The following is a 57,671-nucleotide window of genomic DNA, read 5'->3' as shown; positions in this document are numbered from 1 at the left end:
CGGAGCTGGCGTTCGCCCACGTCGGGAAGGGGCTCGACGTCGTCGAGTCCGGCATCGACGACGTCTTCGCGGTCGCTCCGCTGCTCTGGCACGGTGCCCGCGCGCACGCCCAGGCCGTCCTCGCCGGACGTCCCCCCGACGCCAGCGGACTGCGACGGCTGCGCCGCCACCGGCGCGACCTCCTCGACCGCGGGGACCGCTCCGCCCCCGCGCTGCGCGGGGTCATCGCGAGCTACGAGGCCATGTGCTCCGCCGAGGACGCCCGGACCACCGCGGGGTCCGACCCGGGCACCTGGCGAGGCGTCGCCGACCTGCTGGACGGCCTCGGCCAGCCCTACCCGGGCTCCTACGCCCGGCTGCGCAGCGCCGAGGCGCTGCTGGCGGGCCGCCGCACCGAGGACGGCACCGCGGACCTGCGCCGCGCCGCCCGGCTCGCCGCGGGCCTGCGGGCCGGTCCACTGCTCAGCGAGATCGCCGAGGTCGCCCAGCGGGCCCGGATCGAGGTGCCCGAGCTCGCCGCGGTCGCGACGGACGGTCGTGCCCCGGTCGCCGTGGACGGTCCGCTGGCCCGGCTCACCGACCGGGAGCGGGAGGTGCTGGAGGTCCTCGCCGACGGCGCCACCAACAAGCAGATCGCGGCCCGGCTGTTCATCACCCCGAAGACGGTCGGCGCCCACCTCGCCTCGGTCTTCGCCAAGCTCGACGTCACCAACCGCACCAGCGCCGCGGCCGTCCTCCGCGAGCACCGCACCGACATCTAGGTCATTCGCCCTATACCTTCGCCGGGCACGTTCGACCAGGCTGATCACCGGATCGAGCGACACGGAGGCAGGCGATGACGGCCACCATCGAGACGCCCTCCGGCGAGGGCACGGCCCCGGCGGGCCGGGCGCGCGTCGGAGCGCTGCTCGCGACGCCACCGGAGACGATCGACGGTGTCGTCGCGCACCTGGAGCACCTCCAGGAGATCCTCGAGTGCGAGTACGGCCCCGGTGACGGCGTCGCCTCGTTCAACCGGCTCTACCTGCGCATCACCCGCGGCATCCGGGACCAGCTCGACGACGACCTGTTCGCCGACCGGGACTTCCTGGTCCGGCTCGACGTCGAGTTCGCCCGCCGCTACTTCCGGGCCCTGTACGCCGAGGCGACCGGGGGGACCCCGCCGCGGTCCTGGGGGGTGCTGCTGGAACGCCGTCACCACGAGCGGATCTCCCCGGTGGAGTACGCGGTGGTCGGGGTGAACGCGCACGTCAACTTCGATCTGGCGCCCGCGGTCGTGCGTACCTGCACGGTCCTCGGGCGCAGTACACCCGGCCCGGCCGAGCGGGCCGACTACCGGGCCGTGAACGACGTGTTCTCGCTGCACATGGTCCGCCTGCTCGACGGCTTCGACCGGAACGACCCCGGCGAGACCTCGCTGTCCGAGCAGCTGCTCGGCTGCGTCGCCGACGTGCCGGTGGTGCTGGCGCGCGACGTCGCCTGGCGGCAGGCCCTCGAGCTGTGGGAGCTCCGCTCCCGGCCGATGGAGTACGAGAACGAGGTCGCGGCGCTCGACCGCCGGACCGCGCTCCTGGGGCGTGGCCTGCTCACGCTGGGAGCCCTGACGTGACACCCGCCCGAGTGGGGGGCGGGCGGGTGTCACACCCCCGGCCGGAGACGGTCGCACCGCTCGCGACGGTGCTGATCATCGACGACCACGAGCTCGTCGGGTCGTCGCTGGCGCTGGCCCTGCGCGCGGAGGGCGAACCGGCCTCGTTCCGCCCCGCGCACTCGCACGTCGACGTGCACCGCGCCGTCGCCGGGGTCGAGCCCGGACTGCTGGTCCTCGACCTGGACCTCGGGCGCGACGCCGAGGGCCGCCGGATCGACACCATCCCGCTCATCCCGGGGCTGCGCGCCCAGGGATGGCGGGTCCTCGTCCTCTCGGGCAGCTCCAGCCCCACCCGGATCGGCGCGGCCCTGCACCAGGGCGGCTTCACCTGGGTGTCAAAGACGGCCTCGATGCCCGCACTGGTCGTCGCGATCCGGGAGGCCCGCGTCGGGCGGTCGCTGTTGCACGCCACCCACCGCGACGAGCTCGTGCAGCGCTACGTCGAGTGGGACCGCCGTCAGCGTGCCGTCCGCGAACGCATCGCGACCCTGACCCGCCGCGAGCGGGAGGTCCTCGAACTGCTCGCCGGCGGGGTGCGGGCGCACGCCATCGCCGAGCACTTCGTCGTGTCGCTCCCGACGGTCCGCACGCAGGTCAGGGCGGTGCTCGCGAAGCTCGACGTCGGGTCGCAGCTGGAGGCCGTCGCGCTCGTGCGCAGCGTCGACGCCACGGACGACACCCCCGGTGGGATGCTGCCGTGGGTACGGTAAGGTTCCACGTGCCCCGCGAGGGGTGGCCGGGACGTGGCGCAGCTTGGTAGCGCACTTGACTGGGGGTCAAGGGGTCGCAGGTTCAAATCCTGTCGTCCCGACGGTCGGAACGAGGCGGTATCACCTTCGGGTGGTGCCGCCTTTTCTGTGTCCGACCTGCAGGGTCTCTGGTTGCTGTGATCCTTGGACGATCATGTGCAGCCACGCGCCGACGGCTACGCGGCCTCGACCGTCGCCACCATCGGGAGCTGCTGTCGATGCTGCTCCCCGAGGCCGCCGGCGAACGACTCATCGCCGCGAACCCGCTACTCGGATCACGCCGCCGTCGCGGCGAACGCCTCCGCGAACGCACCCCCGAACGCCCCTGGGCGACCCACCGGCAGGCCCTCGCGATCGCCGACGACGCCGCACGCCTACCTCGGGCCCACCGGCGACACCACCCGCTGCCCGGGGACCGCCCCCGCCATCGGTGCCCTCACGCGGTCGGAACCGGTTGCTCCCCGGACCCCCGACGACTCCGGAATCGGCCCGGACCCGGAGCACCCGGTGCCTCCACCGGACCCGGGGGCCGGCGAAGTACCGGCACACGCTCGGGAGCAGGAGCGCTCACGGCCTCCCGGTACCGCGGGAGCTGTCGTCCGCGCCCGCGGCCCGGGGACCGTCCGTCCTCCGGCTGACGACGTCTCTCGCCCAGGCGATCTCGAGCTTTCCCGTCGGGGTGCGTGGCAGCGTGTCGACCAACACGATGGTGCGCGGGACCTTGTAGCCGGCCAAGGACGTACGGACCCAGTCCTGCAGCTCGAGTTCGAAGCGCGGGTATCCCCGCGTCGTGGCCACGATGGCCGACACCCTCTCGCCCCAGGTCTCGTCGGGCGCTCCGACGACCACGGCATCGATCACATCCGGGTGGGCGAGCAGGACGTTCTCGACCTCCTGGGGGTGGACCTTCTCCCCGCCACTGTTGATCACGCCGGAGCCACGGCCGAGGAAGCTGATCGAGCCGTCGGACCCGAGCCGGGCGAGGTCGCCCGGGATCGCGTAGCGAACGCCGTCCACCGTGCGGAAGGTCGTGTCGGTCTTCGCGCTGTCCTTGTAGTAACCGAGGGGCATGGGCCCGCTGTAGGCGAGTACCCCGGTCTCGGGGTCGCCCGGCTCCAGGATCCGGTCGTCGTTCGTGATGACCTCGGTCGCCGGCACGGGGAAGAACCGCGCGGGGAGGTCGTCGACGGATGTGGTCACCGCGAAGGCGAACGGGCCGCCCTCGCTCGAGGCGATCGCGTCGGTGATCGTGATCCGGGCGCGCTCGTGCAGGGCCTGCTTGAGCCGGTCGCTCAGGGCCGTCCCGGAGCTCAGGACGGCACGCAACGAGGACAGGTCGTGGGGGCTCCCGGCCTTCTCCGCCCGGATCAGCTCGTCGACGAGCGGCCGGCAGACCGCGTTGCCCGCGACGATGACGGTGCCGGCCCGCTGGGCCGCGGCGACCTCCCAGACGTGTCGGGGGTCGAGCCGGCCGGGGCGCGTGGTGATCGCTCGGCCACCCACGAGCAGCGCGCCCAGGGTGTTGAAGAAGCCCGTCCCGTGCATGAGCGGCACCACGGGCATGATCGCGGGTGCGGCGTCGTCGTCGTGGGCCGCGACCGCGACCTCGATCGCCTCGTCCAGCGAGCGGGGGAGCCCGGCCAGGCCGAGCGGCCGGAAGATGGGTACGGCCAGGCTGTGGAGCAGGTCCGCGTGCTGCCAGATGACGCCCTTGGGCCTGCCGGTGGTGCCGCCCGTGTACATGAACAGCTGGTCGGAGCCGGGGCGCGGAGTGTTCGGCCGCGGATCGGTCGTCGCCAGGAGCTGCTCGTAGTCGGGCGCCGCGGGACCGGGCTCGTCGTCCGGCGCGTCACCGACGCGCACCAGCAGCTTCAGGGTGGGGACGTTCGTCGCCGCGTGCGCGACGTTGCCCGCCAGTTCCCCGCTGAAGACGAGGGCGGTGGAGTCGGCGTCGTCGAGCAGGGACGAGAGCTCGTCGGCGGTGTAGCGATAGTTGGCGTTGACCGGGATGGCGCCGATCTTGAACGCCGCGAAGACGGTCTCCAGGTACGGAGCGCCGTTGTAGAGGTAGCAGGCCACCGTGCTGCCCGGGCCGACGCCGGCCGCCTCCAGCGCGGCGGCGAGGCGGGAGGCGCGGTCGTCGAACTCCGCGAAGCTGTACTCACGGCCGGGCTCGGAGATGGCGACGGCGTGGGGGAGCCGGGCGGCGACGCCCTCGAAGACCGTGCCGAACGAGGCGTCCACGGTTCAGACCTCCTCGGGTTCGACCGAGTCGTCGAGCCCGAACAGACGCACCGCGTTCTCCTTGAGGATGAGCGGCCGCACCTCCTCCTTGATGTCGAGCTTCGCGAAGTCGGTCAGCCAGCGGTCGGGGGACAGCGCCGGGAAGTCGGAGCCGAACAGCACCTTCGTCTTGAGCAGCGAGTTCGCCTGCGCGACGAGCTGTGGCGGGAAGTACTTGGGGGACCAGCCGGACAGGTCGATGTAGACCTGCGGTTTGTGGCCCGCCACGGCCAGCGCCTCGTCCTGCCACGGGACCGAGGGGTGGGCGATGATGATCGGCATGTCCGGGAAGTCGACGGCGACGTCGTCGAGGTGCAGCGGGTTCGAGTACTTCAGACGGATACCGCCCCCGCCCCGCTGACCGGATCCCACCCCGGTCTGTCCGCTGTGGAACAGAGCCGGGAGCCCGGCTTCGGCGATGACCTCGTAGAGCGGATACGCCGCCGTGTCGTCGGGGAAGAAGCCCTGGTCGCTGGGATGGAACTTGAAACCGCGGACGTGGTGCTCGTCGATCAACCGCCGCGCGATCCGCACCGCCTCCGCGCCGCGGCCGGGGTCGACGCTGGCGAACGGGATGAGCGTGTCCGCGTACTCGGCCGCCTGCTCGGCGATCTCCTCGTTGGAGACCCGGGGCCCCTGCCCGGTCCGGGTCACCGAGTCGACGGTGAACACGATCGCGGCCATCGAGCGCTCGCGGTAGTAGTCGGCCAGCTCGGGCACCGTCAGCTCGGGAATCCTCCCGAACGTGCCCGCCAGGGCGTCGGAACCGGAGCCGGAACGCTCCTTCTCGGTGACGGACGCGAGGACGTGGGTGTGCACGTCGATCGCGGTCAGCCGGCTGGCGTCCATGCGGCGCTCCTCGGTGAGTCGTGCGGGGTGCGCCGGGGCACACGTGGTCCGGTGCTCCACGCTAGGAAGCCCGCCGAGCATCGGGCCAGCGAGCAATGACCGATCAGCGTCGGCAGGTCTGCCGCCCTGCCCCGCGACGGATGACGTAGATCGAGTGGTGGCGGGTGACGTCCGGGCGGTGGTGCGCCGCGGCACCCGGGCCCACCTCGACGACCTGACCGCCTGGCAGGACGAATGACGTAGCCCGCACACGACGGAAGCGGTCGGGACACCGGTCATCGGCGGCATCCGCCTGCGCAGCCCCGTCTCTAGCGTCGAGCGCGGTGCGCGGAGTCGGGTCACGGCCGCGCAGGACGAGCGCACGAGTCGATGGCGCCTGATCGGCGCACGAGGAGGACACATGCTCGACGGCAGGGTTGCCGTGGTCACCGGATCGGGCCGCGGTCTGGGTCGGTCCTACGCCCGAGCGCTGGCCGCTGCCGGTGCGTCCGTGGTGGTCAACGACCTCGACCGCGACGTCGCCGAGGACACGGTGCGCGGAATCGTCGACGCGGGCGGGTCGGCTGTCGCCGAGGTCGGCGCCGTCGGCCGCGCCGAGATGGCGCAGGCACTGGTGGAGCGGGCCGTCAGCGAGTTCGGCCGACTCGACGTGATGGTCACGAACGCCGGCGCGCTGCGGGACAAGACGCTCAGGAACACCACCGACGACGACTTCGACCTCGTCGTGAACAGCCACCTGCGGGGGACGTTCACCTGTGGCCGGGCCGCGGCCGCGCGGTTCCGTGAGCAGGGCGAGGGCGGCAGGCTGATCCTGGTCGGGTCACCCGCGGGCCAGCGTGCCAGCTTCGGCCAGACCGCCTACTCGGCGTCCAAGGGCGCGATCGTCGCCATGATGCGCACCTGGGCCGCGGAGCACGCCAAGATCGGGGTCACTGTCAACGCGATCGTGCCGACGGCGCTGACCCGCATGGTCGCCACCATCCCGGGCCTCGGCGAGCTCGTCGACGCCGTCGACCGTGGTGAGCCGGTGCCGGAGCACGTCCGTCGCCGGGGACTCGGTTCGCCCGACGACGTCGCGCCGGTGATCGTCTACCTCGCCTCGGCCGCGTCGGCCGCGGTCACCGGGCAGGCCATCGCCGCGGGTGGCGACCGCATCGCCCTCTGGACCCACCCCACCGAGGTCGCCGAGCAGCTCCACGCCGGTGGCTGGTCGCCGGAGGAGGTGGCGGAGGCCTTCGCGGGCCCGCTGAAGGGCGAGCTGCCCGACCACCTGCCCGCCCCGCTCGACCTCGGAGGGAACTGAGATGCCCCGCACCGCGAACGGCGTCGAGGGAGTCCGCGCGCTCCCGCTCGGCGAGGAGCTCGGCCGGAGCGACCTGTACGAGATCACCCAGGAGGCGGTCGACAAGTTCGCCGACGCCACCGGCGACCACCAGTGGATCCACGTCGACCCCGAGCGGGCCGAGAACGGTCCCTTCGGCGGCACCATCGCCCACGGCTACCTCACGCTGTCCCTGGTGCCGCGACTGCTGCCGGAGATCCTGGAGATCACCGGATTCGGCCTCGTCGTGAACTACGGCTGCGAGAAGGTCCGTTTCCCCTCCCCGGTCCCGGTCGGCAGCACGGTCCGCGCCACCGCGGTACTCGACGAGGTCACCGAGGTGAAGGGCGGCCTGCAGCTGGCCATCACCATGACGATCAGCGTCGAGGGCGCGGCCAAGCCCGCCTGCGTGGTCACGTTCCTGACCCGCCAGCTGGTCTGAACCTCGCGGATCGGGGCCCGGCATCGCGGCGCCGAACCCGAACCCGGCGACGACCCGGGCGAGGGTCGGCGTGGCGACGCCGGTGGACGTCGCGGCCGGCGCGGTCGCCACCCCGGACACCACGACGCCGACCGGCCTCGTGCGACGGCGCCCCCCGGCGATCTGCCGGCACACCGCCGGCCGCGGTGCCCACGGCCATCCCGATCAGGGCTCCGGACCGCCCGATCCCGAGGCCCGCAGGGTCGATGCCCCGCTCCGCCCGGACCACGGGAGCGACGAAGGACAGGACTCGGTGGTCCGGACCGTCCCCGGGCAGGACGGCCGGACCGGTCGCGACCGCAGCGACCTGCCACCCGGTGATCCGGTCCTCGGCGAGGACCGCCGAGACGGTGACGGGGGTCCGGACGGGCAGCTCGGCCCGGTCAGCCACGGACGCGGTCCGGGGCCGGCCGGTCGCTGTCGATCGTGCCGGCCTCGAGGGTGCGGCGGCTCGCCGAGAGAATGGCGATCAGGCTGACCAGACAGACGCCCCCGACCAGCAGCGAGATCCCGACCGAGCTCTCGAACTCCGCGAGCAGCGCGGTGGCCGCGAGCGGGGTGAGGCCACCGCCGATGATGGACGCGATGGTGTAGCTGACCGACGCCCCGCTGTAGCGCACCCGGATCGGGAACATCTCGGTGATCAGAGCGGGCTGCGGCCCGGCCATGATCGAGTTCGCGGCGGTGATGACGACCAGCCCCACGATGATCAGCGGTAGGGAGGCCGTGTCGACGAGCCAGAACATCGGGAAGGCCCAGACCACACCGATCGCGGCGCCGAAGGCGAAGGTGGCCTTGCGTCCGAACCGGTCACCGGCCAGCCCGGACACGAGCATCATCAGGATCCAGGCGACGCTGACGCCGATGAGGGTCCACAGCATGGTCGTCGTCGGGATCCCCAGGGTCACGGTGCCGTAGGAGACCATGTTGACCGACACCAGGTAGCCGATCGCGGGCGCCGCGACCGACGCCAGGCTGCCGACCAGGATCTGCTTCGGGCTCGTCCTGAACACCTCGACGACCGGCATCTTCTCGACGGTGCCCGAGTCCCGGACCTTCTCGAAGCTCGAGCTCTCCTCGATGGCGAGCCGGATCATCAGGCCGACGACGATGAGCAGGGCGCTGCTGAGGAAGGCGATCCGCCAGCCCCACGCCGCGAAGGCCTCGGGTGAGATCGTGCTGGTGAGGAGCAGGAACGCCAGCTGGGAGAGGAAGATGCCGGACGGCAGGCCGAGCTGCGGGAAGCAGCCGTAGAGCGAGCGACGCCTCGGCGGCGCGTTCTCCACCGCCATGAGGACCGCACCCGCCCACTCACCGCCGACACCCGCGCCCTGGATCAGACGCAGGACGATCAGCAGGATCGGAGCCCAGATGCCGATGGTCTCGTACGTCGGGATCAGACCGATCAACGTCGTCGCGATGCCCATCATGAGCAGCGAGATGATCAGCATCGACTTGCGGCCCACGCGGTCGCCGTAGTGGCCCATCACGATGCCGCCGATCGGGCGTGCGATGAAGCCCACGGCGAAGGTGCCCAGCGCGGCCAGTGTCCCGGCGGTCTCGGAGAACTGTGGGAAGAACTGGGTGCGGAAGACCAGAGCCGCGGCGATCCCGTAGATGAAGAAGTCGTACCACTCGATGGTCGTGCCGACGTAGCTGGCGAGTGCGACCCTGCCGGGCTTGCGGCGGGGGTCGAGGGCACCCTGCTGGGACGGTGCGCTGGCGGACATGGTGCTCCTCGTCGAGCGGGGCCGGCCCCGGGCAGGGCCGTGCCGGAACAGGGGTGTGAGTGGTCGGGTGTGCGGGCGTCGCGGCCCCGGGACGGGGTTGCGACGATCAGCGGAGCAGGCCGCCGCCGTCGTGGACGATCGACTGTCCGGTGATCCGTGCGCTGTCGGGGGAGACCAGGAAGGCGACCGACCCCGCGACGTCGTCCGGGGTCACGAACTCCCGAATGGCCTGCTGGGACATGGTCCGTGCGAAGACCTCGTCCCCCGAGTGCGCACGCGTGCCGGGGGTCGAGACCTGTGCGGGCAGCAGCGCGTTCACGCAGATCCGGTGCTCGCCCAGCTCCCGTGCCATGACCCGGGTCATGCCGAGCAGGGCGCCCTTGCTGGCGATGTAGCCGATCTGTCCCGGCGCTCCGGTGAAGAACGTCCGGGACGCGATGTTGACGATCCGGCCGCGGTGCCTGCTGTCCCGCAGGTACGGAAAGCAGGCCTGCACCATGAGCAGCGGTCCGACGGCGTTGACGTCGTAGAAGCGGTGCAGCTCCTCGGGCGTCGCCTCCAGCAGGCTCGCGCGGCCGGAGAGGAGTCCGGCGTTGTTCACCAGGACGTCCACTCCGCCGAACCGGTCGGCGACCTCGCCGACCGTGCGGCCGACGGCCGCACGGTCGGTGACGTCGCAGGTCCAGCGGGTGACCGAGCCCGGGAGGTCGTCCGCGTGCGGCTCCGCAGGATCGGTCGTCAGGTCCAGGGCGGCGACGGTGGCGCCGTCGGCGGCCAGCCGCCGCGCGATCGCGCTCCCGAGACCGCCCGCCGCGCCGGTCACGATCGTGACGACGCCGGCGAGCCGGGCGGTCACCCCTTCTTCTCCTGCGGGTGGGTGGCCAGCGCCTCGACGGTGACGTCCATCCACGTCCACATGGGCAGGGACACGAGGGCGTCGTGCAGGGCGGCGGGGTCCTCGGCCTCGTAGAGGCCGATCGTGGCGTTGCGACCGGGCACCCGCCAGAGCCGCCGGAGGACACCGGCCTCGCGCAGCTCCGTCGCCCGCTCCCGCTCGCCCTTCCTGAGCTGGTCCCGGATGTCCGCGGGAGTGTCGTTCGGCAGCCGGTTCTCGGTGCGGACCAGGAACTCCATGACGTGTCCTCTCAACTCGGGGCGATCTCGAGCAGCAGCGCGGCGAGCTCGGCGGGAGCGGTGACCATGGCCTCGTGACCGGTGGCGAGCTGGTGCGTCGGCCAGCCACGGACCGCGGCGCGTTCGGCGTGGGCCGCGAAGACCCGCATCCACTCCACGCACTCGATGAACACGGCCGGGACCTGGTCGCCCGTGCCGGTCAGCCGGAGCGGTTCGGTGTAGGTGAGCCAGGGGTGCGGGGTGAGCCGGGGGGTGAGCCAGTCGATGTCGGCCTGCTCGGTGACGCCGAGCTTGGTCAGCGACCGGGGTGGGACCAGCCACCCGAATCCGGGGCCCTCGGCGGCCTCGCGCCAGTGCCCGGCCACGGTGGCGGGCTGCAGGTCGATGGCCGCCTCCCCGTCGTCGCCGACGAAGGCGTCCAGGTAGATCCGGGTGGCCAGGCGCTCCGGGATCCGATCGGCCGTGCCGGTGACGATCTGCCCGGCGTAGCTGTGCCCGACGAGCACGACCTCGCGCAGGTCGTAGGCCTCGATCATCCCGACGACGTCCTGGAGGTGGGTCGATAGCCCGACCTGCGGGGTGAGGGTGTGGGCGCGCTCGGACAGCCCGGTCAGGGTCGGGGTGTGGACGTCGTGGCCCGCGGCGCGCAGGGCCGGGACCACCCGCTCCCACACCCAGCCGCCGTGCCACGCGCCGTGGACCAGGACGAACGTGCTCACGGGGTCACCTCCCCGTCGACGGGGTCGTCGACGTAGCGGACGCCGAGCCGTTCCAGCAGGGGCCGCATGCCGTAGACGTCGAGACCCAGCTCGCCGTCGCGGAACCGGCGACGCTTGGCCTCCTCCTTCGCCTCGCGTTCCGCCGCGGCCGCGACGACGGCCTCGCCGTCGGCCAGCGGGACGCAGAGCACTCCGTCGTCGTCGGCGACGATGACGTCACCGGGGTGGACGAGCTGTCCGGCCACCACGACCGGCACGTTCACCGACCCGGGGACGGCCTTCGCGGTGCCCTGGGCGTGGACGGCCCGCGACCAGACCGGGAAGCCCATCGCGTGGAGGTCGGCGATGTCGCGCACCCCGGCGTCGGTGACCAGGCCGCGCACCCCGCGGTGCAGCAGCTGGGTGGCGAACAGGTCGCCGAACATGCCGTCGGTCGACCGGGAGGTGGTGGCGACGACCAGGACGTCGCCCTCCCGGCACTGTTCGATCGAGGCGTGGATCATCAGGTTGTCGCCCGGGTGGGACAGGACGGTGACCGCCCGCCCTGCGATCCGGGCGCCCGGGTAGATCGGCCGCAGCTCGGGACCGAGCAGCCCGCGACGGCCGTGAGCCTCGTGGGCGGTGGCGACACCACTCCCGGCCAGTGCGTCGACGACCTGGGTCGACGGCCCGCGCTTCGTCCGGACGATGACGTGGCCGGTCACAGCAGCACGTCCCCGACGATCGGGAACACCCGCTGGTAGGCCTCGGCCTGCACGATCGACGTCGCGCCGCCGTTCCGCACGGCCTGCACGCCGCGGCGCAGACCCAGGTCGGTGTAGTACTGCACGAGGTGGGACTGGGCGCCCATGCACTCCATGGCCTTGCGCTTGCGGTCGAACACCGGGGTGATGTCCAGCAGCAGGTTGGGAACGAAGCCGCACTGCTCGGGCTGGTGTGGTTCGAACTGCAGCACCTGCGGTGCTCCGATCGGGCTGGTCGAGCGGTCGTGGCCCGCGGCCTGCGCGACCTGGCGGGCGAGCAGCGTCGCCTCGTGGGCGGCGTCGTGGTCGCGGTTGTACGGGTCGTTCGCGACATGGGTGAGCAGCAGCTCGGGCCGTGCCGAGCGCATCGCGGCGACGATGCGGTCGAGCCCGGCGTCGTCGATGCGCAGCGGGTAGTCGCCCAGGTCGAGGAAGGAGATCGAGGCGCCGAGCGCCTCCGCGGCCCCCTCGGCCTCCGCGCGTCTGCCCTCCTTGGCCTTCTCCAGGGTCATGCCCTCCTGCCGCCACAGGCCCTGGGACTCCCCGCGCTCGCCGTAGCTCAGGCAGACGATGCGCACGTCGTAGCCGCGCTCGGCGTAGAGGGCGAGCGCGCCGCCCGCGCGCCAGACGAAGTCACCGGAGTGGGCACTGACCACCAGTACGGAGGGTCGCTTCTCGTCAGCCATCGCTGCCTTTCTCACGTTCGGTTCAGGGCTCGGAGGTCGTCGGAGGTCGAGGACGGGACGGCTGGACCGCGCACACGGGACAGCGATCGTCGTCGTGTCGTGTGCGGCCTTCTCGCCGTCGAAGCACGGCGTCGCGGTGGTCACCTGGCCTTCGAGGACCTCGGTCTCACCGGTCCCGCAGGTCCCCTCGGAGCAGGACGTCAGGACGTCGACGGCCCGCGTCCGCGACGACCTCCGGCACAGACGGCTCCGGGGGGACGGTCGACGTCATGTCCGACGCGCGGAGCTCGATCCCGAACTCGGCGTTGTCCTCCGCGGGCGCGACCACGTCGCTGGAGCGCTCGACGTGCAGGGGCCCCTCGAACCGGCCGTGGCACAACCGCCGATCCGCACCCTCGGCGTGGGCCTGCGCGATCGTCGGGAGCAGCGGAGCGATCCCGGTGCCGCAACCCGTGGACAGGTGGTTCGGCGAGGTCGATGGGGACGCCGGGGGCCCAGGAGGGGCGCGGTCCACCGGAGGGGAGTCCCAGCTCGAGGGTGACGACACCCTCGGACTCCGTCCGCCGGGTGCCGATCTCCACCTCGTCCTCGAGCCCGGCCGCCGTCCGGCCGCCCGTGGACGGTCCCGCCACGTCGATCACCTCCTCGCACCGTCGCTCAGGGCCACCGTGCGTCCGCGATGGCGACGGAGACGACGCTAAAGACGTGGTGCACAACGGGTAACTCGCGAATGACCGGACCCGTGCGGAGGCATGTCCCACCGCGCCTACGTCATTCGTCGTGACCGTGCAGGCCGAGCCCGCGCCGGCGTCGGTGGGCGGCGATCCGATTCGTCATCGGGGCGTCGGCCACGTGCTCGCTCTCCCATGAACCGCGTGATCACTCAGCAGGTCCGACGGTCGTGGGACGGCGACTCCCGCCGGTCAGCTGCGGTGATCGGCGCGGCGTTCGAGGAACACGGTGTCGCGCCAACGACCGTCGTGCCGTCCGATGCGTTCGCGGACGCCGAGGGTGCGGTAGCCGGCAGCGCGGTGCAGAGCGAGGCTGACGCGGTTCTCGGGGAAGATCGAGGTCTGCAGGGTCCAGAGGCCGGCATCGTCCGCGGCGCAGACCTGCCGACGGATGAGTGCTCTGCCGACGCCGCGGCCCCGGAAGCCGTCGGCGACGTAGATCGATGTCTCTCCGACGCCGCTGTAGACGGGCCGGGTCGAGACGGGGCGCACGGCGGTCCAGCCCACGACCTGGTCGTCGATCTCGGCGACCCAGCGGTGCTCGCGCAGCCAGCCTGCGTCGAGGTCGGTGCGGTCGGGCACGTCGGTCTCGAAGGTGGCGTGGCCGGTGGCGATGCCCTCGCCGTAGATCCGGAGCACCGGGTCCCAGTCGTCGTCGGTCATGGCGCGGACGGTGACGTCGTCGGGGATGTCGTCCGGGCAGCAGGGGCCGGGGGCGAGCAGGCCCATGACGGCGTCCGCGGCGTGAGGCAGGCCGGTGCAGCAGTTCGGATTGACCGTGACCTGCGTGGTGGTGCCTTCCTTACGCAGGATGACGAAGCCGGTGTCGGCCAGCTTGCGCAGGTGGTGCGAGCAGGTCGCCTGGCTGATGCCCACCAGCTCGGCGAGCCGGCCGACCGGGACCGTGTTCCCGGCCGTGGCGACGGCGTGCAGCAGACGCACCCGCACCGGCTCGGCGAGGCAGGCGAACCAGTGCGCGTAGGTGGTGGCGTCGTGCGCAGGGAGCTGTGCTGCCTGCGAGTCGGTGTGGAGCACGCTCATGAACCCAGTATCGACGACGATCGATGGTTGCGTCCATCGATGTGGGTCGATACATTCGGCCGGATTAATCGATACGCATCGATGGAGGCGGGATGGACGAGAGTGCGGGGCTGCCGGTCGTGGTGATCGGTGCCGGCCCGGTCGGATTGGCTGCGGCGGCCGAGCTGGCCGAACGTGGCGTGGAGCCGCTCGTACTGGAGGCCGGGGCGAGCGCGGGAGCGTCGGTGCTGGAGTGGGGCCATGTCCGGCTGTTCTCACCGTGGGGCTGGCTGATCGACCCGGCCGCGGAGCGGCTGCTCGCCCCGACCGGGTGGGTGAGTCCTGATCCCGAGGCCTATCCGACCGGTGCGGAGTGGGTCGCGGGCTACCTTGCGCCGTTGGCCGCTGCTCTGGGGGAGCGAGTGCGGACCGGGGCTCGCGTGGTGGGAGTGACCCGCCGCGGCCGGGACCGGGTGGTCGACGCCGGTCGCGACAGCGAACCGTTGATCGTGCGGACCGCGGACGGACAGCGCATCGCGGCTCGAGCGGTGATCGACGCGTCGGGGACCTGGACGAGCCCGAATCCGCTCGGCGGTGACGGTCTGCCCGCGGTCGGTGAGGCGGAGGTCGCGCAGCGGGTGCGGGCCGTGATCCCGGACCTGACCGATGCCGCGCAGCGGGCCCGCTACGCCGGTCGGCACGTCGTCGTCGCGGGGTCGGGGCACTCGGCGTTGACCGCGTTGGCCGGCCTGGCGGCGCTCGCCCGTGAGGAGCCGGGAACCCGGATCTCGTGGGTGCTGCGCCGGCCGGGCTTCGGTCAGGTGTTCGGCGGTGGCGAGGGTGATCAGCTTCCCGCTCGCGGGGCGCTCGGGGTTCGGGCGTCCGAGGCTGTCGGAGCCGGACTGGTGGATCCGGTGTTCGGATTCCGCACCGAGCGGATCGAGCAGGTGGCCGACGGGACGGTGGTCCTGATCTCGGACGAGGGTCGCACGCTGTCCGGCGTGGACGAGGTGCTCGTGCTGACCGGGTTCCGGCCCGAGCTGGGCTGGTTGTCGGAGGTGCGGACCGAGCTGGATCCGACGCTGCAGGCGCCGGTCCGGCTGGCGCCGCTGATCGACCCGAACGTGCATTCCTGCGGAACCGTGTACCCGCACGGTGCCGCCGAGCTGGTGCACCCCGAACCGGGGTTCTACCTGGCGGGGATGAAGAGCTACGGGCGCGCGCCGACGTTCCTGGCCCGCACCGGCTACGAGCAGGTCCGATCGATCGCCGACGCCCTGATCGGTGATCACGAGGCTGCCGCACGCGTGGAGCTGGTGCTCAACGAGACCGGTGTCTGCGGGGGAGCGGGACTGTTCGACGCCGACGAGTCGGACGCCGCGACGGCATCGGGTAGCGGTTGTTGCGGTCCCGCCGTCCCTGTTCCGGACCCGGCCGGGGCGGCCTCCTCGTCGTGACCTCCGACGAGACGACGACCCGGCCCGCTCGTCGTCGCGGTGGGCGGTCCGGCGGAGGGTTGACGTCCCGTGGCCGGTGGCGGGTCCTCGCGGTCCTGTGCGTCACCGAGATCACCAGCTGGGGCGTGCTCTACTACGCCTTCCCCGTGCTGGCGCCGTCGATCGCGGCCGACACCGGATGGTCCGTCCCGTCGGTCACCGCGGCGTTCTCCGCGGGGCTGGTGGTCTCCGCGCTGGTCGGGATCCCGGTCGGGCGTGCGCTGGACCGTCACGGTCCCCGCTGGGTGATGACCGCGGGCGCGGTCGTCGGTGTGCCGGCCACTCTCCTGATCGCCGCGGCCGGATCGTTCCCGGCCTTCGTGGCGGCGTGGCTGCTGGCCGGGACCGCGCAGGCGGCGACGTTCTACCCGCCGGCGTTCGCGGCCCTGACCCGGTGGTGGGGTTCGGACCGGGTTCGTGCGCTGACCGTGTTGACCCTGGTCGCGGGCTTGGCCAGCACCGTGTTCGCCCCGCTCGCCGCGGCGTTGCTGGAGCGGTTCGGATGGCGGGAGACCTACGTGGTCCTCGCCGTCGTCCTCGGGGTCGTCACGATTCCGGCGCACCTGTTCGGGCTGCGCGGCTCGTGGCCCGAGCCGGTCGCCGATCCCGTCCACGACGGCGCCGCTCCGGCGGTCGTCGACGACGATCCGGCATGGATCCGGCACAGCAGGGCGTTCGGGCTGCTGGTCGTGGTGGTCACTCTCGGCGGGTTCACCAGCTTCGCCGTCACGGTCAACCAGGTACCACTCCTGCTCGACCGCGGGATGTCGACCGATCTCGCCGCCTGGGCCCTGGGTCTGGGCGGACTCGGACAGGTCCTCGGCAGGCTCGGCTACGGCCCCCTCGTCCGGCGCAGCACCGTCCGTGGCCGCAGCATCGCCGTGATGGCCGCGCTCGGCACGACCACGATCCTGCTCGCCGTCCTGCCGGGGCCGGTGTGGGCGCTGATCGCAGCAGCGATGCTCGCCGGCGCCGCCCGCGGGATCTTCACCCTCCTGCAGGCCACCGCGCTGTCGGACCGCTGGCACCCGCGCGCCTACGGCCGCCTCAACGGGATCCTGTCCGCACCCGTCATGATCGCCGTGGCGATCTCCCCCTGGGCGGGGAGTGCACTCGCGGGTCCGCTGGGCGGCTATCCCGAGGTGTTCGTCGTACTCGCCGGAGCCGCGGTGGTCGCCGCCGCTCTGGCCGGTGGGACCCTGCCGCGTCGAGGGGACTGACGGCGGCGACCCGGTCCGACCCCATCTGTTCACTTGACCCATGGATTCGATGCTGATCAAAATAGACGAGTGTCGAACCAGGAGCCGATCTGTCGCTCGGTGCTCGTGGAGCGCCCCCTCGACGAGTCGGAGTCGACCGAACTCGCACGAGTGTTCAAGGCACTCGGGGAACCGGTACGCCTGCGGCTGCTGTCGCTGATCGCCTCGCACGCGGGGGGCGAGGCGTGTGTGTGCGACCTGTCCGGCGTGTTCGAGGTGTCCGGACCGACGATCTCGCACCACCTCAGGGTGCTGCGCGAGGCGGGTCTGATCACCGGGGAGCGCCGGGGGACCTGGATCTACTACCGCACGGTCCCGGCCGCTCTCGGTCGTCTCGCGGGCCTGCTCGGTCCCTCCGCCGACTCCCGCACGGCCCCTGTATCCACCGCACCTGCGAACTGACGTACGAGGACTGACGTGACCACCCAGAACACCACCGACGACGGTGCCGCTGTCGTCGCCCGGCTGTCGACCCTGGACCGCTTCCTGCCGGTCTGGATCATCGCGGCGATGGCGGCCGGCCTGTTGCTCGGCCGCCTGGTCCCCGGGCTCGCCCCGGCGCTGGAGGCCCTGGCTGTCGACGGCGTCTCGTTGCCGATCGCGCTCGGCCTGCTGATCATGATGTACCCCGTGCTGGCGAAGGTCCGCTACGACCGCCTCGACACCGTCACCGGCGACCGCAGGCTGCTGCTGACCTCGCTGCTGCTGAACTGGGTCCTCGGCCCGGCGCTGATGTTCGCGCTGGCCTGGCTGATGCTGCCCGACCTGCCCGAGTACCGGACGGGTCTGATCATCGTCGGGCTCGCCCGGTGCATCGCCATGGTGATCATCTGGAACGACCTCGCCTGCGGTGACCGCGAAGCCGCCGCCGTGCTGGTCGCGCTGAACTCGGTGTTCCAGGTCGTCATGTTCGGCGTGCTGGGATGGTTCTACCTCTCGGTCCTGCCCGGATGGCTCGGCCTGCCGGTGACCGACCTCGACGTCTCCACGTGGGAGATCGTCAAATCCGTGCTGATCTTCCTCGGCATCCCGCTGCTCGCCGGTTACCTCACCCGCAAGCTGGGGGAGCGGGCCAAGGGGCGTGACTGGTACGAGGGGAAGTTCCTTCCCCGGATCGGGCCGTTCGCGCTGTACGGCCTGCTGTTCACGATCGTGCTGCTGTTCGCCCTGCAGGGCGAGGCCATCACCTCACAGCCCCTCGACGTGGCCCGCATCGCGCTGCCGCTGCTCGCCTACTTCGCCCTGATGTGGGCCGGCTCCTACGCCCTCGGGCGGGCCGTCGGCATGGGCTACGAGCGCACCACCACCCTCGCGTTCACCGCCGCCGGCAACAACTTCGAGCTCGCCATCGCCGTCGCCATCGGTGCGTTCGGCGTGACCTCCGGGCAGGCGCTCGCCGGCGTCGTCGGGCCGCTGATCGAGGTGCCGGTGCTGGTCGGGCTGGTCTACGTCTCCCTGTGGCTCCGCCGTCGCCTGTTCCCGGCACGGCCCGATGCGGTGTCCCGCACCTGACCCACCACGTCCACACCAGGATCGCCCGTCGAGGCGGAAGGCCCGCCATGACCGGTCCGTGGTGCCGCGACACCCTCTCGATCGACCAGCGGCTCGTCCCCTGCACACACGGTCGACCCGGCCGCCGCCCCGCTCCGACATCGATCCCATCCGGACCACCGATCCCAGGAGAGCCCCCTGATGGTCGACGCCATCCCCGAAGTCCTGTTCGTCTGCGTCCACAACGCCGGCCGGTCCCAGATGGCAGCCGCCCTGCTGGACCATCACGCCGCCGGAACGGTCCGCGTCCGCTCCGCCGGCTCAGCACCGGCCGAGAGCATCAACCCCGCGGTCCGCGAGGTCATGACCGAGATCGGTATCGACCTCGGCACCGAGATCCCGAAGCGCCTGACCACCGACGCCGTCGACGCCGCCGACGTCGTGATCACCATGGGCTGCGGCGACGCGTGTCCGGTGTTCCCGGGTAAGCGCTACCTCGACTGGCAGCTCGACGATCCCGCCGGGAGGACGGTCGACGAGGTACGGCCGATCCGCGACGACATCGACGCCCGGGTCCGTGCGCTGCTGGGCGAGCTGACCGGTGGCACAGCGGGGGCGGGACCGTCGTGACCGCCGCCCCGTCGGTCCTGTTCGTCTGCGTCCGCAACGGCGGCGAGTCCCGGATGGCTGCAGGCCTCAGCACGCGGTGTACGGAACGGTGCCGAGATCGCCCATCCGGGACGGAGCGGACGACGCGCCCCTCGCTATGATCGTCAGGTCTTCTGGACGACAGGGAGTGTCATGCGGCCTGCCAGTGTGTATCCGGTCCTGTGCACGGAGAAGATCGAACAGTCGAAGGACTTCTACGTGGGTCGCCTCGGCTTCGAGACGACGTTCGAGGCCGACTGGTACGTCAGCCTCCGGTCACCCGGCGCGCGTCCGTTCGAGCTCGCGTTGATCGCCCACGACCACCCGACCCTGCCGAGCGCCTACCGGCGGCCGGTGCAGGGCCTGCTGGTCAACATCGAGGTCGACGACGTCGACGCCGAGTGGAAGCGGGTCGTCCTCGACGGCGGCGTGCCCGCCGAGCTCGAGCTGCGGGACGAACCGTTCGGGCAGCGACACTTCATCGTCGCGGACCCGAACGGTGTCCTGGTCGACGTCATCACCCCCATCGAACCCACGGCCGAGTTCGCCGCCCTCTACGCCGAGGACGCCACCGCCTGAGTGACGGTCGGCTCCACTGCCGGGTCTCCGCGCAGTGCGTCGGTCAGGACCGGGACCACCACCTCCGCCACCGGGCGCCGGTACAGGTAGAAGTGTCCTCCGTCGAACGACAGGCGACGGAACCCGGACGTCGTCTCCACCGACCAGAGGAACATGCGCTCGGCGATCACGATCGGGTCGTCGGTCGCGCAGAGCGCGACGATCGGGATCGAGGTACCGGTCGGTGGGCGGCGGTAGGTCTCCAGCGCCTCCAGGTCCGCCCGGATGGCGGGCAGCGAGGGCCGGAGCAGCCGGCCCACGTCGGCGACGCCGTCCGGTGCCCCGCCGATGCGGTGCACGTGCCGGACCAGCTCGTCGTCGGGGAGGCAGTGGGAGTAGGGCGGCCTGCTCGGGAAGCACGGCGGCTGCCGGGCCGACACCGCGACGAGCCGCGGCGCGGCTCCGCGTCGTTCGAGCGAGCGGGTGAGCTCGTAGGCCAGCACGCTGCCGAAGCTGTGCCCCACGACGACGGTCGGCAGCGGGTCGCGCGCCGCGAGCGCGTCGGCCAGGGCCGCCACGATCGGCCCGGTCCGGCGCAGCGGCTCCTCCGCCGACCGTGGCCCCCGGCCCGGCAGCTGGGCGGCGAGCAGCTCCACGTCGTGCGGGACGAGGTCCATCCAGGACCGGAAGGCCGACGGCCATCCACCGGCGTGGGGCAGGACCACGATCCGGCCGACGGGCGCCGGCCGGTCCGCGCGGCCGGAGCGTCGTCCGAGCGCGGTGAGCCACCCGGTCACGACGCCACCGCCGCGGCCGAGAGCAGCGGGTGGTGCGTCCGGAGGTGGTCGAGGACGCGCCGCTGGTGCGCGGCGAGCCGCTGTCCCGGCAGGTTCTCCAGGGAGTGCAGGAACGGGTCGTCGGGAGCGGGCAGACCGGCGACCGCGGCGGCGACCGCGAGCAGCAGGGTGGGTTGGTACCAGGCCGAGTAGCCACCCTCGTGGGCCAGGACGATGCGCCCGGCGCAGAGCTCGTCCGCCAGGTCGCAGAGCGAGCTGACGATGCTGTGGAACGTGCGGCTGGTGGCCATCATCCGGCCCATCGGGTCGTGGGCGCCGGCGTCGAGCCCCGCCGCGACCAGGACGAGGTCCGGGGCGAACGCGCGGGCGGCCGGGGCGACGACCGACTCCATCGCCGCCAGGTACCCGCCGTGCCCGGTGCCCGCCGGGAGCGGCACGTTCACCGTGGTGCCCGCCCCCGCACCGGACCCGGTCTCGGCGACCGTCCCCGAGGCGGGCGGGAACAGCCCGTCCTGGTGCAGTGACACGTAGCAGACGTCCGGGTCCTCCCAGAACACGCGCTGCAGACCGTTGCCGTGGTGGACGTCGAGGTCGACCACGAGCACCCGGCGCGCCCCGTTCCGCTGGGCGACCCGGGTGGCGACGGCGAGGTTGTTGAACAGGCACAACCCCATCGCCCGGTCGGGCTCGGCGTGGTGGCCGGGTGGACGGACGAGGCAGTAGGCGCGCCGGTGCCCACCGGCCAGGACCTCCCGGACGGCCGCGGTGCAGGCCCCGACGGCCAGCCGGGCGGCGGCGGCGCTGTGGTGCCCCGCGGGGGCGTACACCCCGGCGTCGCCGCCCCGGGCCGACGTGGCCTCCACCCGGTCGACGTGGGCGCGGGTGTGGACGAGGAGGAGGTCCGCGTCGGGCGCGGGTGCGGGGGTGTGGCGGGTGAACCGGTCGAGGACACCGGACAGCCGGACGAGCCCCTCCGCACGCCGGAGGTCCGGGTCGACCGCGAACTGTCGCAGCGGCTCCACCCCCGGGCCGACCGGGAGGTGGCCACTGCCCGCGCCCGGGTCGTGCCAGAAGCACAACTCGTGCGAGAACCATGCCGGCGGCGGCCCGGCCGGCCCACCCGCGGTCATCTCAGACCGCCGCGCCGGCGCGTACGACCGAGACGCCGGAGACCCGGGAGATGTGCCCGGTGTGGAACTCCCGGTCCGCAGCGGGGGTCCGCTTGGTGGTCAGGACCGTGTCGAGCAGCGCCAGCACCTGCTCGGCCTCGGACGTCGTCGGGGCCCGGTCGCCGATCTCGGCCTCGATCTCGCGGATCCGTCCGGCCGGGGCGATGACGCCCGCCTCGTACTCGGCCGTGTCGTCGTTGTGGTTGCGCGTGCAGGCCACCGCCCGCAGCACGGCACCGAAGAACGCCTTGCCGTTGATCTCACCCATGATGATTCCCTTCGGACGGAGCGGACGGTTCAGACGAGCCCGAGCCGGCGGCCGGCGCGGGCGAGGACCTCGACGGCGAGGTCGATGTCGTCGTCGGTGTGGGACAGGTTCACGATGGTCCGCAGCCGGGGGAGGCTGCGCGGCACCGCCGGGTAGACGATGGGCTGGACGAACACACCGTCCGCCTGGCACAGCCGGGCGAGGTCCTGGGCCTGGGCGTCGTCGCGGCAGAGCACCGGCACCACCGGCGACTCGCTGTTCAACGTTTCGAAGCCGAGCCGGTGCAGCGCGTCGCGGTAGCGCCCGGTGCGGCGCCGCAGCTGCTCGGCCATCCCCGGTGCCGCCGTCATGACCTCGACGGCGGCCAGCGCCGCGGCCGCGTTCGCCGGGGTGACGGCCGCGGAGAACATCCAGCCGCGCGCGTTGTTCTTCAGCGCGAACACCAGGTCCGCGGACCCGGCGACGTAGCCGCCCGCGCTGGGAACGGTCTTCGACAGCGTGCCCATCTTGATCGCCACCCGCTCCGGCGCGATGCCGAAGTGCTCGGTGATGCCGCGGCCGGTCCGCCCCAGCACCCCCAGGCTGTGGGCCTCGTCGACCATCAGCGGGGCGTCGTGACGTTCGCAGAGCTCGACGATGCCGGGGAGCGGGGCGAGGTCGCCGTCCATGCTGAACACGGCGTCGGTGACGACGAGCCTTCCGCCGTCCCCGGTCCGGCGCAGCGCCCGCTCGAGGTCGTCGAGGTCGTTGTGGGCGTAGGTCACGACCTGGGCCCCCGACAGCCGGTAGCCGTCGAGGATGCTGGCGTGGTTGTAGACGTCGCCGATCACCGTGTCACCGGGCCCCACCAGCGCGCCGACCGTGGCGACGTTCGCCATGTAGCCGCTGGAGTAGACGATCGCGTCCTCGGTCCCCAGGAACCGGGCGATCGCCAGCTCCAGCTCGCGGTGCAGATCGAGGGTCCCCGCCAGCAGCCGGACGCCGTGGGCTCCGGTGCCGTGCCGGCGCACCGCCTCCTGCACCCGGGCCCCGATGTAGTCGTGCCCGATCAGGCCCAGGTAGCTGTAGGAGGCGAAGTTCAGGTACCACCGCCCGTCGAAGCGGATCCAGGAGCCCGTCTCCTCCTCGACGACCGGTTCGTAGAAGTAGCGGCCCTCGGCGACGACGGCCCGGTCCTCCCGGGACAGGTCGTCGATGCGGCGGTCGAGGAACCCGCCGGACGGCCGGTCGGTCAGCCTGCCCGGCAGGGTGCGTCCCGGGACGCCCGCGGGCATGGCCGGGAGCGTGGCGGGCTCCGGGCGACGCGCCGGCGCCGCGGGCTCGGGGAGGGTGTGCGTCCCGGCGGGCCGCGGGCCCGGCGCGGAGCCCGAGGGCGGTCCGCCCGCCGGGGACACGGGAACGGCAGCCGGCGGGGGGACGGCGGCCTGCGCGGGAACGGAGGGTCCGGGGACCGCGACGGCGGGCGACGGGGCGGCGGACCCGTCCGGACCGGTCCGGAACCGGTCCCAGTCCGGCCGGAACGTCGCGGGGTCCGGCGTGGCCGACCGCTCGTCCCGCGGGACGGGCCCGCCGGTCGGCGCGGGGACCGGCCCACCGGTGGCGGAGACGGGCGAGGGCCCACCGCCGGCCGTGGGCGTGGCGACCGGCGCGGGAGTCGTCGCCGGGGCGGGTGGGGCGACCGGTGCGGGCGGTGCGAGGGGCGTGGCGGTCGCGGCGGGGGGCGGTCCGAGGTGGTCGAGGAGGTCCTGCACCCGGGTGAGCTCGAACAGGAGCGCGGGGTCCACCTCGTATCCCGCCTTCGCCAGGCCCGCGGTGATCTCGACGGCCATCATCGAGTCCAGCCCGAGCTCGAGCAGGTCGTCGCCCGGCGCGACCGCGGGCAGGTGCATCGTCGAGGTCAGGATGGAGCTCACGGACGTCCACGCCTCCGTGGTGCCCAGCGTGCTGGTCATCGGTTCGTCCTTCGGTCGGGCGGGTGCGGACAGGACGTACTGGCCGGGCGGGCGGCCCAGCGCCTCGGACAGCAGGGCCAGGCCCGTGTCCGGTTCGAGCGCCGGGATGCCGCGGGCCGCGGCCGCGGCGACCACGTCCTCGCCCATCCCGGCGTTCCACAGGCCCCAGTCGAGGCTCCACCAGCGCTCCCCGTCGGACCGCCGGCGGGCGGCGTAGCCGTCGAGGAAGGCGTTCGCGGCGGCGTACGCGCTCTGCCCCAGGTTCCCCCGGACCGCGCTGATCGAGCCGAACAGGACCACCGCACCGGGGCGGTGGTCGCTGTCGAACAGCGCGTCGAGTGCCTGCACACCGGAGATCTTGGGGGCCAGGACCTGCGCGATCCGCTCAGGAGTGAGCGTCCGGGCCAGACCGTCCCGCAGCACCCCGGCCGCGTGGACCACCAGGTCGAAGCGGTCGCGGCCCAGAGCGGGGTCCGGGTCGGTGACGTCGGTGGTGAGCACCCGTACCTCGCACCGCCCGCGCAGCCGGTCGACCCGGGCCGCCCGCCCGCCCGCGGGCGGGGTGCGTCCCACGAGCGTGAGGTGTGCGCACCCGAGTGCGGCGAGCCGCTCGGCGGTGAGCAGCCCCAGCCCGGTCAGGCCCCCGGTGACCAGGACCCGCTGTCCCCGCGGCTCGAACGGCGGCCCCTCCGCGGGGCCGGCCGGGCTCGCGTGCGGGACCAGGTGCGTCCCGTCGCGGAAGCGGTGCTCACCACCGTCGTACGGGACGGTGGGCGGTGCCGTCGGCACGGACGTGTCGAGGTCGACCAGCGTGACCGGTGTGCGGGGGTGCTCGGTGCGCACCGAGCGGAACAGACCCCACAGCGCGGTGTGGGCGGGGTCGGGACGCACGCCGTGGGCGTCCCGGGTGAGCACGGTCAGGGCCGGGAACGGCCGCGCGGCGGCCAGCACCCGTACCAGTGCGGCCGCCTGCTGCACCACGGCCGAGGGGTCCCCGCCACCGGCCGGGGCGTACACGACCAGCCCCGGCGGGTCGTCGGCCAGCCGGGACCGCAACGTCCCGTCGGCGACGGCGTCGGGGCCGAGACGTCCGGCCGGCTCCGCGGGCCCGGGGACCTCACCCAGGACCAGCGTCCGCGGGGGCGTCGACGGCGCCGGGGACGGAGCCGTCGCGGCCCGCCAGCCGGGGACCGTCGTCGCACCGGGCGGTCGACCGGGCGCGGACCCGGTGGCCGGCCGGGGCCGGGGGACGGCGGGCCGATCCGGACCGCCGGGGACGGCCCGCAGCACGATCCGGTCCAGCTCGAGGACGACCTCACCCTGTTCGGTGCAGACCGTGGCCCTGCCCCGGCACCCTGCCGCGTCCGGGCCGCCCGGGGTCCGTTCGACGAGGGCGAGCAGCGTGCCCCGGACCGGGCGCCGGACCGTGACCCGCCCGATGTACCACGGCAGGCACGGACCGGTCGTCCCGTCGTCGAGCAGCCCGAGCCCCTGCAGGACGGCGTCGAGCACGGCCGGGTCGACGACGGCGCCCGGCTCGGCGGCCGCGGGGCGCAGCACCCCGAACAGCCGGTCGCCGTCGCGGCGCAGGGAGCGGATCACCCGGTACCGCTCCCCGTAGGCGATCCCGCTCGTCGCGCGCCACCCGTCCAGGACCGACAGCGGGGTCTCCGGTCCGGCGGAGGCCTCCATGGCGGCGGTGTCGAGATAGGTCGGAGGGGGCAGCGGGGCGCCGGCGGCGACGGCGCGGGCGTGCAGCCGGGCTGGTGCGACCGGGTCGGCCGCGGGGCGCGAGCGCAGGGCGAGCGCACCGTCGTCGGCGACGTCGACGCCGAGCTCGACCCCGCCGTCGCCGACGGTGAGCGGCTCGGCCAGCACCACGTGCTCGAGCCACCACCGCCGGGACGACTGCCCGGCGCCGACGGCCTGCAGCATGAGGTCGATCTGGGCCGCCGCCGGCAGTACCCCCACCCCGTCGATGCGGTGGTCGGCGACGACCGGGTCCTCGGCGGTGACCGTGCGGGGGGCGGTCATGTGACGAGCTCGAATCCGTCGCCGGCGACGACCCGCCCGTTGACCTGGAGATCGACGACGTGGGTGCCGGGGTAGTAGCGGCGGGTCGTGACCTCACGGACGGGGTGACGCTTCTCCAGCACCCGGCTCTCGCCGGGCCCGAGCTCGACCGCGGCGAGCTTGAACACCTTGGGCAGGGTCCGCCCGTTGCCCCGCACGTGGTGCACCACGTAGTCGACGGCGACGGTGTGCGCCCGCCGGTCGGTGTTGCGGATCTCGGCGCGCAGGGTGACCGACTCGCCGAGCCGGATGGTGGCCGGGCTGAGCACCAGCCGGTCGGCCCGGACGTGCTCCCCGCCGGTCACGCCGGACAGGGCGAGCGCCCGCTGGTCCCCGTTCTTCACCAGCACGCGCAGCGCGTGCCTGCTGATCCACGCGGTCTCCGGGGTCGGGCTCTCCACCGCCCAGCGCTCCAGCACCTCCAGCACGGCGTCCGGGTGGTCGCGGGCGATGTCGTTGAGGTTGTTCGCGACGGACTTGCGGACGTAGGGCGACGGGTCCGAGCGCAGCACCTCCAGGACCTCCAGCACCGGAGCGGGGTCCTCGACGAACCGGTGCAGGGTCCGGGCCCACGGCAGCCGCGGCCGGATGCCCTCGCTCGCCAGACGCCGCACGTTCAGGCTGGGGGACCCCGCCCAGGACCGCACCCGGTCCATCGTGGCGTCGTGGTGGCGGTCGAGGTAGGGACGGATCGCGTATTCGCCGGTGTGCCTGCGGGTGATCTGCTCGATCGCGTCGAGCGACTCCTCCGGATGACCGAGGCCGTGGTCCTCCACGAACCGGGCCACCGGCATCAGGTACCAGCTGGTGTTGAACATGCCCTCGCCCTCGCCGAGCTCGTCGCCGAGGACCGACAGCAGGATCGCGAGTGCCTGCGGATAGTCCTCGGGCAGCCTGGTGCGCAGGCCGTCGGACAGGACCCGGACGCGGTCCTTCAGCTCGAGCGGGGGCACCAGCGCCCCGACCTCGGCCACGTAGCCGTCGAGGTCGAACGGCGGGTGCACCTGGGCCACCAGGCCGCCGAGCAGGCGGGCCGCCCCGCTGTCGAAGTGTCGCTTCAGGCCGTACTCCGTCATGGACGTACTCACTCTCCGGGGTCGCTGGGGAACCGTGCGTCGACGCTAGAGGCTCGTCCTATCGGTCGGCTTTCGCTCCTGTCGTCCGATGTCGTCGCCGACCCAGTAGCGGCTGCGGGCGAACGGGAACCGCGGGAGGTCCGCGATCCCGGGGCCGGGCCGCCGCGGCGCGCCCGCCGGGTCGACCTCGGGATCGGCGGTGTTGTGGTGGTCGCACAGGTGGCGGTGCAGGGTGTCGTCGCGTCCCCGCGCGAGGGTCGAGCGCACGAACCCGGCCTGCGGGGCCAGGTCCGCGGCCAGCCGGGCCAGCACGGGCTGGGGCCCGATCTCCCAGTAGCCGGCCGGGGCCGTGCGGTGCACCTCCGACAGCGCCTCGTGGAACAGCACCGGGGTCATGAGTCCGTCGGCCCAGGTCTGCGGGTCGGTCGCGGTCGCGTCGGTGTGCCGGGTCCCGGTCACCGTCGAGGTGAAGCCGATCTCCGGCGGCCGCAGCCCCGCCGTCGCGAGCTCGGCCCGCAGCGCCGGGACCGCCCCCGCCATGTCCCGCGAGTGGAAGGCGTGGCTGACGCTCAGCGGCGTCACCGCCACCGGTCGTGCGGCGGCGGCCAGGCTCGTCCGCAGGGCCGCGACGCGCTCGCGCGGTCCGGCGACGGCGGTGTTGGACGGGCCGTTGTGCGCGGCGATCTCCAGCTCCGGATGGTCCCGCAGCAGCCCGGCGACGGTCGCCCGGTCGGCGTGCACCACGGCCATCGAGCCGGTCGCCGGCTGGTCGAGCATGGCCCGTCCCCGGCGGGCGGTGACCCGCATGAGCTCGGGCAGGGCCAGGCACCCCGCGGCCCAGGCGGCGGTGAGCTCGCCGACGCTGTGCCCGATCACGTGCCCGGGGCGGATCCCCCAGGAGTCCAGCAGCCGGACCAGGCCCACCTGGACCGCGACGATCGCGACCTGCGCATGGTCGGTGCGGGTCAGCACCCGGGTCTCGGAGCGGAACAGCAGGTCGTGCAGCCCGACCGTGAGCCAGGGCGCCAGCAGGGACGCGCAGTCGTCGACGGCCGCGCGGAACACCGGCTCGTCGCGGTAGAGCACGGACCCCATGCCCGGGTACTGCGAACCCTGCCCGGTGAACAGGAACACGGGCGGTCCGCCCGCTCCCGTACCGGCCCGGGCGACCGGTGCCGCGTCCGGAGCCGTCGCGGCGACGGCGTCGAGACGCGCGGCGAGCTCGGCGCGCGTCGTGCCGTGCACGGCCACCCGGTGGCGCTGGCGGGCCCGGCCCGCGCAGGCCGTCCACGCGACGGCCGCGAGGTCGTCGTCGCCGGGCAGGGCGGCGACCGTGCGGGCGTAGCGGCCGGCGAGGTCGCGCACCGCGTCCTCGGTCGGCGCGGACACGGTCACCACGTGGTTCCGTCCGTCGGGGGCGGCAGCACGGTCGACGACGGCGGATTCCTCCAGCACGACGTGGGCGTTCACCCCGCCCATGCCGAAGGCGGACAGCGCCGCCCGGCGGGGCCTGCCGTCGACCCGGTCCCAGGGCAGCGGGTCGACGGCGGGGAAGAAGGGTGTGTCCTCGAACCGGATGTGGTCGTTCGGCCTGGTCAGGTGCAGGGTGGGTGGGATCGTCGCGTGCTCGAGGGCGAGCAGGACCTTGACCAGGCCGGCCAGCCCGGCGGCGGGTTCGAGGTGGCCGATGTTCGACTTCACCGAGCCGATGGCGCAGAACTGGCGACGGTCGGTGTGCGGGCGCCAGGCCCGGGTCAGCCCGTCGATCTCGATCGGGTCGCCCAGGCTGGTGCCCGTGCCGTGCGCCTCGACCAGCGAGATGGAGTCGGGGGACACGGCGGCGTCGCGCAGGGCCGCGGTGATGACGTCGCGCTGGGCCGTCGGGCTCGGGGCGGAGTAGCGGCTCGTGCGGCCGCCGTGGTTGACGGCGGCACCGATGACGAGTCCGCGGACCCGGTCGCCCTCGGCGGCGGCGTCACCCGCGCGGCGCAGCACGACCGCGGAGGCGCCCTCGCCGGGGACGAACCCGTCGGCCTCGGCGTCGAAGGCGGCGCACCGGGCCCGTGGGGAGAGGGCCCGCATCGCCCCCATCGAGGTGAAGTACTCCGGGCTGATCGCGGCGTGCACCCCCGCGACCACGGCGGTGTCGATGTCGCCGGACCGCAGGTGTGCCAGGGCGGTGTGCAGCGCGACCAGGGCCGATGAGCACAGGGTGTTGACGACCATGCTCGGCCCGGTCCAGTCCATCAGGTGCGAGAACCGGTTCGGGATCATCGCCTCGAGGCCCAGCCCCCGGCCGTCGCCGACGCCCAGCCGGGCGCGTTCCTCGTGGTAGTGGTCGTGGCTGTAGGCGATCCACAGTCCGGTCCTGCTGCCCTCGGCGCGCGGTCCGATCCGGCCACCGTCCTCCAGCGCCTCCCAGATCGTCTCGTAGACGATCCGCGCCTGCGGGTCGATCATCGGGGCCTCGCGCGGCGAGATGCGGAACGGCGCCGGGTCGAACCGGTCGATCGACGCCAGGAACGACGCGCGGGGCCCGGCCCCGTCGTGGCCGGTCCACCGTCCGGGTGGGAGCCCGTCGACGGTGTCGACCCCGTCGCGCAGCAGCTGCCACATCTGCTCGGGTGTCGAGGCGCCGGGCACCCGGATCGCCAACCCGACCACCGCGACGTCGCGCGACGGGTCCCGGTCCGCCCGCCCGGCCGGATCCGGCTCGGACGGTGCCGCCGCCGGTGCCGCCGCGGGTGCTACCACCGCTGCCACCGCTGCCGCCGCGGGGGCTGCCACCGGTGCCGTCGCGGGGGCCGTCTCCGGCGTCGCCGCCGGCGGGGTGGCCGCCGGCGAGGGCGTCCCGGCGGGGGCCGCGGGTGGGGCCGTCCCGGCGACGGAGGGCCGCCCGGTCCCGCCGGTCCCGGCACCGGGGGTGACGGGCCGCTCGCCGCGCAGTGCGCGCACCAGCGCCGGCGCATCCTCGGCCAGGAACGCGGCGAACCGCTGCGGGGTCGGGAACTCGAAGAACACCGTCGGGTAGAGCGACAGGTCCCGGTCGCGGGACAGGCGCTCGCTGAGCTCCACCAGCCCCACCGAGTCGAAGCCCGCGGAGAGGAACTCCTCGTCCGCGGCGTCCCGGCCGAGTCCGGTCTCGGCCAGGAACCAGTCCAGCACCACCGCGGGCGCCGGCCGCCCGTCCGGGCCGGGCGGGTCGCCGGCCGCCTCCGGGGCCCCCGCGGTGACCGGAGCCGGGGCCGGCGCGGCCGCCGGAGCCCGGGCGGGCCCGTCGGCCGTCCGCACGGACGCCTCCGTGTCGGCCTGCGGGGCGAAGGCCGTGGGCGGCACCCGCTTGGAGGAGATGTCGCGCAGGACGAGCAGGACCTCGCCCTCGTCGTCGGTGACGGTCTGGGTGACCCGGCACGCCTCCTCGTTCCAGAAGGCGACCCGGGTGTGGACGAACGCGGCCCGCTCCAGCGACCCGTGCACCTGCACCGCGCCGATCGACAGCGGGATGAACACCGGTGCATCGGCCCGGCCGGCGATCGGGTGGTCGAGGTCGAGTGCGGCGATCGTGACGCTGTCGAGGAGGCCCGGGAACAGCGCGACCTCGACGTCGTTCCAGCGGCGCTGCCGTGTCCCCTCGATGCGGGCGAGCGTGCCGTCGGGGACGGCCGCCACCCAGGAGATGTTGCGGTAGTAGCGGCCGTGCCGGTAGCCCAGCGCCCGCAGCCTGCGGTACAGCGTCGTGCCGGACCGCAACGGTCCGCAGGTCCCCAGCAGGGGGGCGAGGTCCAGCCGGGCCGGCGGCCCCCCGGCGCCGGGGACGTAGCGCCCGTGCGCGTACGGCCCGTCCTGGCCGCGCAGCTCGAACGCGCCGTCGCCGGTCGCCCGGCACGTCACGAGCTCCGGGTGGGGCGCGCGCAGCGGGCGGTGGAAGACCAGGTCGGCCAGCCCGCCGAAGCCGCCGGTCGCGGCGACGGCCCCGGCCCGCAGCAGGTCGAGCCAGGCCATCCCGGGCAGCATCGCCGTCCCGAACACGGAGTGCTGGGCGATCGCGGTCTCAGCGGGGCCGTGGAGACGCTCGAACGCGAATCCGTCCGGACCCTGCGGCTCCAGCACCCGCAGCGGCCCGCCGGGTGCGGCCGAGCGCTGCGGTTCCCGCAGGTCCAGCACCCGTCCGTCGGCCTGGGCGACGGGTACGTCGGCCCGCCGGAACGGGCGGTCCCCGCGATGGCCGTCCCAGTCGAGGTCGTGTCCGTCGGTGTACAGCGCGGCCAGGACCGCGTCGAGCCGCCGGACGAGGTCGTCGGGTCCGGTCGTGCTGTCGAGGGGGCCGGGACCGCCGATCGGGCTCCCGTCGGTCAGCAGCGCCGCGACCGTCGCGGTGGGGTCCGGGTCGTCGCCCAGTGCGAAGGCGGCGGCCGCGGCACCCGGGCCCTCGGCGGGCAGCGCCGCGCCGGGTGCCCCCAGGCCGACCAGCGCGACCGGCCAGGCGATCGCCCCGCAGAGAGCGGCCCGGCGGGCCCCCAGCCCTCGACCGGATCCCCGGTCGCCTCGACGAACCGGTCCACCAGACGCGCCACGGCCGGCACGTGCGCCGACAGCCAGGGCAACCACCGCGCGGCGTCGCCGCCCGGCACCGACGGCGCGGGGGCCCGCCGCGGTGCGGGCCCCGGCCCGGTGCGCAGCAGGGTGCCTCGCAGCGCTGCGCCGAGTGCGTCGGCGTCGTCGCCGCAGACGGCGACCCGCACGGCGCGGTGCGGCCGGGACAGCCTGCTGGTGGCGCAGGCGTCGTCGAGCCCGTCGCCGAACCGGGGGAGTGCCTCGACCCACTGGGCTGCCAGCTCACGCAGTCCGTCGTCGGTCCGCGCGGACAGCGTCAGCACGAACGGTCCGGTGCCGACCGGCGGCGGCGCGGGCGTCGCCGCGGTGACCACGGCGTGCACGTTCGTGCCGCCGAACCCGAACGCGCTCAGCCCCGCGCCGCGGACCGGGACGGCCGGCCACGTCTCGGCGGCCCCGGTCAGCCGCAGCGGGCCGCCGTCGATCTGCAGACGTGGGTTGGGCTGCTCGACGCCCACGCCGGGGACGACCCCGTCGCCGAGCGCGCAGAGCAGGCCCGCCAGGCCGGCGAGACCGGCGGCGGAATGCAGGTGCCCGATGCGCCGCTTGAGCGAGCCCAGCGCGACCGAGCCCGGCGCGGCCCCGTGCCGGGTGAACACCTCGGTGAGGGCGCGGACCTCGATCGGGTCGCCGATGGCGGTGCCGGTGCCGTGCGTCTCGACCATCTGCACCGAGGCGGGGCCGACCCGGCGGTAGACCTCGTCGAGGAGCTCGACCTGGGCCTCCAGGTTCGGGGTGGTGACCCCCATCGTCGCGCCGTCGTTGTTGGCGGCGACGTGCACGACGGTCCCCAGCACGCGGTCACCGTCCCGCTGCGCCGCGGCCAGCGGTTTCAGCACCAGCGCCACCGCGCCCTCCCCGGGCACGTAGCCGTCGGCACGGCGGTCGAACGTGCGGCACAGCCCGTCGGCGGAGAGCGCACCGGCCCCGTCGAGCAGCCGGTAGGTGAGGGGGTCGACGAGCAGGTCCACACCGCCGACCACGGCCAGGTCGCAGTCACCGCTGCGCAGGCTCAGGGACGCCAGCCACAGGGCGGTCAGCGACGACGAGCACGCCGTGTCGACCACCAGCGCCGGACCCGCGAGGTCGAGCCGGTCGGCCAGCCAGGCCGCGGCGAAGTTCTGGGACCGGCCCCACAGCGTCGCGGCGGGGGGCCCGGCGGGGGCCTGCGGGCCGGGCGTGCCCGCGTCGTAGCCGTAGGCGTTCATCCGGCTGCCGACGAAGACCCCCGCCCGCAGGCGTCGGCGGCCCCGGTACCCGGACTCCTCGAGCGCACGGGCACCGACCTCCAGCATCACCCGGTGCTGCGGGTCGATACGGACCGCGTCCTCGGCGGACAGCCCGAACGCCTCGTGGTCGAACGCGTGCGGGTCCTGCAGGAACGCGCCCCGCAGATCCGCGCGCGGGAGCAGCTCCGGGGCCCAGCGCGCGGCCGGGACCGGGGACACCGTGACGGTGTCCCCGGTCAGGAAGGCGCGCAGGTCGGTGACGTCCTCCGCCCCGGGGAGCCGGACGGCCAGTCCGATGACGGCCAGGTCGTGGGTCGGATGGTCGGTCATGTCAGGCCTTCCCGTCCGTGCGAGGGTCGTCGAGGTCGCTCAGCAGGCTGCGCAGGTCGCCCGCCGCGTCCGGCGCCGGCGTCTGCGGCGCCGGGGCCGGTCCGGGTGCCGTACCGCCGACGGCGGCGACGAGGTCGGTGACCGTGTGGGCCCGCAGCAGGACCGAGGGGTCCAGTGACCGGCCGCTGCGGGCCTCGATCGCCGCGGTCAGCTCGGCGACGGTGATGGAGTCGAGGCCGAGCGAGCCGATCGCGACGTCCCCGGGGTCCTCGCCCAGGACGGCGTGGAACGCACCGGACACGGCCGCGGCCGCCGCCGCGCGGCCCGGCGTGGCCGGACCGGCCGGGTCCGGCGCCCGGCCCGGGTCGCGGGGTGCTGCGGACGCCGGAGCCGGGGCCGGTGCGTCCCCGGTGGGCTGCGCGGCGGTGCCGAGGACCACGACCGCGCCGCCGCGGTCGAACGAGGCGGCGAACGCCGCCCGGCCCTGCTGCGGGGTGAGCGAGTGGCGCACGGCGAAGGCGGGGTCGGCGGCCATGCCGGTGCCGGTCCAGTCGGGCCAGGCGTGGGCGGTCACCCGCAGCGCGGGGGTGTCCTCCCGTTCGGCCAGCGCGAGCTGGTAGGCGTTGGCGGCGGCGTAGTCAACGACACCGCGGCCCGCCTCTGGCAGCCACCCGGCCACCGAGGAGGCCAGGGCGACCCAGCGTGCCCCGTGCCGGCGGGCCAGCGCGACGACGGCGTCGGATCCGGTGGTCTTGGGCGCGAGCACCCGTTCGGCGTCGGCGGAGCTCCGGCGGGTGAGTGCACCCACCGGGTTCACGACCCCGGAGCAGTGCACGACCCCGCGCAGCGGTCCCCACCGCTCGGCGAACCGGGCGACGACGGCGTCGAGTCCGGACGGGTCGGTCACGTCCGCGCGGGCGCAGGCCACCTCCGTCCCGGCGACGGCGGGCGGCTCGACGACCGACCGGCCGACCACGACGACCGCCCGGGCCCCGCGTGCGGCCAGCGCGGCGACGAGCTCCCGGCCCACCGCGCCGTGACCACCGACGACCAGGTGGAAGCCGGAGGCGTCGGCGTCGCGGGGCGCCTGCTGCGCCAGCCGCTCGTGGTCACGGTGGAGCCGGGTCCCCGCCCGCAGTGCCCGCTCGGCCGGCTCGCCCGGCCCGGCCGCCGCGAGCGCGTACAGCTCGGCGGGCAGCTGTTCCACGGCGTCCGAGTCGTCCCGCCGGATGTCCACGGTGGCCGCGGACCAGCGGCGTTCCGCCGCGGCCGCGCGTACCGCCGCGCCGCGGGCGACCGCCCACGGTCGCAGGTCGGCCCCCTCGTGCGGACCGACGGCCGCGGCGTCGTGCAGCACCCAGAGACAGACCGCGCCGGTCCGCAGCCCGGTGGCGACGCCGCGCAGCCGATCCCAGAACCCGGCCGTGGTGGAGCCGGGGTCGTCGAGCACGACCACGGCGTCCGCGGCGGACAGCCCGTCGGCCGGGACGCAGCCGTCGGCGACGAGCCGGTCGAGCAGCGCGGCCCGCCGGTCGGGCCCGCCGCCGTCGACGAGCACGGCCAGGCCCACCGGGGGCCGCCCCGGCGGGGTGGACCCCGCGCGCCACACCGGGCGCGCCACCGTGGGCGGCGCCGGGTCCCGTGGCCGGTCACCGGTGGTGTTCCAGTGGGCCTCGTCGGCGAAGGGGTAGCCGGGCACGGTGGTCCGCCGGGCGGTCGGCGCGGAGAACGCCGCCCAGTCGAGCCCGTCGGCACCGGCCAGGGCTGCGGCCACGAGGTCGTCCGGGCCCGCGGGTGCCGCCGCCGGCGCCGCCGCGCCGCCGCGCACCACCGGGGCGGCGCCGGAGGCCACCGCGAGCAGCCCGGTCCGCAGCTCGGCCGCGGACCGGCCGGCGACGGCGGCCCGACGGGTGAGCTCGGCGCGGCCGGTGTTCGCGGTGTGCACGACGTCGGCGAGCTCGGTGTCGTCCCCGGCGGCGTCGATCCGGTCGGCGTAGGCGCGGGCCAGCCGCCGCACCCCCTCCTCGGTCGCCGCGGAGATCCGCAGCGCGTGCTCCCGGGCCGGGATCGGTGTGCGGGGCCCGCCCGCGGGCGGTTCCTCGACGATCACGTGGGCGTTGACGCCGCCCATGCCGAAGGCGGAGAGGGCGGCGCGGCGGGGGGTGCCGTTGCGGTGCCACGGGGTGGGGGTGAGGACGGGGTGGAACGGTGTGTGCTCGAAGTGGATGCGGTCGTTGGGCCGATGGAGGTTCCGGGTCGGGGGAAGGGTGTCGTGGCGGAGAGCCAGGAGGATCTTGGCGAGTCCGGCGAGGCCCGCGGCGGGCTCGAGGTGTCCGATGTTGGTCTTCACCGAGCCGATCGCGCAGTACTGGCGCCGGGTGGTGTGCGGGGTCCACGCGCGGGTCAGCGCGTCGATCTCGACGGGGTCGCCCAGCGCGGTCCCGGTGCCGTGGGCCTCGAGGTAGCCGATGGTGTCGGGGGAGACCCCGGCGTCGTGCAGCGCCGCGGTCACCACCTCCTGCTGGCCCGCCACCGACGGAACGGTGAGACCGGACGTCCGGCCGCCGTGGTTGACCGCGGTGCCGGTGATCACCCCGTGGACGGGGTCGCCGTCGGCGAGCGCGTCGCGCAGCGGCTTCAGGACGACGGTGACGACGCCCTCGCCGGGGACGAAGCCGTCGGCGTCGTCGTCGAAGGCGCGCGCGGAACCGCTGGGGGACAGCGCCCCCAGGTTGCCCATCGCGGTGTAGTGCAGCGGTGAGAGCGCCAGCCGTACCCCGGCGACGACGGCGTGGTCGCACTCCCCGTCACGCAGGCTGCGGACGGCGGTGTGCAGGGCGACCAGGGACGACGAGCAGAGCGTGTCGACGGTGAGGCTGGGGCCGTGCAGGTCGAAGAACCAGCTGACCCGGTTCGCCAGGAACGCGTTGTGGTTCCCCAGGCCCGCGGCGGCGTCCAGCTCGCGGTCCACGTTGTACTCGCGGTAGTGCTGGTAGCTGGCGCCGACGAACACCCCGGTCCGCCGGGGAGCGGCGGTCGGGTCGACGCCCGCGGACTCCCACGCCTGCCACACCGTGCGCAGCAGCCACCGTGCCTGCGGGTCGAGCAGGCGGGCCTGACGCGGGTGGAGCTCGAACAGGCCCGCGTCGAAGCCGGCGATCCCGTCGACGAACCCGCCGAGCGGCCGGTCGTGGCGGTCCCACCGCTCCGACGGCGCCGGGCGCAGGGCGTCGCGCCCGTCGCGCAGCAACGGCCACAGCCCGTCGATGTCGTCGGCGCCGGGCAGGACCCCCGCCAGGCCGATGACGGCGACGTCGTGCCGGTCGCCGGTGGGCCGGTCGGGGAACGTGCGGCGGGCCGCGACCGCGGGGGCCACCGCCTCCTCCACGGCCTCGACGAGTGCGGCGTCGGCGACCGGCGGCGCCTCGTGCCCGGCTCCGGCCGTGTCCCCGGAGGGCGTGTCCCCGGAGGCCGTGTGCCCGGAGGGCGTGTCCCCGGAGGACGGTGGCCCGTCCGGGAGCCCGAGGGCGACGGCGAGAGCACGGCCGTCGCGGGCGGCCAGGACCTCGACCGGCGACACCGGGGCCCCTCCGGCGGCGCCGAGCTCGGCGGCGACCTCACCGGCGAGCATCGAGTCCATGCCCACGGAGGAGAGCGGTGTCGTCGCCGTCACGGAGGGGTCGGCCAGGACCCCGCGCAGGATCTCCAGGAGCCGGGCCGCGGTGAGCGACGACCCGGGAGCCGTGTCGGGGGCGTCCGCCGGCCGGGACGGTCCGCCGGTCCCCGCCACGGGCCGGAACCGGATCCCCTCCAGGGCGAGGACCGGCCCGTCGGCGCCGAGCAGCCAGGCGTCCGCGACGTGGGTCCCGTCGTGCCAGCCCCGTGACCGCAGCCGGACCGAGACCGCGTCGGCGGGGTCACCGGTCGCGACGACCCGGGCGATGCCCACCGGGAGCAGAGCGGTGTCGGACAGCGCCGGGTCCCCGAGGGTCAGCACCGCCATCGCCTGCAGCGCCGCGTCGACCGCGGTGACCCGGTCGGCCGCCGACCCGTCGCCCGGCAGCAGCTCCGCGGTCACCGCACCCGCCCCGTGCCGGATGCCTCCGATGCGGCGCAGCGCCGGCGCGTAGCGGGTGCCGTGGGTGTCGAACCAGGCGTAGAGCCCCGCGGGGTCGAGCTCGCGCGGGCACGGGGTGTCGTCGGGTGCGGACGGCCGCACCGGTCCGGGTTCGGGGCGGAGCCGCGCGATCACGCGGCCGTCCTGGTGCAGGGTCGCCACCGCGCCGTCGGCGAGGTCGTCGAGATCGTGCTCGGGACGGGTGGTGCCCGTACCGCGGGCGGGGAACGAGACCTCCCGCAGCACCGGCGCCCGGTCGAGCCCCAGGCACAGCAGCAGCGCCGCAGGCACCGTGGGCCGTCCGAACACCTCGTGCCCGACGATGAGCGCGGCGGCGCCGGCCGCGTCCGGCGCGACGGTCGACGGCTGCGGGCGCGGGGTCCGGAAGGGGTAGGGCGGCAACGGTGCCCGCCGGTCGGCGGCGCCCGGCCCGAGGGGCCCGCGGGGTCCGCCGGCGACCCAGGTCCGGGCGGCCCCGGCGAGACCGGCGACGGTGTCGTCGGTGTCGTCGGGGTGGACGACGGTCCCGGCGCCGCGGGCGGCGGCACGGAGCAGCCCGTCGGCCAGCTCGTCGGCGCCGCGGGCGACGACCGCGACCCGCAGGGCCAGGTGCCTGCGGCCCTGCCCGGCCGCGGTGTACAGCACACCGGGGTCGGCGCCGGCGCGCACCACGGAGAGCAGGTCGGCGATCCGCCGGTCCAGGGCCTGCGGCGTGTGCGCCGACAGGTGCAGGACACCGGCGGCGCCGGGGTCGTGCCCGGCCCCGGTGGCCTCCGGCCAGTCCTCGACGACGACGTGGGCGTTCGTGCCGCCCATGCCGAAGGCACTGATCCCGGCCCGGCGCGGCCGGTCGCCCGGGGCCCAGCCGGTCGGTGCGGCGGGGATCGCCAGGACCCCCTCCGGCAGCCGGAGCCGGCCACCGGTCCCACGGTGCCCGGCGACCGGCGGGATCTCGCCGTGGCGCAGGCACAGCAGGACCTTGACCAGGGAGGCGAGGCCGCTGGCCGGTTCGAGGTGGCCGATGTTGCCCTTCAGCGCCCCGAGGAGCACCGGGGTGGCCCGCCCCGGGCCGAACACCTCGGCGAGCGCCGCGATCTCGATCGGGTCGCCGAGCGGGGTCGCCGTGCCGTGGGTCTCGACGAGGTCCACCGACGACGCGTCGACGCCCGCGTCGGCGAGCGCGGCCCGCAGCACGTCGGCCTGTGCGGCGCTGCGCGGCACCGACAACGCGCCCGCCCGGCCGCCGTGGTTCGTCGCGACACCCCGGATCACGCCGTGGACGTGGTCGCCGTCGCGGAGCGCGTCGGCCAGGGGGCGGAGCAGGACGGCCACCGCACCCTCGCCGGGGACGAAGCCGTCCGCCGCCGCGTCGAACGGGCGGGGCAGGTCGGCCGACAGCGCGCCGAGCCGGCTGAGGCTGCGGTAGTACCAGGAGGTCAGGCCGACGTGGCAGGCGGCGACGACCGCCGTCCCGCACCGGCCGGCCCGCAGCGCCGACACCGCCTGCTCCAGGGCGACCAGCGACGACGAGCACAGTGTGTCGACCGTCAGCGAGGGCCCGGTCAGGTCCAGCGCGTAAGAGATGCGGTTGGCGAGCAGGGCGTTCATCGAGCCGAGCGCGGTGTGCGGACCGACCCGGTCGAGGCCGGCCGCGTCGCGGTGGTGGGTGTAGGTGGCCCCGACGAACACCCCGACGTCGCGCCGGTCCGCGGCACCGCCCTCCTGCACGACCGACCAGGCGTGCTCCAGCAGCAGCTTCTGCTGGGGGTCCATCTCGGCGACCTCGCGGACGGCGAGCTCGAAGAACCGGGGGTCGAGCCGGTCGATGTCGTGGACGAAGGCGCCGGTGCCGCAGTAGGTGCCGGTGGTGGCGGTGTCCCTGTCCTGGAGCACCTCGCCGACGTCGAACCGCTCGGGCGGCACGGGACCGAAGGCGGTGTCGCCGCGGCGCAGTATCGCCCAGAGACCGTCGAGGTCGTCGGCGCCGGGCAGGTCGCCCGAGACCGCCACGACCGCGATCGCCCCGTCGGGCACCTCGCGCGGCACGGGCGCCCCGGCAGCGGGCGCGGCGGCTGCGGTGGCGGGGACCGGTGCCGGAGCGGGGACCGGCCCGGGCTCCCCGCCGGCCGGGTCGACGCCGTGCCGGTCGCGGAGCGCGGCGACGACCCCACGGACGTCGGGATGCTCGAGGAACAGGGTGGGGGGCAGCGCGACGTCCCAGCGCCTGCCGAGGGACTCGCTCAGCTCCACGCTCGTGATCGAGTCCATGCCGAACTCGGCGAACGCGGTGTCCGCGGCCAGGTCCTCGGCGCCGAGCCGCGCGACCAGCGCGGCGGTGACCTCGGCGGTGAGCGGGTCGGCCGGGCCGGCGCCCGACGGCGGTGCGGTGCGGACGGGCGCGGTCCTGGCGGGTGGGGGTGCGGTGGCCGGAACGGGCTCCGGGGACCCGGGTTCGCGGTCCGGGTGGGCCACGACCACCTGCCGTTCGCCGGAGAGGACCGCGGCGGTGAGCGCGTCGAGGCCCTCGGTGGTGCCGAGCGGGTGCACGCCCCGGCGGCGCAGCCGGTCGGCCACCTCCACCCCCATCCCGATCTCGCCCCACAGACCCCAGTCGATGCTGGTCCAGGGCACGCCGAGCCGGTGTGCCGCGGCGTCGAGGTGGGCGTTGGCGGCGGCGTACCCGGCCTGGCCGAGGTTCCCGAAGGCACCCGACACCGAGGCGAACAGCACGGCGAGGTCCAGCTCGGTCCCGGCGACGGCGGCGACGAGCTCGCGCAGGCCGTCGGCCTTCGGTGCGACCACCGCCCGCAGGTCCTCGGCGGAGACGCTCCGCAGGAGGCCGTCGCGCAGCACCCCGGCCGCGTGGACGACGCCGCGCAGGGGCCGTCCGCCCAGGTCGGCGACGAGCGCGGCGAGCGCGCCGGGGACCCCGACGTCGATCGCGTGGGACCGCACGAGCGCACCGTGGGCGGTGATCGGGGCCGTCGCCGACGGGTCCAGCCGGGACCCGCCCGAGCGGCTCACCAGGTGGATCTCGCCCGCACCGTCGCGGGCGAACCGCTCCGCGACCGCGAGCCCGAGCCCGCCGTGCCCGCCGAGCACGAGGTAGGCGCCGTCGGGCCGGACCGGGAGCCGCGTGCCGGGTCCGGCGGGGAGCGGCTCCCAGACCGGGCTCAGCCGCGCGTCGCCGCGGATCGCGCCCTCCGCCGGCCCCGCACCCAGGTCCGGGGCGGTGACGACCCCACCGGGCGCGGTGTCGACCATCCGCAGCGACAGGCCCGGGTACTCGATCGCCGCGGTCCGCAGCAGCCCCCAGACCGACGCACGGGCGGGGTCGGGCCGGTCCCCGGGCGCGGCTGCGGCGGCCCCCTCGGTCAGCACGACGAGGCGCAGCCCCGGCCTGCGCCGGGCGGTCAGCGACCGGACGACCCGCAGTGTGTCGAGCAGGTCCCGCTCCTTGTCACCGGTGGGATCCCCGGTCGCGGTGGCCAGCACGACCCCGTCCGGGCGGTCGTCCGCGGCCGGATCGCCCCACAGCCGGGCGAGGCCGTCGTCGTCGGGGACCCCCGTCGTGACCTCCTCGACCCGCGACCCGGCCGACCGCAACGCGTCGGCGGCCGACGCTCCGGCGCATCCGGGGGTCCCGGGGTGCAGCACCACCCAGCGGCCGCCGGGTGCGGGAGCCGGGGCGGTCGCGGACGGCACCCAGCGCAGCGCCCGCATCGGCGCGGGCGCCGGTTCCGGCACCGCTGCCGGCTGCGACGGCACGGTCGCCGCGACCGCCGCGCGCATCCGCAGCCCGAGCAGCTCGGCCACGACCCGGCCGGTCCGGTCGACGACCACCGCGTCGCACCGCCCCGTCCCGTCCCCGGCCTGCTCCGGACACCGTGCGCGCACGGTCACCTCCGGGCCCCGCAGCGGCGTGTGCACCACGACCCGGTCGACGCCGACCGGGTACAGCGGGCGTACGTCGTCGGGTGCGGTCGCCCCCTGGAGGACCAGCGCGGACAGCTGCAGGACACCGTCGAGCAGCAGGGGGTGCCCGATCCACGGTCGCCGGTCCTCGCTGCGCAGCACGGCCTCGGCCGCCCCGTCACCGACGACCACCGACGACAGCGTCCGGAAGGACGGCCCGTACTCCAGCCCGGCTCCCGACCAGGCCGCGTAGACCCGCTCCGGGTCCCAGGCCGTGCCGTCGACCGCGGGTGGCGCCGCCGCGGCCGGGGCCGCCACGGTGCCGGCGGGGGTCGCCGTGCCGACCGGCCCGGCGACGCCGTCGGCGTGCAGCCGCACGGTCCCCGGAGCGGCGCCCGAGCCGGCCAGCCGCACCGTCGCGGATCCGCCGTGGGGGAGGACGACCGGCCTGCGGAACGACACGTCCCGCAACGCGGTGCCCCCCGTCGCGACGAGCGCCAGCTCGATCTGGACGGCGGCCGGCAGCAGCGCCCGGCCGTCCTTGCGGTGGTCGCCGACGAGTGGGTCGGCGTCGGTGAAGGTGAGCTGGAGCAGCTCCGAGTCGGTCATGACGCCAGGCCTCCGGAACGTCCGTCGAGGAAGGGGTGACGGGCCGCTGCCGCGGCGCCGTCGGTCGGGGCGGCCACCGGGGGCACACCGGGCAGGGCGGAGTGCCGGACACGGGCGAACGGGTAGGTCGGGATACGGACGGTGACGTGCGGCTTGCCCCGGTGGTGGGCGGCCGGGTCCAGGCCCGCGTCGGTCTCGTCGTGGTGGTCGGCCAGCGCGCGGTGCAGCGGCGCCGTGCCCTCGTCGCGCCGCAGCGTGGCGCGGAACCGGGTCCGGCCCTCGCGTGGGGCGACGATCCGGCGCAGCAACGGCAGCAGCGCGGGCTGCGGACCGATCTCCCACCAGACGTGGGACTGCTCCTCCGGCACCCGGGCGTCGAGCTCCGCGGCCGCCTGCCCGAACAGCACCGGGGCACGGACCGCCCGGGCGTAGGACGCCGGGTCGGTGGCGGTGTGCGACGTGTGCAGCCCGCCGGTCAGGGTCGAGGCGAACGGGATCGACGGTGCCCGCAGCCCGAGACCGGCGAGGTGCTCGGCGAACGGGTCGACGACACCGGCCATCGCCGCGGAGTGGAAGGCGTGCGCCACGGGCAGCGCGGTGGCCCGCACGGCACCGGAGGCGAGGAGGGCGGCCACCGCGTCGGCGGGACCGGTGACCGTCGTCGCCCCCGGGCCGTTGTCGGCGGCGATCTCCAGCCCCGGGTGGGCCGCGATCGCGGCCCGGGTGAGGTCGAGGTCGCCGCGGACGACGGCCATCGCCCCCGGTCCTGGCGCGGACGCCATCAGCCGCCCCCGCAGGGCGGTGGCGCGCAGCAGCTCCGGCAGGTCCAGCACCCCGGCGGCCCAGGCGGCGGTGAGCTCGCCGACGCTGTGCCCGACGACGGCGTCGGGGCGCACCCCCCAGGCGGCGAGCAGGGTGACCAGGGCGACCTGGGTCGCCACGATCGCCGGCTGGGCGTGGTCGGTCCCCAGGAGCGGGTCGCGGTCCAGCAGCGTCTCCAACGGCACGTCGAGGTGGCCGCGCAGGGCGGCGGCGCAGTCGTCGAGCACGGCCGCGCAGACGGGTTCGGACCGCCACAGCGCGCGGGCCATGCCTGCCCACTGGGCGCCCTGGCCGGTGAAGGCGAAGGTCACCGGGGTGGGTGCGCGCCGGGCCGGGGCGGGCGCCGGCCCGGTCCCGTCGGCGACGGCGTCCAGCGCCGCGACCATGCCGTCCCGGTCGCGGGCGTGCAGCAGCCGCCGCCACCGCTGCCCGGCCCGCCCGGTGTTCGCGGTGCGGGCGACGTCGTCGAGCCGGTCGCCGGGGTGGGTGCGCAGGTGGTGGGCGTAGCCGGCCGCGACGGCACGCAGCCCCTCCTCGGTCGGGGCGGTCACCCGCAGCACGTGCGACCCGGCCGGCTCCCCGGCCGGACGTGCGGGTCCGCCGCGCAGCGGTGGCTCCTCCACGATGACGTGGGCGTTCACCCCGCCCATGCCGAAGGCGGACAGCGCCGCCCGGCGGGGGGCGCCGTCGCCGCGGTGCCACGGCATCGGCTCGACGACGGGGAAGAAGGGCGTGTTCTCGAAACGGATGTGGTCGTTGGGCCGGGTGAGGTGGAGGGTGGCGGGGATCGTCGCGCGGTCGAAGGCGAGCAGCACCTTGACCAGCCCGGCGAGGCCCGCGGCGGGTTCGAGGTGGCCGATGTTGGACTTGACCGAGCCGATGGCGCAGAACTGGTGACGGCCGGTGTGGGGGCGCCAGGCCCGGGTGAGCCCGTCGATCTCGATGGGGTCGCCCAGGCTCGTACCGGTGCCGTGGGCCTCGACGAGGGTGATGGTGTCGGGCGAGACGCCGGCGTCGCGCAGCGCGGCGGTGACGACGTCGCGCTGGGCGTTGGTGGTCGGCACCGTCACCCCGGCGGCCCGGCCGCCGTGGTTGACCGCGGTGCCGGTGATCACCCCGTGGACGGGGTCGCCGTCGGCGAGCGCGTCGCGCAGCGGCTTCAGGACGACGGTGACGACGCCCTCGCCGGGGACGAAGCCGTCGGCGGCGTCGTCGAACGCCCGCGAACCACCGGTCGGCGAGAACGACCGCAGACGGGACCCGAGCTGGAAGTACTGCGGCGACAGGGCCATGTGCACGCCGGCGACGAGCGCCACCCGGCACTCGCCCTCGCGCAGGCTGCGGACGGCGGTGTGCAGCGCGACCAGCGACGACGAGCAGAGCGTGTCGATCGTCATGCTCGGGCCGCGCAGGTCCATGAACCAGCTCACGCGGTTGGCGAGCATCGCGTTGTGGTTGCCCAGCCCCGCGGCGGTCTGGACGACGTCGCCGACGACCTGGTCGCGGTAGTGCTGGTAGCTGGCCCCGACGTAGACGCCGACGGTCGTGTCCGCGGTCCGTCCGGACAGGCCGGCGTCCTCCAGCGCCCGCCAGGCCGACTGGATCAGGTGGCGCTGCTGCGGGTCCATCCAGCCGGCGTCGTTCGGCGCGATCCGGAAGAAGGCCGCGTCGAAGCCCTCCAGGTCGTCGACGAACCCCGCACGGCGCAGGTACACGGTGCCGGGGGTGGAGTCGGTCGCGTAGTACTCGTCGAGGTTCCAGCGGTCGGCGGGGACCTCGGTCAGGCAGTCCCGGCCCTCGACGAGCACGTCCCAGAGCCCGTCGACGTCGCCGGCGCCGGGGAACACCCCGTCGACGCCGATGATCGCGATGTCGTGCAGGCCGCGGTCGTCGGCGGGCCGGTCGTGCCGCCCACGGTCCTCGGCGGGAAGGGCCGCCGGGGCCGGCCCCGGTGCCGGCGGCGCGGGTTCCCGCGGCACGGGCGGGGGCGGCACGTCCGGTACCGGGGCCGTCCCCGGCCGGTCGACGTCGGATCCGGCGGGCCCGGTCGCGGAACCATCGTCGGTCCCCTCGGCGGGCGTCGAGGTCACGCCGTAGACCTCGGTCAGCTCCCGCACCAGGCCGTCGAGCGTGCCGACCTCGAGCACGAGCGTCATCGGCAGGTCCACACCGAGGCGGTCACGCAGGTCCTGGGCGACCGAGACGGCCAGCATCGAGTCCAGGCCGAGCTCCTGCAGGGGCCGGTCGGGCTCGACCTCGGCCGCGTCGATCTCCAGCACCCGGGCGAGCCACTCCGCCACGACGGCCCCGAGGTCCCGCCCACCGGCGCCGGGGCGGTGCGTCCCACCGCCGGCCGGTGCCGGGTCCGGGTGCCCGTTCGTCGCCGGTGACGCGGTCACCGCCCGGGCCCCGTTCCGCGCGGGTCCCTCCCCGGCGGACCCGGCCGCGTCGTCGCCGGACGGGGCATCCCCCGTCGCGGCGAGCCGGGTCCAGGTGACCCGTTCGGCCCGCAGCAGGACCTCGCCGTCGGCATGGACGGTGATGTCGGCGACGACGGTCCGGCCGTCCCCGGCCCCGCGGTCGGTCCGCTGTGCGTGCACGGTGAGGCGCGGCGGCAGCGGGCCGTGGACGGTCAGCCGGTGCACCGAGAACGGCACGTAGAGGCCCCGTGCCCCGCAGGCGGCGAGCGCGACCTGGAACGCACCGTCGAGCAGCGTGGGCTCGAGCACACCGGTGACGTCGCCGTCGAGCGCGAGCTCGCCGGTGGCGACCCCGTCGCCGACGACGAGCGTGCGCAGGCAGCGGAAGCGCTCACCGTAGGCCAGGCCGTGCCGTTCCAGGTCGCGGTAGAACGCGGCGATGTCGGCCGGGGCGCCGGTGGCCGGTGCGACGGCGGCGGTGCGCGCCGGGACGGTGTCGAGCAGCCGGGCGTCGCACACCAGCACACCGTCGCCGTCGCGGAACCGGACGGTCCCGTCCGCGAGCCGTGCGGACAGGAGCGTGGGCGGACGGACCACCGCCCGGAACGTCATGTCCTGCAGGGCGAACGGCAGTCCGCCCCGCAGCTCCGCGACCTTCTGCGGGTAGGCGGCGCCGGGCAGCACCGGTGCGCCCAGCACGACGTGACCCTCGGCCTCGGGCAGCTCGCCCCACTCCCTGTCCCGTGTCCCGCCGAACACCGACGCGGCGGCTCCGAGGGCGGCGCCGGGATGGACCTGGCCCCCGCGCCGTGCCGCCCGCGCGGCGGGGCGCTCCAGCCAGAGCCTGCGTTCCTCCAGCGGGACGGTCGGGATCCGCACCGCCCGGGCGGTGCCGGTGACCACGGGGGCGCCGCCGGCGACGAACCGTCGCGCGGCCTCGTCCAGGGTCGCCCGGTCGTCGCCGTGCACCGCGAACCGCTCCGGCGGCGACGCCGGGTCGGCCGGTGCGACCCCGGTGTGGCTGGAGCGGCTGTCCCGGTTCCCGGCCAGGAACAGCATGAGCTTGTCCTCCAGCTGCTCCGCCGAGTCGACGACGCAGGCGAACCGGTGGGCGCGGTGGTGCCGGCGCAGGGCGGTGGCGCACAACGCCGCCAGGCCCGGGCGGTGCTCGGACCGCAGGAACAGCAGGAACCGCTCCGCGAGGCGGTGCAGCGCGCGCTCCGAGCCCGCGGACAGCACGAGCAGGCCCGGGCCGCGGTCGTCGTGGGCGGGGGCCGGGACGGCGGCGAGCACCGCGTGGGCGTTCACCCCGCCGAACCCGAAGCTGCTCACCCCCGCCACCCGGGGTCCGGTCCAGGGCACCGGCCGGTCCGGCACGAACAGGGGGGAGGCCTCGAACCGGAACCGGGCGTTGGGGGTCTCGATCCCGGGGGTCCCCGGAACCGTGCCGGCCTGCAGCGCCAGGACGGTCTTGATCAGACCGGCGAGCCCGGCCGCGGGCTCCAGATGACCGACGTTGCTCTTGACCGAACCGATCGGGACCGATCCCGCGGACGCGGGGCCGAGGGCCTCGCCGAGCGCCTCGAGCTCGACCAGGTCGCCGAGCCGGGTCCCGGTGCCGTGGGCCTCGACGTAGCCGATCCCGTGCGGGCCGACCCCCGCGACCGACAGGGCCTCCCGGACGACCTCGGTCTGCGCGGGGCCGCTGGGCGCGGTGAGGAACCCGGCCCCGGCGCCGGTGTGGTTCACCGCGACGCCGCGGACGACGGCGAGGACGGCGTCGCCGTCACGGACGGCGTCGGAGTACCGCTTCAGGACGATCGCGGCCGCACCCTCGCCGCGCACGTAGCCGTCGGCGTCCTCGTCGAAGGCCCGGCAGCGGCCGCGCGGCGAGAGCATCCCGTTGCGCGCGAACGACCGTGACTTGGAGGGTGTGAGGATCAGGTTGGCCGCCGCGACCACTGCGGCGTCGCTCTGCCCGGCGCGCAGCTGCAGCACGGCCTGGTGCAGCGCGACCAGCGACGAGGAGCAGGCGGTGTCCAGGCAGAAGCTGGGCCCGGTCCAGTCGAACACGTGCGACACCCGGTTCGCCAGCAGCGCCATCGCCGACCCGGTCGCCGCGTGCGGGTCGGTGTGGCCGTCGACGGCGGCGACGAGCTCGCCGAAGTCGCCGGCGATGGTCCCGACGAACACCCCGGTGCGGCGCCCGAGCGAGACTGGGTCGTGCCCCGCGGACTCCACGGCCTCCGCGGTGACGGTGAGCAGCAGCCGCTGCAACGGGTCGGTGCGGCGGGCCTCGCGGTCGGACATGCCGAAGCGGTCGGGGTCGAACATCTCCACGTCGGCCAGCCAGCCGGCCCGCGTCTCGTCGGAGTCGGACCACAGGGATTCCCAGCCCCGGTGCCCGGCCGGGGCCGGGCCGATGGCGACGTGGCCCCCGGTGAGGGCCGCCCAGAACTCGTCCGGTGTGGCCGCGCCGGGGAACCGGCAGGCCATGCCGACGACGGCGACCGGCTCGTCGCCGGCCGGCCCCTGCGCCGGGGGCACCTCGTGCGGGGCGCGCTCCGCCACGGCCGCTGCCGGGCCGGTGGACGCGGGGGCGGGCACCGCTGCCGGGCCGGTGGGCGCGGCGACGGGGACCGGGGTGGGTGCGGCGGCGACCTGCTGCTCCCGGGGTGCGCCGGTCCGGCCCAGGAGCGCGGCCAGCCGTGCCGGGGTGCCGGTCGCGAGGATGCCGGTCGGGCCCACCTCGGACCCCAGCCTGCGGGTGAGCGCGGCGGCCGCGGTGACCACCGTGACCGAGTTGCCGCCGAGGTCGAAGAAGTTGTCGGTGGGCCCCAGGGCGGTGATGCCCAGCACCTCGCCGAGGACCTCCCCGATCGCGGCGACCGGGTCGTCCGTGGTGCCGGCGGGCGGCTGCCCGGAGCCCGCCCGCAGGATGGTGTCGCGGGTGGGGACCGGCAGCCGCGCCCGGTCGACCTTGCCGTTGCCGGTGAGCGGGAGCTCCGCGACCGGGACGAACGCGGCGGGGACCATGTAGCCGGGCAGCTCGCGGCGCAGCGCCGCGGTCAGCTCCTCGCGGTCGCAGGGCCCGGTCGTCGTGAGGTAGGCGGTCAGCTGCGGTTCGCCGCGACCCTCGAACGCCGCCGCCACGACCACGGCCGCGCCGACCGTCGGCCGGCGCTCCAGCACCGCCTCGATCTCGCCCGGCTCGATGCGGAAGCCCCGGATCTTGACCTGTGCGTCGGCCCGGCCGAGCCACTCCAGACGGCCGTCGGTGTGCAGCGCGACCAGGTCACCGGTCCGGTAGTACCGGGTTCCGGTGCGCGGGTCGCGGACGAACACCTCGGCGGTGCGCTCCGGGCGGTTCACGTACCCGCGCGCCAGGCCGGTGCCCGACAGGTGGAGCTGACCGGTGCCGCCGGGGGCGACGGGTTCGAGGTCGTCGTCGAGCACGTGCAGCCCGATCCCCGGCAGCGGCGCCCCGAGACCGATCACGGCGGCGTCGTCGATCCGGGCGCAGGTCACCCAGATCGTGGCCTCCGTCGGGCCGTAGAGGTTCCACAGCGCCCGGCCGCCCAGGAGGCGTTCGGCGACCGACCGGGGGAGGGCCTCCCCACCGGACAGCACCGTCAGACCGGGGTGCGGGGTCCACCCGTCGTCCAGCACGATCCGCCACAGGCTGGGGGTCGCCTGGGCGATGTCGACCCCGGCCAGCAGCCCGGCCAGTGCCGCCGGGTCCGCCGCCTCGGAGCGCGACGCGAGCACCACGCAGCCACCGGTGGCCAGCGGCAGGAACAGCTCCAGCAACGAGATGTCGAACGCCGTCGTCGTGTGGGCGAGGACCCGGTCACCCGGTGCGCTGCCCAGCACCCCGGCGATGCCGGTCAGGAAGTTGCCCAGCGCGGCGTGCCCGATCTCGACGCCCTTCGGCTCACCGGTCGAGCCGCTGGTGAACAGCACGTAGGCGAGGTCGGTGGGGTCCACCGCGGGCGGGACGGCCAGCACCCGGCCGTCGTCGTCGCCGATGCGGCGGACGGTGCCGAGCTCGTGGCCGAGCTCCTCGCAGGCCGCGTCGACCAGCACCGGGCCCGCGCCGGCCACCTCGAGGTAGCGCCGCAGCCGCTCCCGGGGGAACCCCGGGTCGAGCGGGAGGAACGCCGCCCCGCAGCGCAGCACGCCGAGGACGGCGGGCAGCAGGTCGGGACCCCGTTCGGACAGGACCGCGACGATGTCACCGGGGCCGACGCCCTCCTCGTACAGCGAGGCCGCGACCGCGTCGGCCCACCGGTCCAGCTCGGTGTAGCTGAGGGTGCGTCCCCCGCAGTGCACGGCGTCCGCGTCGGGGTGGGCCGCCACGGCGGCGTCGAACAGCTCCAGGACGGTCGCCGGAGCCGGAGCCGGAGCCGGAGCCGGAGCCGGAGCCGTGTCCGGGGCGGGGTCCGCCTGCGCGGCCGGGGCGAGGCCGGCGGGCGACGGTGCGGTACCCGCGAGAGCCCGACGGGCCTCCTCCTCGACCTCCTCGGCCAGGTCCAGGGCCGCGGCCCCGTCGAGCCAGGTCGCCCGCACGCACAGCAGCGGTGCCGTCCCCGGCACCGACACCAGCGCGACCTCGGTGTCCGGGTCGATGGACGCGTCCTGGTCGTGCTCGCGCCGCAGCAGTGCGGCGCGGGTGAAGGACGGTGTGTCCGAGCCGAGCGGGCGCGGCGCGAGCCCGGCCCGGACCTCCAGGTCCGCGGCGTAGCCCACCCGCCGGTCCGCCTCGGCACAGGCCCGTTCGAACGACGACGGGGTCGTGGCGTCCCAGCGGACCGGGACGCGTTCGGCGACCAGCTGCGCGGTGACCTCGCCGGCCGTCCGCGCGGCGGTGGTGGACCACGCCACGTCGAAGACCGGTGCGCCGGTGCGCCGGGACAACACCTGCAGCAGCGACTGCTCGACGAGCGCGGTCTCCTCGGGAGCGGCGGGGACGACGGCCAGGGGGAGCCGCGTGTAGTGGGCCGTCGCGGCGGAGAAGTCCTCGGCCGCGAGCGGCAGCGGGCGGATGTCGTCGAGCCGGTCCCGCCACCAGGTCTCGTGGGGGCGCACCGCGCGGAGCGCCGCGGTGACGGCGGTGAGCCGCGCGGGGTCCACGGGGGGCAGCGGCGCGCCCACGACCGCTCCCAGCCGCTGCGCGGCCGCGGTCCCGGACAGTCTGCTGCCGTCGGCCGCGGTGAGGTCCGAGAGCACGAGGTCGGCGTCGGTGCAGGCCACGGTGATGGAGGAGGGGAGCACCGAGGTGACGGCCGGTCCGGCCCGGTGCACCTCCCGCGGGACGGCGCGCAGCTGCCGGCACAGCACGGCACCGGCGCCGGTGAGCACGGCCGGGATGCCCAGCGGGTTGGGGAACGACCCGAAGTCCATCGCCCGGCCCAGCCGCTCCGCCCGGTCCGCCGGGGTACCGGGGTGGACGAGCCCGTCGTCCATCCGCGCAGCGCGGCGGTGGAACCGCCGCTCGCGGCCGCCGACGTCGACCGGCGTCGGCAGTGTCCGCCGGACGAGGTCCCCGACGATCCCGTCGAACAGCGCGATCCCCGCCTCGGTGGCCTCCCAGGTGAGCGACAGCCCGGTCGAGTGCGGGCGCACCGGGAACCACCTCTCGGCCAGCACCGGTCCGGCGTCGACCCGGTCGGCCATCACGTGCCAGGTCACCGCGTGCCGGGGCGCGCCGTCGAACACCGCCCAGGCCGCGACGTTGCTGCCGGCGTAGCGGGGCAGCGGCCCGTCGTGGAAGTTGACCGCCGCGATCGACGGCAGCGTGAGGACCTCGGCGGGCAGGACCCGCTGGTTCACGATGCTGAACAGGAAGTCGGCCGGCTCGGCGGTCAGCGCGGCGACCAGGTCGTCCGACGCGGGACGGCAGGGGATCCCGTGCTCCGCGGCCCAGGCACCGACCAGCGGGTCGTCGCTGAACACCCCGCGGACGGTCGCCCCGGCGGCGAGCAGCGCGTCGCCGCAGCGGGTCAGCACCCTGGTGCCGCCCAGGAGGTGGCAGGTGGCGCTCATGTCGCGGTCCCCGTTCCCCCGGCGGCGGGGTCGGTGGCCCGTGCGACCCACGCGTCGATCTGGGAGACGACCTCCTCGTCGAGCGAGAGCTGTCCCGGGCTCCACAGCGGGTTCGACAGCCCCCGGTGGGTGCGTTCGCACAGTTCCCAGTCCTCGTGGTTGGCCTTGTCCCACAGCGCGAAGACCGCCTCGTGGGAGAAGTCCGCGCGCGCGGTCTCCGAGGGGTGGAACAGCCAGAAGTGGCGGACGGTGCAGGTTCCGGGGCTCTCCGGCCACACCCACTGCGCCATCACGTAGTCCGCGGTGAACCCGAAGAGCAGGTTCGGCAGGATCGTGATCCAGTTGATCTTCTGCAGATCGCCCTCGGGGACCGACGGGATGGGGCGACGGTCGCTGCGGCCGGTCGAGGACACCGAGTTGTAGCCGTCGCGGATGACCTGCCAGGCGCCGACGAGGTCACCACCGAGCATGTAGGTGCCCGCGTCGTCGAAGTCGGTGACGCGGTGCAGGTCCTTGTGCGCGGTCGGGAAGTGCAGGCTCTCGTTGACGTTGTGGGCCACCAGCTTCCAGTTCGAGGCGACCGGGTAGTCCTTGGCCTGTACGACCTGCAGGTCGGCCAGCTCGTAGGCGCGGGCGAACTCGCCGAACTCGGCGAGCGCGTCGTCCAGGTCCGGCGCGTCGTCGGAGAAGCTCACGAACACCATGCCGAAGCGGACCTCGGTCCGGATCGGGATCAGGCCGTTCTCGCCCTTGTCGAAGAAGTGGTCCAGGTAGGTGCCGTTGAGGCTCTTCAGCGCCCCGTTCCGGTCGTAGACCCAGCAGTGGTAGAGGCAGACGATGCTCTGACGCCGCCCGCTCGGCTCCTCGACGAGCTTGTAGCCCCGGTGCCGGCAGTAGTTGTGGTAGGCGCGGACGCCCTCGTCGCCGTGGAGGAGCAGGATCGACCCGGTGCCGATGTCGAGCGTGGTGTAGCTGCCCTTGTCGCCCAGCCGGGAGACGTGGTCGACGGGCAGCCAGCGGCGCCCGTAGATCTCCTTCATCTCCCGGCGGAACTGCTCCTCGCCGGTGTAGAAGTCGTGGGAGCGACCGGTACCGCCGGTGGCGAAGTACTCGCGGTCGGGGTCCTGCTCGCCGATCCGGTCGAACATGCTGGGGACGCTGGTCATCGTGGGCTCCTCGCGGCGGGCTGGTGGAGGTCAGGCCGTGGGGTCGTAGACGCGCCGCTCCTCGGGGAGCCCGGCGTCGTCGTAGAGGGACTGGAGGCCCTCGGGGGAAAAGATCTCGTGGTCGGGGACCCCGCCCGCGATCCAGCCGAGCATCGCCCGGGTCCACTTCTCACTGGACCCGGCGGCCTCCAGGACCGCCTGGAAGAAGGGCGGCAGCTCCGCGAGCTCGGCCACGGTGGTCGTGTAGTCGTAGAGCACCGCGGTGTCCTCGTCGCGGCGCTTGCCGTACTCCGCGAGCGCCGCGGAGGGGTCGGTCTCCCCGGACGCCGACCGCGTCACCGCGTCCGCGAGCATCTCCGCCTGCAGGAACGCGTCGGTGATGCCCCAGCCGGTCAGCGGGTCCTTGTGGTAGCCCGCGTCGCCGACCAGCGCCCAGCCCGGGCCCGAGGCCTGCCGGTAGAAGTTGTCCGGGTACCGCATCGGGACCAGCGGCTCGAGCGCCCGCCCGCGGTCGCGCATCTGCTCGCCGAGCTCGGGGGCGACATCGTCCAGCACGGCCTGGAAGTGGCGGGGCACGTCCTGGCGGAACTCGCGCAGCAGCTCCTTGCGGCCGATCACGGCGACGAGCTGCCCGCCGTTGGTGGGCCAGGTGCCGGCCCAGGTCCCGTGGTGCCCGGTCCGGTGGTGCAGGCCCCAGTCGTCGAGGCCCTCGAAGTAGGAGTAGTAGGTGAAGCCCGCGGCCGGGCGGACGTTGTAGGTCTCCGCGCCGACGCGCTTCGCGACCGTCGAGTGGGCACCGTCGGCGCCGACGACCAGGGCGCCCCGGAACTCGTGGTCGGCACCGGAGGCCGACCGCCCCCGCACGCCGACCACGCGGCCCTCGTCCCAGATCACGTCGGTCACGGTGACGCCGTCGACGACCTCCGCCCCCGCCCGGCGCGCGGCGTTGACCAGGATCTCGTCCAGCACGACCCGGCGCGGGCAGTAGACCGCGTCGATCCCGTCGACGGGGTCGGCGAAGCCGATCATCGTGACGTCGCGGTGGGCGTAGTGCATCGACCGGGACGCCGGCGTGCCCGCGGCGACGACCTCGTCCAGCAGGCCCCACGCCTGCAGCCGCGCCAGACCCGCCTGGTGGAGGTAGTGGGTCGACACGGTGTCCGAGGGCAGCGCGGCGCGGTCGAGGACCAGCACGCGGTGGCCGCGGCGGGCCAGCAACATGGCCAGCGGGGACCCCCCGCACCGGGCTCCCACGATGATCGCGTCGTACATGCTGGTGCTCCTTGTCGGTCGGACGCCGGGCGAGCTGCCCGAACGGGTTCCGGTGCAGTTGGTACGCATCCCCGGCACGGGCGGCCGCTCAGAACTGTGCGTCGCCGCGGACCGCCGCGAGGCTGCTCAGAACTGCGCAGGGCACCGGCCCGCCGCGTCCTAGCGTCGGGCCGCGCGAACCGTGCAACCGAGAGGAGCGGCCCCGTGACCGTCCTGGAGAACCGTCCGCCCGACCGTGCGGCGCCACCCACCCTGCGCGGACTGGTCGAGGAGCTGCACCGGCGGCGGGAGGCCGTCGTCGCGGGCGACGCCGAGGCCACCGCCCGCCAGCACGCGCGCCGCAAGCTGACCGTGCGCGAGCGGCTGGACCTGCTGTTCGACGAGGGATCGTTCGTCGAGGTGGAGGCGATGCGCCGGCACCGGGCGAGCGCGTTCGGGATGGACCGCAGGCGCCCCGAGACCGACGGCGTCGTCGCCGGGTGGGGCACGGTGCACGGGCGCACGGTCTTTGCCTACGCCCACGACTTCCGGATCTTCGGGGGCTCGCTGGGCGAGGCACACGCCGAGAAGATCCACAAGGTGATGGACCTGGCGCTGTCCGCCGGCGCCCCGCTCGTGTCACTCAACGACGGGGCCGGCGCGCGCATCCAGGAGGGGGTGACGGCACTGGCGGGCTACGGCGGGATCTTCCGGCGCAACGTGGCCGCCTCCGGGGTGATCCCGCAGATCAGCGTCATGCTGGGTCCGTGTGCGGGCGGGGCCGCGTACTCGCCGGCCCTCACCGACTTCGTGTTCATGGTCCGTGACGTGGCCCAGATGTTCGTCACCGGGCCCGACGTCGTCGCGGCGGTGACGGGCGAGCAGATCGGGCACGACGCCCTGGGCGGCGCCGACGTGCACGCGACGACCGGCGTGGCCACCTTCGTGCACGACGACGAGCGGTCCTGCCTGCTCGACGTCCGCCATCTGGTGGCGCTGCTGCCCGCCCACGGGGACGAGGCCCCGCCCGCGACCCGGGTCGAGGACCCGCCCGGGCGGCTCTGCGAGCGGCTCCTGGACCTGGTGCCGGCCGACCCGTCGAAGCTCTACGACATGCGGGAGGTCGTCGAGGAGATCGTCGACGACGGCGAGCACATGGAGCTCCACGAGTTCTGGGCCCCCAACATCCTGTGCACCCTCGCGCGGATCGGCGGGCGGGTCGTGGGGATCGTCGCGAACCAGCCGCTCGTGCAGGCGGGCGCCCTCGACATCCCGGCCTCGGAGAAGGCGGCCCGCTTCGTCCGTACCTGCGACGTGTTCAACATCCCGCTGGTCACGCTCGTCGACGTGCCCGGGTTCATGCCCGGTACCCGTCAGGAGCACGGCGGGATCATCCGGCACGGCGCCAAGCTGCTCTACGCCTACTGCGCCGCCACGGTGCCCCGGATCCAGGTCATCCTGCGCAAGGCCTACGGCGGGGCCTACATCGTGATGGACTCCCGCTCCATCGGGTGCGACGTGTCCTTCGCCTGGCCGGGCAACGAGGTGGCGGTCATGGGGCCCGACGGGGCCGCCAACGTCATCTTCCGCCGGGAGATCGATACCGCGGACGATCCGGAGGACGTCCGCGTCCGGCGGACGGCCGAGTACCGGGAGGAGCTGGTGCACCCGTACTACGCGGCCGAACGCGGCCTGGTGGACGACGTGATCGACCCGCGGGACACCCGTCGGCTGCTCCACCGGACGCTGGACATGCTGCACGACAAGCACGTCGGCGAGGCCGCCCGGCACGGGAACCCGCCGCAGTGAGCGGCCGGCAGGCGGTCGACCTGCGGGTGGTGCGCGGCACTCCCACCGACGACGAGCTGGCGGCACTGGTCGCCGTGCTGGCGGCGCTGACCCCGGTGGCGCCGTGCGTGCCGCGGCGGCCCGCCACGCGACCGGCCGCGCGCTCGCGCCGTCGCGGACCCGGACGGCCTGCGCGCCCGGGCCGGACGCCGTCCGGCAGGCGACCGCCGCTCACCCGGTCTGGCCGGCCCAGACCGCGTACCCGTGCGGGGCGATCTGGAGGACGACGGTCCGGGTGACGCCGGGGCCGACGGTCCCGGCGTTCACCGTCACGTCGTCGGTCGTGCAGCAGACCCCCTGCGCGGCGAAGTAGCGACGGGTGTCGAGGACGACGCGGACCGCCCGGCGGTGCCGGTGGGGGGCCGCCCCGGTCAGCACGCCCGAGCCGTCGGTCAGCGTGGTGTCGACGACCTCCCACCGGCCGCTCACCTCGTGCTCCACCCGGGCGTGCAGCTCCACCGCCGGACGGCCGTGGAGCAGGTCGTACACCTGGACCGTCACCGACACCGGAACACCTCTCCGAACGGGTGAGCCGATGCGACCGTTCGGCTCAGGGATGACGGGGCGAGGCGGACGGACGTGGGAAACAGGCCGACGTCTCGCCCGATGTGCACCACTCGTTCGTGGACTTCTGTAGACGATCTCTCTACTGTCGGTGACGGTTTCACGACGGATCGCGGCAGTGGCCATGGGGGGCGTCGGTGCGGCTGAGGGTTCTCGGTGCTCTCGACGTCCAGCGCGTGACGGGTGACGTCGTCGATCCGGGGGGTCCACGGCTCCAGGTGGTCCTCGCATGCCTGCTCCTCGAGTGTCCGGCGGCGGTCTCCACCGAACGGCTCGTCGACGCGGTGTGGCCGGACGCCCCGCCGGCGACGGCCCGCAGCCAGATCCAGATCTGTGTCTCGCACCTGCGGCAGCGCCTGGGGACGAGCAGCGCCCGGATCGTCACCCGGCGGTCCGGGTACGCGCTCGAACCGGGCGGGGCCGAGCTGGACCGGCTGGAGTTCGAGCGCGCCGTCGACCGCGCCCGCGAGCTCGTGCGGTCCGGCCGGATCGCGGAGGCGGTCACCGTCCTGCGCGGGTCGCTCGACCTGTGGCGGGGTCCCGTCGTCCTCCCGGAGATCACCAGCCCCGTGGTGCGTGACCGGGCGGTGGTGCTCGAGGAGAGCCGCGCGATCGTCGTCGAGGAGCTGGCCGCGCTGATGCTGTCGGGGGGCAGGCACTCGGAGCTGGTGCCCCTCCTCAGCCGCGAGATCCTGGACTACCCGCTGCGCGAGCAGATGCGCAGCCAGCTCATGCTGGCCCTGTTCGGGGCGGGCAGGCAGGCCGACGCGCTGCGGGAGTACCGGCGCGCCCGTGACGTGTCGATCGCCGAGCTCGGCATCGAGCCCGCGGAACCGCTGCGCTCGCTGGAGGCCGCGATCCTGCGCGGCGACACCTCGCTGCTGCGGGGGCAGTCCCCGGCGACGGCCCCCGCCCCGGCTCCCGCGATGCTCCCGGCGGGCGTCGGTGACTTCACGGGACGGGACGACGCGGTCCGGGACATGCTCGCCGCGGTCCACGGGGGAGCCCGCAACGGGACCGGCGCCGCGGTGCTCGTCCTGTCCGGCCACGGCGGGGTCGGCAAGTCCGCGCTGGCGCTGCACCTCGCCCACCGCATCGCCGAGAGGTTCCCCGACGGCCGGTTCTACGCCTCGATCGGCAGCGACCCGGCGGGGACAGACCGGGCGCTCGAGCGCTTCCTGCGCGCGCTGGGGACCCCGCCCAACTCCATCCCGGAGTCGTCCGAGGAGCGGCAGGCGGCCTTCCACGAACGCATCGCCGGCCGTTCGGTCCTGATCGTCGTCGACGACGCCACCATCGAGTCCCAGCTGCTCCCGCTGATCCCCCCGGACTCGTGCAGCGCCCTGATCGTCACGAGCAGACGCCGCCTGACCGCGCTGCCGGGGGCGACCCGGTTCGAGATCGGGGCCTTCGCCCCGGCCGAGTCGCAGGCACTGCTGGAGCGCATCCTCGGGAGCGAGCGCATCCGGGCCGACCCCGACGCCGCGAGCACCCTGGCGCGGTACTGCGGGCACCTCCCGCTCGCGGTGCGGATCGCAGCGGCCCGCCTCGCGGCTCGGCCGCACTGGACCCTGCGTGCCATGTGCGCGCGGTTGGCCGACGACTCGGCGCAGCTGGACGAGCTCCAGCACGGGGACATGGCCGTGCGGGGGAGCCTGCTGCTGACCTACGAGTCGCTGGCCGCGGAGACCCGCCGGCTGCTGCGGCTGCTGTCGCTGCTCGACAGCCCCCGGATCGGCGGATGGACGTGCGCGGTGCTGCTGGGCTGCGACGCCCGCACGGCGGAGGGTCGCCTCGACGAGCTCGTCGAGCTGCACCTGCTCGAGATCGTCGCGGTCGACGCGGACGAGCCGCTGT

Annotated in this window: 35 protein-coding genes and 1 tRNA gene (2 of these 36 cut by a window edge); 15 read left to right on the top strand and 21 right to left on the bottom strand. The window is 74.9% G+C overall.

Translation table 11 applies throughout. From position 1 onward, the window contains the following. From ND486_RS26900 to ND486_RS26885, 4 genes are all read left to right on the top strand, one after another. Positions 1 to 761 carry the 3' portion of a LuxR family transcriptional regulator gene (locus ND486_RS26900; protein WP_251787136.1) on the top strand. The gene continues 2,149 nt to the left of window position 1, outside the view, so 761 of the gene's 2,910 nt are visible here — the last part of the coding sequence; its start codon lies off the left edge, out of view; its stop codon occupies positions 759 to 761. A gap of 74 nt (positions 762 to 835) precedes the next feature. Then, positions 836 to 1,609: a DUF5995 family protein gene (locus tag ND486_RS26895; protein WP_224402733.1), complete on the top strand. Its 774-nt coding sequence runs from the start codon at positions 836 to 838 to the stop codon at positions 1,607 to 1,609. A 26-nt stretch (positions 1,610 to 1,635) separates the two neighbouring features. Continuing rightward, entirely contained in the window at positions 1,636 to 2,361 is a 726-nt protein-coding gene (locus tag ND486_RS26890; RefSeq protein ID WP_251787135.1) for a response regulator transcription factor, read from the top strand. 27 nt (positions 2,362 to 2,388) lie between these two features. Continuing rightward, positions 2,389 to 2,462 (top strand) — tRNA-Pro (locus tag ND486_RS26885). A 505-nt stretch (positions 2,463 to 2,967) separates the two neighbouring features. On the opposite strand, the gene ND486_RS26880 is transcribed toward ND486_RS26885, so the two are convergent. Beyond that, positions 2,968 to 4,644, bottom strand: a complete 1,677-nt coding sequence (locus ND486_RS26880) for an AMP-binding protein (RefSeq protein ID WP_251787134.1) — start codon at positions 4,642 to 4,644, stop codon at positions 2,968 to 2,970. 3 nt (positions 4,645 to 4,647) lie between these two features. Further along, complete coding sequence (locus ND486_RS26875) at positions 4,648 to 5,532, bottom strand: amidohydrolase family protein (RefSeq protein WP_251787133.1); 885 nt, start codon at positions 5,530 to 5,532, stop codon at positions 4,648 to 4,650. A gap of 400 nt (positions 5,533 to 5,932) precedes the next feature. Between ND486_RS26875 and ND486_RS26870 the strand changes: the two genes are divergently transcribed. Both ND486_RS26870 and ND486_RS26865 read left to right on the top strand, forming a co-directional pair. Then, on the top strand, positions 5,933 to 6,835 hold the full coding sequence (locus ND486_RS26870; protein WP_251787132.1) for an SDR family NAD(P)-dependent oxidoreductase: 903 nt from the start codon (positions 5,933 to 5,935) through the stop codon (positions 6,833 to 6,835). Between the two features lies 1 nt (position 6,836). Further along, positions 6,837 to 7,295 carry a MaoC family dehydratase gene (locus tag ND486_RS26865; RefSeq protein ID WP_251787131.1) on the top strand — a complete coding sequence of 153 codons (459 nt, stop codon included), beginning with the start codon at positions 6,837 to 6,839 and terminating at the stop codon, positions 7,293 to 7,295. A 422-nt stretch (positions 7,296 to 7,717) separates the two neighbouring features. Here ND486_RS26865 and ND486_RS26860 read toward each other — a convergent pair whose 3' ends face one another. The 7 genes from ND486_RS26860 to ND486_RS26830 all read right to left on the bottom strand — a co-directional run bounded on the left by ND486_RS26860 (position 7,718) and on the right by ND486_RS26830 (position 14,118). Further along, a complete protein-coding gene (locus tag ND486_RS26860; protein ID WP_251787130.1) occupies positions 7,718 to 9,064 on the bottom strand; it encodes an MFS transporter in 1,347 nt (448 codons plus the stop codon). Between the two features lie 106 nt (positions 9,065 to 9,170). Beyond that, positions 9,171 to 9,920: an SDR family oxidoreductase gene (locus ND486_RS26855; RefSeq protein WP_251787129.1), complete on the bottom strand. Its 750-nt coding sequence runs from the start codon at positions 9,918 to 9,920 to the stop codon at positions 9,171 to 9,173. Then, complete coding sequence (locus ND486_RS26850; RefSeq protein WP_251787128.1) at positions 9,917 to 10,198, bottom strand: muconolactone Delta-isomerase family protein; 282 nt, start codon at positions 10,196 to 10,198, stop codon at positions 9,917 to 9,919. The genes ND486_RS26855 and ND486_RS26850 overlap by 4 nt, the downstream gene beginning before the upstream one ends. Positions 10,199 to 10,209: 11 nt before the next feature. Continuing rightward, positions 10,210 to 10,917, bottom strand: a complete 708-nt coding sequence (locus tag ND486_RS26845; RefSeq protein ID WP_251787127.1) for an alpha/beta fold hydrolase — start codon at positions 10,915 to 10,917, stop codon at positions 10,210 to 10,212. Further along, the gene (locus tag ND486_RS26840) at positions 10,914 to 11,621 is read right to left on the bottom strand and encodes a 4-carboxy-4-hydroxy-2-oxoadipate aldolase/oxaloacetate decarboxylase (RefSeq protein WP_251787126.1); all 708 of its coding nucleotides are present in this window, start codon (positions 11,619 to 11,621) and stop codon (positions 10,914 to 10,916) included. Before ND486_RS26840 ends, ND486_RS26845 begins: the two co-directional genes overlap by 4 nt. Then, on the bottom strand, positions 11,618 to 12,346 hold the full coding sequence (locus tag ND486_RS26835; protein WP_251787125.1) for a PIG-L deacetylase family protein: 729 nt from the start codon (positions 12,344 to 12,346) through the stop codon (positions 11,618 to 11,620). Before ND486_RS26835 ends, ND486_RS26840 begins: the two co-directional genes overlap by 4 nt. Positions 12,347 to 13,269: 923 nt before the next feature. Continuing rightward, positions 13,270 to 14,118, bottom strand: coding sequence for a GNAT family N-acetyltransferase (locus tag ND486_RS26830; protein ID WP_251787124.1), 849 nt, complete (start codon positions 14,116 to 14,118; stop codon positions 13,270 to 13,272). 92 nt (positions 14,119 to 14,210) lie between these two features. On the opposite strand from ND486_RS26830, the gene ND486_RS26825 reads away from it, so the two are divergent. The 6 genes from ND486_RS26825 (at position 14,211) to ND486_RS26800 (ending at position 19,570) form a co-directional block, all read left to right on the top strand. Next, positions 14,211 to 15,554 (top strand): FAD-dependent oxidoreductase, encoded by a 1,344-nt coding sequence (locus ND486_RS26825; RefSeq protein ID WP_251787123.1) that lies wholly within the window; start codon positions 14,211 to 14,213, stop codon positions 15,552 to 15,554. Between the two features lie 59 nt (positions 15,555 to 15,613). Continuing rightward, the gene (locus ND486_RS26820; RefSeq protein WP_251787122.1) at positions 15,614 to 16,813 is read left to right on the top strand and encodes an MFS transporter; all 1,200 of its coding nucleotides are present in this window, start codon (positions 15,614 to 15,616) and stop codon (positions 16,811 to 16,813) included. Between the two features lie 69 nt (positions 16,814 to 16,882). Further along, a complete protein-coding gene (locus ND486_RS26815; protein WP_251787121.1) occupies positions 16,883 to 17,254 on the top strand; it encodes a metalloregulator ArsR/SmtB family transcription factor in 372 nt (123 codons plus the stop codon). A gap of 15 nt (positions 17,255 to 17,269) precedes the next feature. Continuing rightward, positions 17,270 to 18,364: an ACR3 family arsenite efflux transporter gene (gene arsB / locus ND486_RS26810; RefSeq protein WP_251787120.1), complete on the top strand. Its 1,095-nt coding sequence runs from the start codon at positions 17,270 to 17,272 to the stop codon at positions 18,362 to 18,364. A 180-nt stretch (positions 18,365 to 18,544) separates the two neighbouring features. Then, positions 18,545 to 18,973, top strand: coding sequence for an arsenate reductase ArsC (locus tag ND486_RS26805; RefSeq protein ID WP_251787119.1), 429 nt, complete (start codon positions 18,545 to 18,547; stop codon positions 18,971 to 18,973). Positions 18,974 to 19,144: 171 nt separating this feature from the next. Beyond that, positions 19,145 to 19,570 (top strand): VOC family protein, encoded by a 426-nt coding sequence (locus ND486_RS26800; protein ID WP_178374971.1) that lies wholly within the window; start codon positions 19,145 to 19,147, stop codon positions 19,568 to 19,570. Here ND486_RS26800 and ND486_RS26795 read toward each other — a convergent pair. From ND486_RS26795 to ND486_RS26745, 11 genes are all read right to left on the bottom strand, one after another. Beyond that, entirely contained in the window at positions 19,546 to 20,346 is an 801-nt protein-coding gene (locus ND486_RS26795; protein WP_251787118.1) for an alpha/beta fold hydrolase, read from the bottom strand. The two genes, ND486_RS26800 and ND486_RS26795, sit on opposite strands and share 25 nt — an antisense overlap. Then, positions 20,343 to 21,476 (bottom strand): class II histone deacetylase, encoded by a 1,134-nt coding sequence (locus ND486_RS26790; protein WP_251787117.1) that lies wholly within the window; start codon positions 21,474 to 21,476, stop codon positions 20,343 to 20,345. The genes ND486_RS26795 and ND486_RS26790 overlap by 4 nt, the downstream gene beginning before the upstream one ends. A gap of 1 nt (position 21,477) precedes the next feature. Then, positions 21,478 to 21,783, bottom strand: coding sequence for a hypothetical protein (locus ND486_RS26785; RefSeq protein WP_208818543.1), 306 nt, complete (start codon positions 21,781 to 21,783; stop codon positions 21,478 to 21,480). Positions 21,784 to 21,812: 29 nt separating this feature from the next. Then, positions 21,813 to 25,769 carry an aminotransferase class I/II-fold pyridoxal phosphate-dependent enzyme gene (locus ND486_RS26780; RefSeq protein WP_251787116.1) on the bottom strand — a complete coding sequence of 1,319 codons (3,957 nt, stop codon included), beginning with the start codon at positions 25,767 to 25,769 and terminating at the stop codon, positions 21,813 to 21,815. Further along, positions 25,766 to 26,884 (bottom strand): DNA alkylation repair protein, encoded by a 1,119-nt coding sequence (locus ND486_RS26775; protein ID WP_251787115.1) that lies wholly within the window; start codon positions 26,882 to 26,884, stop codon positions 25,766 to 25,768. Before ND486_RS26775 ends, ND486_RS26780 begins: the two co-directional genes overlap by 4 nt. A gap of 45 nt (positions 26,885 to 26,929) precedes the next feature. Beyond that, a complete protein-coding gene (locus tag ND486_RS26770) occupies positions 26,930 to 30,994 on the bottom strand; it encodes a beta-ketoacyl synthase N-terminal-like domain-containing protein (protein ID WP_308215888.1) in 4,065 nt (1,354 codons plus the stop codon). A 242-nt stretch (positions 30,995 to 31,236) separates the two neighbouring features. Then, positions 31,237 to 33,057, bottom strand: a complete 1,821-nt coding sequence (locus ND486_RS26765) for a polyketide synthase (RefSeq protein ID WP_251787114.1) — start codon at positions 33,055 to 33,057, stop codon at positions 31,237 to 31,239. Between the two features lies 1 nt (position 33,058). After that, positions 33,059 to 41,698 carry an SDR family NAD(P)-dependent oxidoreductase gene (locus ND486_RS26760; RefSeq protein ID WP_251787113.1) on the bottom strand — a complete coding sequence of 2,880 codons (8,640 nt, stop codon included), beginning with the start codon at positions 41,696 to 41,698 and terminating at the stop codon, positions 33,059 to 33,061. Further along, a complete protein-coding gene (locus tag ND486_RS26755; RefSeq protein ID WP_251787112.1) occupies positions 41,695 to 50,985 on the bottom strand; it encodes a polyketide synthase in 9,291 nt (3,096 codons plus the stop codon). Before ND486_RS26755 ends, ND486_RS26760 begins: the two co-directional genes overlap by 4 nt. Then, the gene (locus tag ND486_RS26750) at positions 50,982 to 52,151 is read right to left on the bottom strand and encodes an SRPBCC family protein (RefSeq protein ID WP_178374962.1); all 1,170 of its coding nucleotides are present in this window, start codon (positions 52,149 to 52,151) and stop codon (positions 50,982 to 50,984) included. Before ND486_RS26750 ends, ND486_RS26755 begins: the two co-directional genes overlap by 4 nt. Positions 52,152 to 52,181: 30 nt before the next feature. Further along, positions 52,182 to 53,423, bottom strand: coding sequence for an NAD(P)/FAD-dependent oxidoreductase (locus ND486_RS26745; protein ID WP_251787111.1), 1,242 nt, complete (start codon positions 53,421 to 53,423; stop codon positions 52,182 to 52,184). 204 nt (positions 53,424 to 53,627) lie between these two features. Between ND486_RS26745 and ND486_RS26740 the strand changes: the two genes are divergently transcribed. Both ND486_RS26740 and ND486_RS26735 read left to right on the top strand, forming a co-directional pair. Then, the gene (locus ND486_RS26740) at positions 53,628 to 55,211 is read left to right on the top strand and encodes an acyl-CoA carboxylase subunit beta (protein WP_374231874.1); all 1,584 of its coding nucleotides are present in this window, start codon (positions 53,628 to 53,630) and stop codon (positions 55,209 to 55,211) included. Further along, positions 55,208 to 55,489 (top strand): acyl-CoA carboxylase epsilon subunit, encoded by a 282-nt coding sequence (locus ND486_RS26735; RefSeq protein ID WP_308215887.1) that lies wholly within the window; start codon positions 55,208 to 55,210, stop codon positions 55,487 to 55,489. The genes ND486_RS26740 and ND486_RS26735 overlap by 4 nt, the downstream gene beginning before the upstream one ends. On the opposite strand, the gene ND486_RS29975 is transcribed toward ND486_RS26735, so the two are convergent. After that, positions 55,422 to 55,751, bottom strand: a complete 330-nt coding sequence (locus tag ND486_RS29975; protein WP_208818551.1) for a hydroxyisourate hydrolase — start codon at positions 55,749 to 55,751, stop codon at positions 55,422 to 55,424. The two genes, ND486_RS26735 and ND486_RS29975, sit on opposite strands and share 68 nt — an antisense overlap. Before the next feature lie 281 nt (positions 55,752 to 56,032). Between ND486_RS29975 and ND486_RS26725 the strand changes: the two genes are divergently transcribed. Continuing rightward, on the top strand, positions 56,033 to 57,671 hold the 5' portion of the coding sequence (locus ND486_RS26725; RefSeq protein WP_251787110.1) for a BTAD domain-containing putative transcriptional regulator. It continues 1,232 nt past the right edge of the window; only the first 1,639 of its 2,871 coding nucleotides appear in the window; it begins with the start codon at positions 56,033 to 56,035; its stop codon lies beyond the right edge, outside the window.

This window comes from Pseudonocardia sp. DR1-2, assembly GCF_023717215.1.
Taxonomy (GTDB): Bacteria; Actinomycetota; Actinomycetes; order Mycobacteriales; family Pseudonocardiaceae; genus Pseudonocardia; species Pseudonocardia alni.
This window is presented reverse-complemented; position numbering and strand designations above follow the sequence as displayed.

Bases quoted from the DNA above. Each gene is read 5' to 3' on its own strand.
- ND486_RS26895 (WP_224402733.1), top strand. From the start codon at position 836: ATGACGGCCACCATCGAGACGCCCTCCGGCGAGGGCACGGCCCCGGCG.
- ND486_RS26875 (WP_251787133.1), bottom strand. From the start codon at position 5,532: ATGGACGCCAGCCGGCTGACCGCGATCGACGTGCACACCCACGTCCTC.
- ND486_RS26870 (WP_251787132.1), top strand. From the start codon at position 5,933: ATGCTCGACGGCAGGGTTGCCGTGGTCACCGGATCGGGCCGCGGTCTG.
- ND486_RS26865 (WP_251787131.1), top strand. From the start codon at position 6,837: ATGCCCCGCACCGCGAACGGCGTCGAGGGAGTCCGCGCGCTCCCGCTC.
- ND486_RS26860 (WP_251787130.1), bottom strand. From the start codon at position 9,064: ATGTCCGCCAGCGCACCGTCCCAGCAGGGTGCCCTCGACCCCCGCCGC.
- ND486_RS26850 (WP_251787128.1), bottom strand. From the start codon at position 10,198: ATGGAGTTCCTGGTCCGCACCGAGAACCGGCTGCCGAACGACACTCCC.
- ND486_RS26835 (WP_251787125.1), bottom strand. From the start codon at position 12,346: ATGGCTGACGAGAAGCGACCCTCCGTACTGGTGGTCAGTGCCCACTCC.
- ND486_RS26830 (WP_251787124.1), bottom strand. From the start codon at position 14,118: ATGAGCGTGCTCCACACCGACTCGCAGGCAGCACAGCTCCCTGCGCAC.
- ND486_RS26825 (WP_251787123.1), top strand. From the start codon at position 14,211: ATGGACGAGAGTGCGGGGCTGCCGGTCGTGGTGATCGGTGCCGGCCCG.
- ND486_RS26805 (WP_251787119.1), top strand. From the start codon at position 18,545: ATGGTCGACGCCATCCCCGAAGTCCTGTTCGTCTGCGTCCACAACGCC.
- ND486_RS26800 (WP_178374971.1), top strand. From the start codon at position 19,145: ATGCGGCCTGCCAGTGTGTATCCGGTCCTGTGCACGGAGAAGATCGAA.
- ND486_RS26790 (WP_251787117.1), bottom strand. From the start codon at position 21,476: ATGACCGCGGGTGGGCCGGCCGGGCCGCCGCCGGCATGGTTCTCGCAC.
- ND486_RS26785 (WP_208818543.1), bottom strand. From the start codon at position 21,783: ATGGGTGAGATCAACGGCAAGGCGTTCTTCGGTGCCGTGCTGCGGGCG.
- ND486_RS26780 (WP_251787116.1), bottom strand. From the start codon at position 25,769: ATGACCGCCCCCCGCACGGTCACCGCCGAGGACCCGGTCGTCGCCGAC.
- ND486_RS26775 (WP_251787115.1), bottom strand. From the start codon at position 26,884: ATGACGGAGTACGGCCTGAAGCGACACTTCGACAGCGGGGCGGCCCGC.
- ND486_RS26765 (WP_251787114.1), bottom strand. From the start codon at position 33,057: ATGACCGACCATCCGACCCACGACCTGGCCGTCATCGGACTGGCCGTC.
- ND486_RS26760 (WP_251787113.1), bottom strand. From the start codon at position 41,698: ATGACCGACTCGGAGCTGCTCCAGCTCACCTTCACCGACGCCGACCCA.
- ND486_RS26755 (WP_251787112.1), bottom strand. From the start codon at position 50,985: ATGAGCGCCACCTGCCACCTCCTGGGCGGCACCAGGGTGCTGACCCGC.
- ND486_RS26750 (WP_178374962.1), bottom strand. From the start codon at position 52,151: ATGACCAGCGTCCCCAGCATGTTCGACCGGATCGGCGAGCAGGACCCC.
- ND486_RS26745 (WP_251787111.1), bottom strand. From the start codon at position 53,423: ATGTACGACGCGATCATCGTGGGAGCCCGGTGCGGGGGGTCCCCGCTG.